The following is a 55410-nucleotide window of genomic DNA, read 5'->3' as shown; positions in this document are numbered from 1 at the left end:
AAGACCTGGACGCGGGCGACCGACTTCATCTCCTCAGGATAGACCAGATAGCTCTCGAGCTGCGGCATCTCGGTCTCGCGCATCAGCTGCACGAGCGGGGAGCCGGTCTCGATCAGGTAATCCGGGAGCACGGCGATGCCGGCGCCCGAATCGACCGCGCGCTTCATCGCGGTGATGTTGTTGACCGTCAGATGGATCGGGCGCGGGTTGCGTGGGTCGCGCCCGAGCGTGCCGAGCCAGTGCACGGCCGTGAGGTAGGATGGCGAGGTGCCGCCGAAGGAGAGCAGGCGGTGGTTGTCGAGATCCTCATGCGCCTTGGGTTCGCCGAAGCGCTTCACATAGGCCGGCGAACCATAGACGTGGAAATGCACGGTGAAGAGCTTGCGCTGGATCAGGTCCGGCTGCTGCGGCTGGCGCAGGCGGATCGCGATGTCGGCCTCGCGCATCGAGAGGTCGAGCTCCTCGTCCGTCAGGATGAGATCGACCTTGATGTCCGGGTAGAGGTCGAGGAACTCTGCCAGCCGCGGTGTCAGCCAATGTCCGCCGAGGCCGCGCGTGGCTGTGACCTTGAGTTCGCCCGACGGGTGCTCGCGGGTCTCGGAGAGCTGCGAGCGCGTGCGTTCAAGCCGCTGCGTCATCTCGCGTGCGGCGCGCCAGAGCAACTCGCCCTGCTCGGTCAAGATCAGCCCGCGCGTGTGCCTGTGGAACAGCGGCGCGCGCAATTCCCGCTCGAGCGCGCCGATCTGGCGGCTGACGGCCGATTGACTGAGGCCCAGAACATCGCCAGCCTTGGTGAAGCTGCCGGACTCCGCGACCGTATAAAAGATCCTGATGCGGTCCCAATCCACCGCGTTTCCCCCGTTATGCGTTTGATGCATGTTGGGGGGCAGAATCGTTCTACGTCAACGCCTCAGGAGCAAGTGCTTCGGTTTTTCGCACTGAATCTGGTTACAAAATCCATCACGTTCTGTGATGAATCCTCCACATACCTATTCAGCGGCCTTGAGGTGCTCCAGTTCGACGGCCTGGAGCCAGCGTTCGGCATCGAGCGCGGCCATGCAGCCCAGCCCTGCGGCCGTCACCGCCTGGCGGTAGTGCTCGTCGGTGACGTCGCCCGCCGCGAAGACGCCGGAAATGTTGGTGTTGGTGGTCCCGGCCTCGACTGTGAGATAGCCGCTCTCGTTCATGGCGAGCTGGCCGGCGAAGAGCTCGGTCGCCGGCTTGTGGCCGATGGCGATGAAGACGCCGTCGGTCTTCAGTTCGCTCTCGGCGCCGGTCTTGAGATTACGCAGCCGCAGATGCGTGACGTTGGGGGGCTCGGTGCCACCGCAGATCTCGGCGATCTCGCTGTCCCAGACAACCTCGATCTTCGGGTGCTTGAACAGGCGCTCCTGCATCACGCGCTCGGCACGCAGCGAATCGCGCCGATGGACCAGCGTGACCTTGGCGGCCAGGTTGGCGAGATAAAGCGCCTCCTCGACGGCGGTGTTGCCGCCGCCGACGACCACGACATCCTTATTGCGGAAGAAGAAGCCGTCGCAGGTGGCGCAGGCCGAGACGCCGAAGCCCTGGAAGGCCTGTTCGGAGGGCAATCCCAGCCATTTGGCCTGGGCTCCGGTCGCGATGATCAGCGCATCGCAGGAATAGGTTTCGCCGCCATCGCCCCACATCCGGAAGGGGCGCTGCGAGAGGTCGACGCGGGCGATGTGGTCGGAGACCATCTTCGTGCCCATGTGCTCGGCCTGGGCGCGCATCTGCTCCATCAGCCACGGACCCTGGATCACGTCGGCGAAGCCCGGATAGTTCTCGACATCCGTCGTGATCATCAGCTGGCCGCCGGCCTGCAACCCTGAGATCAGCACCGGCTCCAGCATGGCGCGGGCGGCGTAGATCGCTGCGGTGTAGCCGGCCGGGCCCGAACCGACGATCATCACGCGGGCATGTGTGTGGGCCATGGTCTGAGCTTCCTGTTCCTGCGGCCTCTGTCACATACGATGCCGACCGGCCGATGCAAGTCGGCGGGGCGTCGCTGTCAGGCGATGCCGAGCTCGCGCCTGTGCATAAGCCAGCCCCGGCGCACCGCAGCGGCGATTTCCTGCGTCGAGTCGACCGGCGCATAGCGGCTGCCGGCGAGCTGCCCCTCGAAATGATGTACGGCACCCTCGCGCTTCAGCGCCTCGAGGAAGGCCGCCAGCTTGCGATGGCCGCCATGCGGCTCGAAGACGAGGAGCGGCGCGCCTGTCGCCGTCGCCTCGCCGATCATGTTGGTGGAATCGGCCGTGACCACGACGGCGTCGGCATTGGCCAGCAGCGCGACGTAAGGGTTTTCGCCCGTGCCGTCCCACCACCAGCCGCCATGGTGGGCGAAAACCCTGGCGACGGCAGCGTCGAGCGCGGCGGGGGTGCGGCGCGAGCGCGAGCCCATCAGTGCGACGCCCGACGCGGCCAGCGCATCGAGCCCCTTGGCAAAACGCGCGACGTCCTCAGGGCGGAAGCGATGATGCCGGCTGTCGCCGCCGACCAGCACCGCGGCGCGCGGCGAGGGTAGGGCGGCGATCGCGGTGGGCGGGTTGGCACGGGCCCCAGTCAGGCGCTCGGGTGCGAGCCGGTGCGGCGAGGTCGTCGTGACGAGCACGTTGTCGCCGCGCAGGCGGTCATGGCGGGCGACCCAGATCAGGTCTGCGGCGCCGGCGCCGATGCGCGGATCCTTCAGGATCACCGTGAAGGTCGCGCCGTTCGAGGCTTTGCGCACCGCACGGACATAGGGAATCGCGCGCCGCCCCGAGGCGATCAGGATGTCGGGGAAGGGTGGGCGGATCGGGCTGTCCGGCCGCTCGGGCCCCTCGCGTGGGTCGATCGGGCCGCGCGGCATAAGCCAGGCGAAGGGCTTTCGCGGCGCGATCCGGCGGATTTCCGGCGTCACGCCGAGCCGTTCGGCGACGCCGAGGCACTGGACCTCGTCCCCGGCCTTGCCATCGGTCAGCACCCAGACGGTCGGGGTCGGTTCGGCGGGCAAGGCAGGCTCCTCCTCGATCGATCGCCCTCAGTCTTCGTCCTGAGGAGGTCCTTCGTCGCGGCTCGCGCCTTGTATCGCCCGGTCGCTGCGTCTACACCAGCGCGACTTTTTCCGGGGCCCGGCGTGCGATCCAAACTCGACGATATCGACCTGCGCATCCTGCGCGAACTGCAGGCGGACGGGCGCATGACCAATGTCGAGCTGGCGAGCCGCGTCGGCATCTCGCCGCCGCCCTGCCTGCGCCGGGTCAGGGCGCTGGAAGAGGCCGGGCTGATCACCGGCTATCGGGCCCAGCTCGACGAGCGCAAGCTTGGGCTGGACGTGGTCTGCTTCGCTTTCGTGCATCTGGCGAGCCAGGCCGAGGCCGATCTCCAGGCCTTCCAGTCACGCATCCGGGCCTGGCCCGCCGTGCGCGAATGCTGGACGCTCTCGGGCGACATCGACTTCGTGCTGAAATGCGTCGCGACCGATCTCAAGGCCTTCCAGGACTTCGTCGGCGAACTGACGGCCTTGCCCAATGTGCGCAATGTCCGCACCGCGCTCGCGCTCGACCGCGTCAAGGACGAGCCGATCGTGCCGTTCGGCTGACGGTCAGCTTTCGCCGTTGCGCCGGAAGAAGCCGTTGACGGATTTGCCGTCCAGGACGAAGTCGAAATCGGCAGCGCCATCGGCGCGCATCTTCATGGACATGCTGCCGCCGTCGCCGACACGGAATGAAAGGGTCTTCGCCGTGGCGCGGATGGCCGTCGCCGGATAGGTGTGGCCCCGATAGCTGTAGGTGATGCCAGCATCGCCGATGACGAGCATCATCCGCTCGGGGCGGCCCCAGCGTCCGGACCAGGATGCCGGAATGCGGGCGGCGGCCGAGCTTGCAACGGCTCTATGGGAGGTCGCACGCGACAGCACCCCGGTGCCGGCCCCGCGTTGGGGGTGGGTGAAGCTGTAATCGACCTTGTCGCCCGCTGCCGGTTTCAGCTCGACGATCGCGGCGGAGCCCGGCGAGAATGTGACGCGATCGGGCGAGACCGAACTATAGGCGATCGAGACCGAACGCCCCGAGAAGCGGTAGGTCGTGACCCGTCCTCCCTCGATGACGACGGCCACGGATGCGCCGGTGTCGAGACGGCCGACCCAGGTGCCGTTCCAGTCCATGGCCTGGGCTTGGGATGCAAAGGCGAGCATGACAGCAACCACCGGGCCGTGTCGCATCAAACCCTCCCGGTAGATGACGTTAGGTCATCGTAGATGGGAAGGCATGGATTGCAAGCCCGTGCGGAGGCCCGCCGCTGCGGGATCAGCCGCCGAGGTAGCGCTTGATCCAGAGCGCGTTGTTCTCGATCAGGGCGGCGACGCGGCGCTGGTCGACATCGGGGCGGTACCAGGCGCCGCCGGAGCTCGCATCGACCACCGACAGGACCGGGAAGCTCTGCAGCACCTGGCCGCGCGGGCCGAGCACCGCGACGTCGCTGTCGAAATTGTCGTTGCTGCCGCCGCCGCCGGACGGCTTGCCGCCGCCGCTGCCGCCGGCGTAGCTCGAGAGCCAGACGCCCTTGACGGTCACCAGCAGGGTGGCACCGGCGCCGCGCCGGTAGAGCGGCCCCAGCGTCGTCGCGAGCTGGCGCTCCATCGCCACCCGGATGAGCTGCGCGTTCTCGCCCCAGCCCTGGGCGGCGATGCGGGTGGTATCGACGCGAATCGCGCCGATTGCGCGGCCTTGCGCCTGTGCGTCGCGTGCGTGCAGCGGTACGAGCGCGAGCGCCGCACCCGACAATCCGAGCGAGAGGAGATTTCGGCGCGTGGTCATCGGCTTGCTCCTGCGGTCAGGCCCAAAATGTAATCCCGGCCGGGCGTTTATCCAAGATGTCCCCTGACGCCCTTGGGGCGCGGCCGCTGGCGTGCTTAATGCGTGCGCAAGGGGAAGGGGCACGGATGTTCACTGAATTCGTCAAGCTGTGGGTCGTGATCGACCCGATCGGCACTTTGCCGGTTTTTCTGGCGGTCACGGCCGGCATGGGCGCGGCGGCTGCACGCGCGGTGGCGCTGCGCGGGATCCTGGTCGCCTTCGGCGTGCTGGTGTTCTTCGTCGCGGGCGGCCAGATCCTGCTCACGGCGATGGACATCGCCCTGACCTCCTTCGAGATCGCCGGCAACATCGTACTTTTCCTGTTCGCTCTGACGATGATCTTCGGCGAATCGAAGCTGGAGGAAGACGAGAAGCTGATGCGCTCGTCCGATCTCGAGAGGGCCGTCTATCCGCTCGCCATCCCGAGCATTGCCAGCCCGGGCGCGATGCTGACGGTGATGACCGTGACCGACAATTCCAGCGTGGACCTCCGCGAGCAGGCCGAAACCGTCCTGCAGGTGGCGGTCATCCTGGCGATGACGCTCGGGCTGATGCTGATGGCCCACCGCATCATCGCGCTGATCGGCAATGCCGGCGCCAGCGTCATCAGCCGCGTGATGGGCCTGGTCCTCGCAAGCGTCGCGGTCGACGGTATCATCAAGGCGATGCGCGAGGTTCTGGCGGGGTAGGCGGAGACCACGCGGTTCGTCATGGCCGGGCTTGTCCCGGCGATCTTTGCCGGTCCAGACCCGTGTTCAAGACGTGGATGCTCGCCACAAGGGCGAGCATGGCGGTGTGTGCGAACTGGAGAAAGCCCGTCTTTCTCAGCGGAAGTCGACGCTGACGACCTCGTAGGACTTGCCGCCGCCGGGGGTGTTGACCTGCACGGAGTCGCCGACCTTCTTGCCGATCAACGCGCGTGCGATCGGCGAGCCGATCGAGACCTTGCCGGACCGCACATCCGATTCGGGCTCCCCGACGATCTGGTAGCTCTTCTCTTCCTCGGTATCGTCGTCGATCAGCTTGACGGTCGCGCCGAACTTGATCGTGTCGCTGCCGGCGAGCTTGGCAATGTCGATGATGTCGGCCCGGCCGACCAGCGATTCGAGCTCCTGGATGCGGCCTTCATTGAGAGCCTGCGCTTCCTTGGCGGCGTGGTATTCGGCATTCTCCGAGAGATCACCATGGGCGCGCGCCTCCGAGATCGCCTGGATGATGCGCTGGCGCTGCACCTGCTGGCGATCCTTGAGTTCGGCCTCCAGAGCGGCGAAGCCGCCGGGGGTCAGCGGAACCTTTTCCATCATCTCGTCCCATCATTCGAAAGCGGGAGCCCACCGGCAGCTGCTCTGCTGCCCGCGCCCCGCTTCCTGTCGTTCATAAAACTTCGTCGGCTTGCCGTTTTCAGGCTGCGCGCACGAAGTAGGATTGCAGTGACCGTACCTCGAGATCGCCACTGCAATAGGCCTTGATGCCTTCCGCCGCCGCGATCGCACCTGCCAAGGTGGTATAATAGGGCACCTTGTGCAAGAGGGCCGTTCGACGGAGCGAACGCGAATCCGCCAGTGCCTGCGGGCCTTCCGTGGTGTTGAAGATCAGCTGGATTTCGCCGTTCTTGATGGCGTCGACGACATGCGGGCGGCCTTCCAGCACCTTGTTGATCTTGGCGGCCGGGATGCCCTCCTCCTGGAGCAGGCGCAGCGTCCCGCCGGTCGCAAGCACGCGGAAGCCGAGATCGGCCAGCATGCGGACGCTCTCGACGATGCGCGGCTTGTCGTCGTCGCGCACGGAGACGAAGAGCGTGCCCTTCACCGGGACCTTCGAGCCCGCGCCGAGCTGGCTCTTGGCGAAGGCGATGTCGAAGGAGCGGTCGAGGCCGATGACCTCGCCGGTCGAGCGCATTTCCGGGCCCAGCAGCACGTCGACGCCGGGGAAACGCGCGAAGGGGAACACCGCTTCCTTGACGCCGACATGGCCGAGCGCCGCCGGCTTCAAACCAAAGCTCGCGAGGCTCTCGCCGGCCATGATCCGCGCTGCGATCTTGGCGACGGGAATGCCGATGACCTTGGCGACGAAGGGCACCGTGCGCGAGGCGCGCGGGTTGACCTCGAGCACATAGATCTCGCCGTCCTTGATCGCATACTGGACGTTCATCAGGCCGCCGACATCGAGCGCCAGCGCCATCGCCTTGGTCTGGCGCTCCAACTCGGCGATGGTTGCCAGCGAGAGCGAGCGCGGCGGCAGCGAGCAGGCCGAGTCGCCCGAATGGATGCCGGCCTCCTCGATATGCTCCATGATGCCGGCGATGAACGCGTCCTTGCCGTCGGCGAGGCAGTCGACATCGACCTCGATCGCATCCGAGAGATAGCGGTCGAACAGCAGCGGGTTCTTGCCGAGGACCGTGTTGATCTGGCCGGTCTTGTCGTTCGGGTACTTGGCCTTGACCTCGGAGGGGATCAGCGAGGGCAGGGTGCCGAGCAGATAATCCTCGAACATCGCCTCGTCGCGGATGATCGCCATGGCGCGACCGCCGAGCACATAGGACGGCCGGACGACGAAGGGCAGGCCGAGCTCGGCCGCGATCATGCGGGCCTGCTCGACCGAATAGGCGATGCCGTTCTTCGGCTGCTTGAGCTGCAGCTTGTCGAGCAGGCGCTTGAAGCGGTCGCGGTCCTCGGCGAGGTCGATCGCATCCGGCGAGGTGCCGAGGATCGGGATGCCGGCAGCCTCCAGCGCGTTCGCCAGCTTCAGCGGGGTCTGGCCGCCGAACTGGACGATGACGCCGTGGAGCGTGCCGTTCTGCTTCTCGGTCTCGAGGATCTCGAGCACGTCCTCGGCGGTCAGCGGCTCGAAATAGAGCCGGTCCGAGGTGTCGTAGTCGGTCGATACGGTCTCGGGGTTGCAGTTGACCATGATGGTCTCATAGCCCGCATCCTTCAGCGCGTAGCAGGCGTGGCAGCAGCAATAGTCGAACTCGATGCCCTGGCCGATGCGGTTCGGGCCGCCGCCGAGGATGACGACCTTTCCGCGGTCGGAGGGCTGGGCCTCGTCGGCGGCCTTGCCCATGAAGGGCATGGCATAGGTCGAGTACATGTAGGCGGTTGGCGAGGCGAACTCGGCGGCGCAGGTGTCGATGCGCTTGTAGACCGGGCGGACGGCGAGCGACTTGCGCAGCGCCGTGACCTCGGCCTCGGTCTTGCCGGCGACGGCGGCGAGGCGCTTGTCGGAGAAGCCCATCGCCTTGACCTGGCGGAAGGCGCCCGGCGTCTGCGGCAGGCCGTGCTTGCGGACCTTCTCCTCGGTGTCGACGATCTGGCGCATCTGCTCGAGGAACCAGGGGTCGATCTTGCAGCTCTCATGGATCTGCTCGTCGGTGAAGCCGAAGCGCATCGCCTGGGCGACCTGAAGGATGCGGTCGGGCGTCGGGGTCGAGAGCGCGGCCTTGATCGCGTTCTTGTCGTCGCCCTTGCCCATCCCCTCGATCTCGATCTCGTCGAGGCCGTCGAGGCCGGTCTCCAGCGAGCGCAGGGCCTTCTGGAGCGATTCCTGGAAGGTGCGGCCGATCGCCATGGCTTCGCCGACCGACTTCATCGCGGTGGTCAGCGTCGGCTCGGCGCCCGGGAACTTCTCGAAGGCGAAGCGCGGGATCTTGGTGACCACGTAGTCGATCGTCGGCTCGAAGGAGGCCGGCGTCGCGCCGCCGGTGATGTCGTTCTCGATCTCGTCGAGCGTGTAGCCGACGGCGAGCCTGGCCGCGACCTTGGCGATCGGGAAACCGGTCGCCTTCGAAGCCAGAGCCGAGGAGCGCGAGACGCGCGGGTTCATCTCGATGACGATCATGCGGCCGGTCTCGGGATCGACCGCGAACTGCACGTTCGAGCCGCCGGTCTCGACGCCGATTTCGCGCAGCACCGCCAGCGAGGCGTCGCGCATGATCTGGTATTCCTTGTCGGTCAGCGTCAGCGCCGGCGCGACCGTGATCGAATCGCCGGTGTGGACGCCCATCGGGTCGAGGTTCTCGATCGAGCAGACGATGATGCAGTTGTCCGCCTTGTCGCGGACGACCTCCATCTCGTACTCCTTCCAGCCGAGCACGCTCTCCTCGATCAGGATCTCGCTGGTGGGGGAGGCATCGAAGCCGCGCTCGCAGATCTCGATGAACTCGCCCTTGTTGTAGGCGATGCCGCCGCCGGTGCCGCCCATGGTGAAGGACGGGCGGATGATCGCGGGCAGGCCGATGTCGTCCAGCGCGTCCAGCGCCTGGCCCAGCGACTTCACATGGTGCGAGCGCGGGGTCGAGAGGCCGATCTTGGTCATCGCCTCGCGGAAGAGTTCGCGGTCCTCGGCCTTGTCGATAGCCTCGGCGGTGGCGCCGATCATCTCGACGTCGAACTTCTCGAGGACGCTGATCTTGCTGCCATCCGGTTGAACGATCGACTTCTGGTTCAGCGAGAGGGCGCAGTTCAGCGCGGTCTGGCCGCCCATGGTCGGCAGCAGCGCGAAGCCGCCGGGCAGGACGTTGCGCTCCTTCTCGATGATCTTGGCGACGATCTCGGGGGTGATCGGCTCGACATAGGTCGAGTCGGCCAGCTCCGGATCGGTCATGATCGTGGCCGGGTTCGAGTTGACCAGCACGATGCGGTAGCCCTCGGCCTTGAGCGTCTTGCAGGCCTGGGTGCCGGAATAATCGAACTCGCAGGCCTGGCCGATGATGATGGGGCCTGCGCCGATGATCAGGATGGTCTTGATGTCTGTGCGCTTGGGCATGGGGCTCGGCTCTGTCTCGGACAAGGGCGCGCACCACCTGCCGTCCGATCATGCGAGCGGGCCGGTGCGAGCGCCTGAAATGAATGCTAGGCGCTCGCTATAGAGGGGAGGAGCGGCGGGGGAAAGCTAAAACCGCTCCCTGCCCGTCTCAGCGCACAGGCTGGGCGGCCTGATCCAGCGGTTCGATCTCCAGGGCACGGGGAGTCGGACGCCGCCGGCGCATGGCGATGACCAGCACGGCGAGGGCTGCGATCTCGCAGGCGGCGCCGACGAATCCCAATGGCCAGGTGCCGCCGTTGCGCAATGTCTGCTGGCCCAGCGCCGCGCCGGCGGCATTGCCGAGATAGAGCGCGGAGGCGTTGAGCGAGAGCGCCACGACAGTGGCGTCGGGGGCCATCGCGGCGAGCCTCGACATCTGCGAGGGATGGCCGGCCCAGCCGGCCCCGCTCCAGACCAGCATGACGACCGGGATGACGAAGATCGCCGTCGTGGGCGGAAGCGTGACGGCCGCGAGCGAGGCACCGAACAATGCGAGCGCCAGCACGCCCAGCACGACGATGAGGGTCCGCTCCGGGCCGAAGCGGTCGCTGGCGATGCCGCCGATCTGGTTGCCGAGCGCCGAGCCTATCCCTGAGACGACCAGGGCCGCCCCGAGCCAGGGGCCGGCGATCCCGGCATGGGCGGCGAGGAAGGGGGCGATATAGGTGTAGAGCGTGAAGGCGCCGGTGGTCCACAGCATGGTCGTGGCGAGCGCCAGCAGGATGTCGCCCCGGCGCGCCACGGCGAGCCGCTCCCTCATGGAACTGGCGCCACGCGGCAGTCCCGATGGCAGTTTCACGAGCAGGCCGGCGAGCGCCAGCAGGCTGAACAGCGCAACCAGCAGGAAGGCGAGGTGCCAGCCGCCGAAGCCGACGACCGCGGTCCCGAACGGCACGCCGAGGATCAGCGAGACCGTCATCCCGCCGGTGACGAGCGCGATGGCGCGGCCGCGCCGCTCGGCCGGGACCAGCGCGACCGCGACGGCATTGGCGGCCGGCATGTAGACGCCCGCCGCCAGGGCCATGACCACGCGCGCCGCCATGACCAGCGTGAAGTCGCTCGCCAGCGCCGCGCCGAGATTGGCGAGGCCGAAGACCGCCATCGCACCCGCCAGCACGGTCTTGCGGTCGATCTTGCCGAACAGGGTGGAGAGCACGGGGGAGCCTACCGCATAGGCCAGCGCGAAGATCGTGATCAGCAGGCCAGCCGTGTCGACCGAGGCGCGTAGTCCCGCCGAGAGATCGGGCAGGATGCCGGTGATGATCAGCGTGCCGGTGCCGATGGCGAAGGCGCCGCCGGCAAGCCAGAGGAGGCGGGTATCCATGGCAGCGTCCTTGCTTACCGGGAAAGGCGCGAGCGGCGGCGCCTCGATCAATTTCAATGGTTTTTGAATTTAGGAGGCTGCGATCCGGCGTCAAGGATAATTTCAATGAATGTTGAATATTGTCAGGAGCGCGGCGACCTCTTATCTGTGAGGGGATGAAACCGGTCTTCCACCCCGATATGGACGCGGTCGAGCCGGCTGCGGTCTTCGCTGCGCTGGCCGATCCGATCCGCCTCGGCATCGTCGTCGCGCTGGCCGATGGCGTGGAGGTCGAGGCCCGCTGCGGCAGCTTCAACGATCTCGCCTCGCCCTCGCTGCTGACCTACCACTTCACCAAGCTGCGCGAGGCCGGCGTGACGCGCGCGCGGGTTGATGGAACGGCGCGGTTGATCAGCCTTCGCCGGGAGGAATTCGACCGCCGCTTTCCCGGCCTGCTCGACAGCGTGATCGAGGCGGCGCGGCGCGATCCGAACCTGCCGCGCCTCCCGGAGGGCCATCTCTGCCGGGTCTGAGAAGCCTCCTCAGGGGCACGCCAGGGGGCGGCCTTGTTGCGTTGACTCGCTTACCCTAGGGTATACCCTCCGGCTTTCCGCGATGGCGTCGAGCCGGTTCGCGCGAGCCCCGGCCACGCCCCCAACCCGAGGAGGATGGCCATGCGTGCTGCCGACTCTCAGAAAATCGATGCACTGGTCGGGCGTCTCGTCGGAGACGTCGGCGCTTCCGTCACGGGGGCGCTGATCGTGCTGGGCGACCAGCTCGGGCTCTATCGGGCGATGGCCGATGGCGAGCCGGTGACTTCGGCGCAGCTCGCAGCCAAGACCGGGCTCAAGGAACGCTATGTCCGCGAATGGCTCTCGGCCCAGGCCGCGGCGGACTATATCCAGTATGACGAGGACAGCGACGCCTTCAGCCTCTCCCCGGAGCAGGCGATGGCCTTCGCCGAGGAGGACAGCCCGGCCTTCTTCGCCGGCGCCTTCGAGATCGTCCAGTCGATGTGGGTCGACGAGCCAAAGGTCGAGGAGGCCTTCCGCAGCGGTTCGGGCCTCGGCTGGCATGAGCACAGCAAATGCCTGTTCCGCGGCACGGAGCGCTTCTTCCGCCCGGGCTACAACACCAACCTGACGACGAGCTGGATCCCGGCGCTGGACGGCGTCGAGGCGAAGCTCATGCAGGGCGCGAGCGTCGCCGATGTCGGCTGCGGGCATGGCGCCTCGACCATCCTGATGGCGCAAGCCTATCCGAAGTCGCGCTTCCACGGCTTCGACTATCACGGCCCCTCGATCGAGAAGGCGCGGGAGGAAGCAGACAGGGCGGGCGTGGGCGACCGCATCGTGTTCGAGCGGGCCTCGGCCAAGGACTTTCCGGCGAAGGGCTACGATCTCGTCGCGATGTTCGACTGCCTGCACGACATGGGCGATCCCGTGGGTGCCGGGAAGCACGTTCGCGAGACGCTCGCCAAGGACGGCACCTGGATGATCGTCGAGCCCTTCGCGCATGACCGGCTCAAGGACAATCTCAATCCGGTCGGCCGGATCTTCTACGGGGCGTCGACGATGATCTGCACGCCGGCATCGCAGTCGCAGGAGGTCGGGCTCTGCCTCGGAGCGCAGGCAGGCGAGATGCGGCTGCGCAAGGTCGCGCTCGATGCCGGCTTCTCGCGCTTCCGCCGTGCCACCGAGACGCCTTTCAACATGGTGTTCGAGGCGCGGCCCTGAGGTGGCGGGCCGGGTTTGAGCCGCTGGCGGAGGGCAGGAGGCGCCATGCGAGGCGCACCCGGCGCATTCTGCCGACCGTCCATCGTCCCGCCAATGGAGGGGTTGAGTTCCGCTGCGATTGAAGTGTAACGTTATATCATTCAGTTGCCTTCCGACCCGGAGCCTCCCCTTGCCACTTCCCTTGCCATCGTCCCGTCTCCAGGCAACCGGCCTCGGCCTTGCCGGCTGCCTGCTCGCTTCCGCCGTCATCGCCCATGATCATGCGCCGCTGCGCGGGCGGCTCGTCTTCGCCGACCATGAAAAGCCGGTGGTCCGCATCCTGGACCTCGACAGCGGCGAGATCACGCACAGCTTCGACGTGCCCAAGGCCAATCCCGGTTTTGCGGGTGTGTCCGGCGGGCGCTACGTCGTGGTGAAGACCGGCGACGAGGCCGGCACGCTGCGCATCCTCGACACCGGGCTGATCGCCGAATCGCATGGCGACCATGTCGATCTCGCCAAGGCCGAGCCGAGCCTCCTCGGCTTCATGACGAAGGGCGACCGGCCGGCCCATGTCGTTTCGGGGCAGGGGCAGCTCGCGCTGTTCTATGACGGCTTGCGCCCCTGGGAGGGCAAGAGCGAGCCCAAGGCGGTGATGGTCGCCATCGACAGCCTCGCCAAGCCGGAGCCCACGGTGATCGTCTGGCCGAGCCCGGCGCCGCAGCACGGCATTGCGGTGCCGCTGCGGGCCAGGCAATGGCTGCTCTCGGTGCCGAACCCGGCCTATGCCAAGGGGGACGACCGCACCGCGTCATCGCGGCCCAACGGTTTCGAAGTCCTCGAGGCGGACAATTGGAAGCGTCTCGCCAGCTTCAACGACCCGGCGCGGGCCGATGCCTCCTGCAAGCTCTATCACGGTTATGCGCCGGTTCGCGGCGACCGACATGTCTTCGCCTGCGCCGAGGGCGAGGGCGGGGGGCTGCTCGTTCTCTCTGCTACGGGGAAGGGCGCGAAGACGAGCTGGAGCGCGCGCAAGCTCGCCTATCCCGACGAGCGTCGCGTCAGCGCGCTCAGGTCACGCGAAAGCGGCCGCCATCTCGTCGGCAATTACGGCCTGAAGGCGCCTTATGACGCGCTGCTGCGGATCGACCCGGAGGCCAAGGCGCTTTTGCCGGAGGATGTGCTGGCGGTGCCGGGCGGGCAGGCGGCGTGCCAGTTCGAGCTCAGCGGCAACGGCAGCAGGCTCGCCAACCTCACACCGGACGGCAAGCTCAGGATCTACGAGGTCGCGCCGGCCTGGAAGGAACTGGCCTCGTTCGATGCCGTGCCGGCCTTCGACTGCGCCTATGGCGCGAAGACGCCGACGCCGGGCCTCGCCGTCTCCGCCAACAGCGCCTTCGTCAGCGACCCGACCAACGGGCGCATCCGCGAATACCATCTCGACACGCTGAAGCAGGGGCTCGACATGCCGGTCGGCGGCATGCCGGCCAATCTCGCCGGCAGCGACGCCGGCTGAGCCGGTCGCGGCGCGGGGCGAAAATAGTCGTTCGCCCCGCGCGTGCCATGATCTAGAGAGCGCGGATGCCTTTCCGCCGCTATCCGCGCCAGTTCCGCCAGCTTGCCGCCTATGGCCTCTCCGGCATCGCGGCGGCGGTGGCGCATTACGGGGTGCTGATCGGCCTCGTCGAACTCCGCGGCATGGCGCCCGTGCCGGCGACGCTGATGGGGTTCGTCGCGGGCGGCATCGTCTCCTATGCCTGCAATCGCTGGCTGACCTTCGCTGCCACGCGCACGCATGCCGAAGCGGGCTGGCGCTTCGCGCTGATCGCGGCCGGCGGCTTCGTGCTGACCGGCGTGCTGATGCATCTCTTCGTGACGAAGGCGGGCCTGCCCTATCTGCCGATGCAACTCGTCACCACGGGCATCGTGATGGCGTTCTCGTTCTTGGGGCACAAATTCTTCAGCTTTGCCGACAGGGCGAGGTGAAGGGGGCTGCTTTCGACCCGTTTGGGGCAGGGGGCGTGAGCCGACCTCAGGTCGACGGGGCGAGGGCCGGAGTGCCAGATCCGGCCCTGCTCAATCTTCCTTCTAAGGCTGCGTCGCGAGCAACTGCTCTTGTGGAACACCCGGGTGATCATGGATCCAGACCAGGCATTCATGTCAGCCGGATCTGGGCGGTCCTTGCCGGCGGTCAGTCGGACCGGCCTTTCGCGTTCTTGATCTGATCGATCACCTGGTCGAGGTTATAGCTCGCCGGGTCCTGCATCGGCGGGAAGTCCTTGTAAGACAACAGTTCCTTCATCCACAGAGCTTGGCCGATCGGCAGCATGTTCCAATCGTAGACATATGCGGTGGAGGGGGAGCCGATCGTACCCCCCATACCCATGAGCGTCTTGTATTGCGAGCCGATCGAAGTCTCGAAGGGGTCTCGCTTGATATTGACGATCTGGGCCCAGTGGAAGGGAAGCACGCCTGAGATGAATCCAGCAGGCGAATCGGACACCATCGCAAAGTAGATCTTCCAATTCTTATATCGGACGGCCGACGGTTCCTTGCCGGAATAGTAGAAAAATGTGTCGCGCGCCGATTTTTCAGAGCGCCCGAGCAGGTACTCGGTCTGGTCGACGCCATCGAGCTTTGTCTTGACGATGCCGGGATAGGCGCCGGTCATGATGCGCTGATTCAGTGCATCCCCCTTGTCTCCGCCCGCGAGGTTGACAATCGTAGGCAGCCAATCGAGCGCGGCGAAAATGTCGTTCTTGACAGCTCCCGCCCGAATGCCGCCGGCTGGCCAGCGGACCAGAAGCGGCGCGCGCATGCCGCCTTCCCACGTACTCAGCTTGCCGCCCTTAAAGGGCGTGGTGCCGCCATCCGGGAAGGTGATCGTTTCCGCCCCATTGTCGGTGGTGAAGACGACGATCGTATTGTCGAGCTGGCCCATATCCTCGAGCTTCTTGAGCACGACGCCGACATTGTCATCCAACTGCTTCATGCCGGCTTCGTTGAGACCCCAGTCCTTGCCCCCGGGCTCGCCGATCATGGCCTCGTATTTTGCCGACAGGACGGTCGTGATGTGCATGCGCGCCGGGTTATACCAAGCAAAGAACGGCTTGTTGGTTCGCCTCGGGTCGTTGCGCTCGAGGAAGTCGACAACCTTGGCGGAGATTTCCTCGTCCACCGTCTTCGAGCGCTCCAAGGTCAGCGGGCCTTCGTCCCGGCAAGTTTGATTGGCCGCCGTGCCATTGGACGACGTGCAGAACATCACCGGACGAGGCGGCGTCAGGCAAACCGACGTGCGCGGGTCCAACGCACCGGGAACCGGAGGGAGTCCGGGAATCGCCGTGTTCAAGCAAGGCGGAGCGACGGTCTGCTGGGTCGAGGTCCTGTTGATGTCGGGAAAGCTTACCCCCTGCATCGCATCGAGGTGGTACAGATAGCCCCAGAATTCTTGGAATCCGTGCGCGGTCGGCAATGCATCCGTGTGGTCGCCGAGGTGGTTCTTGCCGAACTCGCCGGTGTTGTAACCGAGGTCGAGCAGGAATTTGGCAAGCGTCGGCGTTCCGGGCCGAAGATAGGACGGGCTACCCGGCAATTGCGGCGGGATCATTCCCGTCCGCAGCGGATGCATGCCGGTGAAGAAGGCGTTGCGGCCAGCCGTGCAGCTCTGTTCGGCGTAATAGTGGGTGAAGAGTGCACCTTCATTGCCGATGCGATCAATGTTGGGCGTTTCCCCGACCATCAGGCCACGATGGTAAATGCTCGGCTGCATCAGGCCGATGTCGTCGCCCATGATGAAGAGAATGTTTGGTCGAGCGGGCGCCTGGGAAGGCGCCGGCGCTTGCGCAATGGCCGGCGTCGCTGCCGCGGCGCCGATGAGTGCGGTGGCGCCGAGGAGGCCCGCGCGGGTTCGCCCGCACCAGCCACAGAACGCGCGCCGCAAGTCGTCTTTGATGTCAGAAAGCCCACGCATCTCGGTTTCAGGTGCCATTTTCATCTCCAACATTTGCGGAATGTAAGATCTGATGAATGTAGGCCTCTGCGATAAGCGCGAAAAAACCTCCTAAAGCTCTCAAGCCAATCTACCGACGTAGGGTTTAGATTTTGATTTCGATCAATCGATGTCGAGAAATTGGCTGCAGTATTATGTAAGCAATTTCGTCGATTGATATTTGACGTAACGCAGCAGCCGGCTGCCAGAAAACTATATAGGGTACCCCGACTGCAATGGGAAATGATTTCGGACTCTGGAGGAGGTCGATTGCGTACTGGTGCTCCGATAGCGGTTTGTCGCGGGTCAATCAGTGGCGCTGTCGGTTATAAGATCCACGAACTGACGCTCAGCCGGCGGACCGTCGCTCAAGCCGGCTTGCGCCCCACAAAGGTCATCCGGTGCGGGTTGTGGCCGAAGTTCTTATCCCTTCCGATATCGGCGAATCCCGCCCCGGCGATGATCCCCCTGATCTCGTCCTCGCGATAGGTCGAGAGACCGTATTGCGCCCGGAGCTTGCGGTAGTCCGAGAAGGCCGTGCGCACGAGCCCCGCCAAGGCGGCGCCGAGAAAGCCGCCGCGCCAGGCGAAGGCCAGCAATTGCGACGCGTCGGTCAGCGGGCTGACATCGGGCGGAATCACGTCGGCGATCACGAGCCGGCCGCCGGGCTTGAGCTTCTCGCGCCAGGTCGCCAGCAGAGCGACCAGTTCGCTGCGCGTCAGGTACTGGATCAGCGAATTGGCGACGACGAGATCGAAGGTTGCGTCGGGCAGCGCCTCGACCTCCTCCGGCGAGACGACGCTGACATTGGCCTTGGCGCCCAGCATCGCGCGTAGCTTCTCGCGAACGCTCGGCGCCGCCTCGCAGAGATAAAGACGCCCGCAGGCCAAGGCGATGCGCGCGGCGTCCAGCGCCTCGCCGCAGCCATGGTCGAGCACGACGGCGTCGGGCGCCGGGATGTGGCCGATCAGGTCCGTCGCGATCTGGCGATAATGCAGGGCCTTGTGGCGCGGCGACACATAGATCGCGTGTTCGCTGTTCCAGAAATCGCGCCAGGACATGGTCTCGCCGCTCCGCAGGATCGCGCCGGACCGCCAGCGCCGCGCCGAGCACTACGCTGACGACAAGCGGCTTAGCAAGCCGGGCGGGCCTCAGAGGCGGGCGACGACCCTGTCGTCATGGCTGTGAATGAAGGTGAGGGCGGCGCCGCGGAACATCGTCCAGGCCGGCTGCGTACCGTCGGCGACCTCGAACTTTATGATGTCTGTCGAGGCTTCCCCATTGAGGAGGCGATCGTCGATGAGCGGACTGTCCGGATCGATCCTGGCCGACCGGCACAGGGCACGGGCGATCCGGGTAATTCTCTCGTCTTGCATCGCAGGCTCCGCAATCATCGAGCGCTGAAACGCGGGGCGACTCCCACGGTTCCCTCCGGTGACTAAAATTATTCGCAAGCCGCGAGCCGGTCTCATTCCCCGGCCTCCGGCTCCGGCGTGAAGCGAATGCCGATCTCGCCCTTGCGGATCCAGACGAGCGTCGCTGGCGTGGAGAAGTCCAGGTCCTCATCGTGGAGATGCAGGTCGAGCGGCAGGGGCCGGTCGCTCTGGGGCTTCAGCCGGGCACCTGTCGGGGACAGGTCGATGATCCGGCACTCGACGAGGATGCGCATCGAGCGATCCAGGAGCTTCGCCCGACGCAGGCGCGACCGCCACCGCTTCGAGGCCCGTTTCTCCATGCCGTCGCCCATCTCGCCGTGGTCTTCCTGGCAGCGACGATAGGCGGCGAGGATGGAGCGGGGCTGGTGATGGTTCCCTTCGCCGAGTTCGATGCTCTAAGGTCAGGGTAAATTCCCGGGGGGGCGACGATGTTTCTGCTGCCACGCTTGCTGAAGAACTTCGTCAGGCAGGGGCGCCTGACGGTGATCACACCGGACGGGAAGAGCCATGTCTTTGGCCCCGGGCCCGGCGAAATCCTGTTCGCCGGCGTGACCAAGACCGCTCCCGCGGTGACGGTGCGCTTCCATGACGACCGGATCGAGCGCGAGATCTTCCTCAATCCGGAGCTGGCTCTGGCCGAAGGCTATATGGACGGGCGGATCGACTTCGAGGAGGGCACGATCCACGACCTGCTGACGCTGTTCTGGCTGCAGCGCAAGGAGCTGCGCAAGCATCCGCTGCAGAAGGCGATCCGCAATGTCCGCTTCCGGATCAGGCGGTGGCGGATGCACAACCCGCTCGGCGTTGCCGGCAAGAAGGTGAAGCATCACTACGACATCCCGACCGATTTCTATCGGCTCTGGCTGGACGAGACGATGACTTATTCCTGCGCGTACTGGCATTCTCCGGACGTCGGATTGGAGAACGCGCAGCAGGCGAAGCTCCGGCACATCGCGGCCAAGCTGAAGATCGAGCCGGGCATGAGCGTGCTCGACATCGGCTCGGGCTGGGGCCAGCTCGCGATCTACCTCGCAAAAGCCTGCGGCGCGAAGGTGACCGGCCTCAACGTCTCGCCGGACCAGATGGCGGCGGCGCAGAAGCGGGCCGATGCGGCGGGCGTCGGCGACAGCGTCAGCTTCATCAACAAGGACTATCGCGAGCTGACCGGCCGCTTCGACCGAGTCGTCTCGGTCGGCATGATGGAGCATGTCGGCGTCGCGCATTACCTCGAATATTTCGAGAGAATCCGCGACCTGCTGACCCCGGACGGCATCGCGCTGGTGCACTGCATCGGCCGCGTCGGCCCGCCCGGCTTCACCGGCCCGTTCTTCGACAAGTACATTTTCCCCGGCGGCTATGCGCCTGCCATGTCGGAGGTCTTCGCCGCGGTCGAGCAGACCGGGCTCTGGTCCTCCGACTGCGAGTTCTGGCGCCGGCATTATCACTGGACGCTGGAAGCCTGGCGCGAGCGCTTCATGGCGCATCGGCCGGAGGTCGTCGCGATGCTGGGCGAGCGCTTCGCGCGGATGTGGGAGTTCTATCTCTGCGCCTGCTCGATCTCCTTCGACATCGGCGGCGACATGGTGTTCCAGCTCCTGCTCGGCCGGCACAAGAGCGCGGTTCCGGTGATCCGCGACTACATTGCCGATGACGAGAAGGCACTGGAGGCGCGCGTGTTCTGAGCGCCACGCCGCCGCTCAGCTACGCTCTGCGATCTCATCGGCCAGCGAGGCGAGCTTCGTCATGGTGTTCCAGTTGCGCGCCGTGCTCGCCACGCCGAGCTTTCGCTCGATCAGAGCACTGGTCAGCTTCGAGCGACCGATGCCCTCGGCGTAGTAGACGTAGAGGTCGGCGCCCTGCAGCGCGATCGTCTCCGGGCCATCATAGGTCGAAGTCAGCCTTTCCAGCGCTCCAGGCTCCGGGGTTGCTGTCAGCGGGATGTACTGGAGCCATTTCGGATCCTGGCCATCCATGAGGGGCAGGGGATTGGCCGCGATCACCGCCGCGAGTTCGCTGCGGCTACGGGCGATGACGGCGGGGGCGTAGGCGACCTCCGCCGCGATGGCGGCCTGTAGCCTCGATGCGGCCGCTGCCGTCTCGCCGTCATGCCCGGCGACCAGGTTGCCGCTCTGGATCAGCGTCGCGGCATGGCGACAGCCCTGTGCCTCGGCGATCCGGCGCAAGGTTTCCATTTTCAGGGACGAGGCGCCGCCGACATTGACGGCGCGCAGAAGGAAGATCGTCACGGGCATGGCGGCGACTATCGCAGCGTGACGCCTTGCTTGGAAGCGGCCTCACCGCTTCAGGTTGACGACGACCACGCCGCCCAGCGCCATGGCGCCACCGATGATGCCGAACAGGGTCGGGATTTCGCCGAGCCAGAGGAAGCCCATCAGCGTCGCCATCGGCGGCACGCAGTATTGGAAATTCGCGGCCCGGCCGGCCGGCAGGCGCGACAGCGTGATCGCCCACGTGCCGTAGGCGATCAGGCTCGGCACCACGGCGAGATAGACCACCGACCAGAAAGAAACGCTCGAAGCGGTCTGCGCCTGCGCGATCGCGGCTGGCAGGAAGGGCAGCAGCACGAAGCCGCCGATGGCCTGGTTCCAGGCCGCGACTGAGAGCGGCTTGTAGCGAGCGAAGAGGGGCTTCTGCACCACCGTCGTGATGGCGTTGCAGAAGGCCGCGCCAAGGATCAGCAGCACCGAAAGGCCGATCTCGACATCGAGGCCCTTGCCCAGGGCTATCAGGCCGATGCCGGCGAAGGAGAGCGCCGTGCCGAGCCAGGCGGTGAGGCTGAAGCGCTCGCCCAGCAGCATCATCGCGAGCACGGCGGTCATGATCGGATTGGTGTTGATGATGAAGCTCGCGGGTCCGGCAGGAACGATGCGCTGGCCGAAATTCAAGAGCACGGCATAGGCCGCGATGAAGATGACTCCGCCGACGAGGAAACGCCAGATGTCGGCGCGCTCCGGCAGTTTTGCGCGTGTCGCGACGAGAAAGAGCGCCGCCGCGCCGCCTGCCAGCGCAAAGCGCAGCGAGGCCATCTCGGCCGGGCCGAAGCCGGTGAGGCCGGCCCGGATCGCCGGGAAGGAGGAAGCCCAGGCGGTCACCGTGAAGGCGATCGTGAAGAGCAGCGTGCCGTCGAGGCGCGCAGCCGAGGCGGGCGCGGCGCAAGTGGAAGCGGTCGACATGGCTGGTTTCCCCGAAGGCTGCGGTATGCCCCGATAGACACCCGGCCGAGATGATTGACAAACGACCGATTCGAGCATGAGCTGTGAGCATGGATCACAGCTTGACCTTGCCGCCCCTCGAATCCCTGCGGGCCTTCGAGGCCGCCGCCCGCACCGGCAGCTTCTCGGCGGCGGCGGTATCGCTGAATCTGACCCATGGTGCGGTCAGCCGGCAGGTGGCGCGGCTGGAGCACTGGCTGGGGCTACGCGTCTTCCAGCGCCAGGCGCGCGGCGTCGCCCTGACCTCGGAGGGGCAGCAGTTGCTTCAGCGCACCCAGGAGGCGTTCGCGCTGATCGCGGACACTTCGGATCGCTGGCGCGAGCAACGCGGCGCGGCCGTGGTGCGGCTGACTGCGCCGCCCTCGGTCTGTTCGCTCTGGCTGATGCCGCGGCTGGCGACGCTGGAGGGGCCGGAGCCCGGCCTGCGCATCGTGCTGCAGGCGGAGCATCGCAAGGTCGATTTCGAGGAGGAGGGCGTCGATCTCGGCATTCGCTGCGGCCGCGGCGGCGCGCCGGGGCGGACTTCGCTGAAGCTCTTCGAGGAATGGTGTTTTCCGGTCGCCTCGCCGGCCCTGGCCGCGCAGGTTGGCGAGGGGGCGCCGGAGCGATTGCTCGGTCAGCCGCTGATCCATGATTCCGATGCGGCGGGCTGGAAGGCCTGGTTCGCCGCCCAGGGGCTGGATTATCGACCGCGCCCGCAGGACCGCCGCTTCGACGACTACAACATCGTCCTCGACGCGGCCGCCCATGGGCTGGGCATCGCGCTGGCGCGGCCGCCTCTTGCGCGCGAGCAGGTCGATGCCGGGAGACTGGTCGCGGTCGATCCCCGGACCGCGCTCAATCCGGTGGCTTACTGGCTCGACCGGCCGCTCGGCGCGCTGCGCCCCGCTGCGGCGGAACTCGCACGCCGGATCGCGGACGAGGCCGGCGTGGCAGGGAATGAGATCGAGGCTTTCGTCGCTCCCAGGGCTTCCCAATAGTCCGCTCCCGCCGGCCGATGGACGGCCGGCGGGAGCGTGCGGGGCTCAGGCGAAGCGGATCGGAGCTTCGCGCGGCAACCTGGCGAAGCGCTGCAGGAAGACGGTCTCGCCGATCCTGATGGCGCGCTGGCCTTCCTTGGGCAGGAGCGCGGCGGCTAGTTCCTCGGCAAGCATTGCCGCAAGCTGGCGGCCGAGGCAGGAATGCGAGCCCGTCCCGAAGGCGAGATGCCTTGCCTGCGGCCGTAGCGGCTCGAATGTGAAGGGGCGCTCGAACCGGCGGGGATCGACATTGCCGGAGGGCCACCACAGCATCACCGTGGTGCCGCGGCGGATGATGTCGTCCTGCCATGCGATGTCGGCCTGCGCCATGCGGGCCGTCAGCAGCACCGGCGAGGTCAGCCGGAACGCCTCCTGGACGGCCAGCGGCCAGCCATAGCGATCCGCCGCGACGGCTTCCGCGACGCCTGACTGGCGCAGCAGGCAGTCGAGCGCGCAAGCCAGGCCTGCCGTCATCGTCTCGATGCTGTCCAGCACCAGCGCAGCGACGAGATCGGCCGGCCGGGCCGGTGTATCCGGAGGCAGCCGCTCGGCGATGTCTCGCATCAGCGGGGAGGCGCCGGCGGCCTCGAGCGCCCTCAGCATCTCCAGCACGGCTTCAGCCTGCTGCCCCGCGGCTTCGGTGCCGTCCGGCGCTGAGTCGGGCGAGAGTTGGCGGCCGATCTCCTCGACTGCGGCGACGAGGGCGCCGGCCTGCAATGGCTCCAGGTCGACGAGCGCGCAGAAGGCGAGGCCTGCGAGAGGTGCCGCGACATCATGCACGAGATCGGCCTGGCCGCGCCGGGCGGCCTCGCGGCAATGCTCGACGGCGGCTCGTCTCAGGAGTGGCAGCAGCGTTTCGATGCGCCTGGCACCGAAACCGGCCGCCACGGCCCTGCGCAGGGGCTGATGCTCCGGTGCGGTGAGGGCGAACAGGCCCCAGCGCAGCAAGGCGTCCAGGCCGGGGCTGCCCATGCCCCCGGCGGGAAACGGGTGACCATCGAGCGCGGGGTTGCGGCCGAGCTGGTCCAGCGCATCGAAGCCGAGCACGCTGACCGCACCGTCACCCGAGGCGAAAACGCCCCCTTGCGCGGTTTCGGAAGAGGAAAAGAAGGAATGCGGATCCTGCCAAAAGGCGGGAGCCGACGGAACATCGAAGGTTCGCATCGATCTGAGCTTTCATCATCGGATATGAGGAACCACCCCGCTTCCGTCGGGGAAGCAGGGCGAGATCATTCAGGTCTCGATGAGGATCAGCGCAGGCGGATCGATGCGGTCATCTTGGGCTCCTGGGAAGCTGAATAGCCGAAATCGATGCCGTCTGTGAAGCCGGTGAGCGGAGGGCGCGATCGCTTCCCTGTCGGTGCGACCGAGAACGGCGCGCGGGTCCGGCGCAAAAGAAAGCCGCCGCCCGCTGTCGAGCGGGCGGCGGCTTTCGTTTCGGGACGGCCGGTGCCGACCAGGCAGGCGCCTAGTTGTCGAGGAAGCTCCGGAGCTTCCGCGAGCGGCTCGGGTGCTTCAGCTTGCGCAGCGCCTTCGCCTCGATCTGGCGGATGCGCTCGCGCGTCACCGAGAACTGCTGGCCGACCTCTTCGAGGGTGTGGTCGGTGTTCATGCCGATGCCGAAGCGCATGCGCAGCACGCGTTCCTCGCGCGGGGTGAGCGAGGCCAGCACGCGCGTCGTCGTCTCGCGCAGGTTGCTCTGGATCGCCGCGTCGATCGGCAGGATCGCGTTCTTGTCCTCGATGAAGTCGCCGAGATGCGAATCCTCCTCGTCGCCGATCGGCGTCTCCAGAGAGATCGGCTCCTTGGCGATCTTCAGGACCTTGCGGACCTTCTCCAGAGGCATGGCCAGCTTCTCGGCCAGCTCCTCCGGGGTCGGCTCGCGGCCGATCTCGTGCAGCATCTGGCGCGAGGTGCGGACGATCTTGTTGATCGTCTCGATCATGTGCACGGGGATGCGGATCGTACGGGCCTGGTCGGCGATCGAGCGGGTGATCGCCTGACGGATCCACCATGTCGCGTAAGTGGAGAACTTGTAGCCGCGGCGGTACTCGAACTTGTCGACAGCCTTCATCAGGCCGATATTGCCTTCCTGGATCAGGTCGAGGAACTGCAGGCCGCGGTTGGTGTACTTCTTGGCGATCGAGATCACGAGGCGCAGATTGGCCTCGATCATCTCCTTCTTCGCCTGCCGGGCCTCGCGCTCGCCCTTCTGGACCATCAGCACGATCTTGCGGAACTCCTGGATCTCCAGGCCGGTTTCCGAGGCCAGCGTATGGACCTCGTCGCGCAGCTGCTTGATCCGCTCCAGTTCCGCTGCGACGAACTCCTTCCAGCCGCGCGAGCCGAGCTTGGAGACGCGCAGGACCCATTTCGGGTCGAGCTCGCCGCCGACATGCTGCTTGAGGAAGTCCTCACGGCCGACGCCATAGCTCTCGGCCAGGCGCAGCAGGCGCGTCTCGTGCCCGATCAGGCGCTTGTTGATGTCGTAGAGCTGCTCGACCAGCGCCTCGATGCGGTTGTTGTTCAGCGAGAGCGACTTCACCGCGGTGATGATGTCGTCCTTGAGCTTCTTGTATTTGCGGTCCTGCGACGGCGAGAGCTTGGTGTTCTCCAGCCGGTTGGCGATGTCCTGGTCCTGCAGGCGGCGCAGCTTCTTGTAGTCGTCGGCGATCGCGTTGAAGGTCTCGAGAACGCGCGGCTTCAGCTCGGCTTCCATGGCCGAGAGCGACACGTTGTTCTCCATGTCGTCATCGTCCATCTCCGGCGGGGTCTCGCCCTCCGGAGTTTCGGCCTGCTCGGCCTCCTCGGCGCCTTCCTCACCTGGAATCGCGGTCGGATTCTTGCCGTCTGGGCCGGCATAGGTCGCTTCGAGATCGATGATGTCGCGCAGCAGCACCTTGCCTTCGACGAGTTCGTCGCGCCAGATGATGATCGCCTGGAAGGTCAGCGGGCTCTCGCAGAGGCCCGCGATCATCGCCTCGCGGCCGGCCTCAATGCGCTTGGCGATCGCGATCTCGCCCTCACGGGAGAGAAGCTCGACCGAGCCCATCTCGCGCAGATACATGCGGACGGGATCGTCGGTGCGCTCGGTCGGCTCGAGATTGCGCTTGGTCTCCACGGGCAGCGCCGAACGCGAGGCCTCGACCAGGTCGCCGCCCTCGGCCTCTTCCTCGTCGCCGCCATTGGCGCCGGTGCGCGCCGCGGCCCGCTCCTCGCCCGAGGCTTCCGGATCTTCGTTGTCGACGACGTTGATGCCCTGCTCGCTGAGCTGGCCGAGCACGTCCTCGATCTGCTCGGAGGTGAATTCCTCCGAGGGCAGGACCTCGTTCAGTTCGTCATAGGTGACATAGCCGCGCTTCTTCGCGAGCTTGATCATCCGCCTTACGGCCTGATCGGTGAGATCGAGCAACGGTCCATCGGAGGTCGGGGGGGCTTCCGGCGCGACCTGATCGGTCTTTTCCCGTTCGCTCGTTTTCGTCGCCATCAATCAGCGCTCCGCACTCTCGCGTCGCCACGGCTCGGAAAAAGCCATATGCGGACGCATGAAAGGGCGGCGCGACCGCAGACCCGGCGCGCTCACCCCACCCAAATCACTTCGGCGAGATGGCACCGCTCATCGTTGATGAACCGTAAACCACCAGACCGTGCACGCACGCAAGACGCGGAGCACCGTGCGCCGCTGCCTTCAATCACCGGACATCGCCTCGGTCCCCTCGATCGTCTCGAGGCGGGCCTTGACGTCCTTGATCCAGGCGAAATTGGCTTCGGTCGCTTCGTCAGCCAATGCGCGCTCGGCTGCCTTCAACTCGCTATGTAGCGTCCGCGCGCGATGATGCAAGACGATAGCCTGTCTAATCGAGTCGAAAACCGATTCAGGATCAGCCGCTTGCGCGAGTTTGCGCCGCTCGGCCGGGCCTGTGACGGCCATCAGCAGGCTTTGCGCCTCGCGCACCCGCGGCTGCTCCAGCCGGTTCGCCAGCGCCGCCTCGTCTAAAACGCCTTCCATCGCCGCGTCGAGCAGCGCCTGCCGGAAGCGTTCGGCGGCGGAGCCGTCGAGCGACAGTTCCGCGATCTCGTCGACGCAGCGCAGGATCAGTCCGGGATGGCTGGCCAGCGCCAGCAGGATGAAGGCCTCGCGCGTGTCCTCGCCCCGCCCCTGCGCCATGATCTTGCTGCGCGTGAGCTGGCTCGACGCTTTAAGCGGTCCCGTCGCCCAGGGCGTGGGGTTCTGCCGGAAGCCGCCGCGGCCGGCTCCGCCCGCCTGCCCGCGGCCGCGCTGATAGCCGCCATCCCGCCCGCGCTCGGGACGCGCCGGGGCCGTGCTGGCGAAAAGCTGCCCAAGCCGCTCGTCCATCTCGCGGCGGTAATGCCTGCGGGTGGTCTCGTCGCGGATCTGCCCGAGCGGTTCCTTCAGCCGGCGCTCGAAGGCGGCCCGGCGCTCGGGCGTATCGAGCGGGCCGGCCTCGACCTCGCGCGTCCACAGCATATCGACCAGCGGCCGCGCCGCCTGCAGCACCTCCGCGATCGCGGCCTTGCCGCCCGAGCGCGCCAGATCGTCCGGGTCCTGCCCGTCGGGCAACAGGGCGAATGACAGCGACTTGCCGGGCTCGAGCAGGGGCAGGGCGATGTCGATGGCGCGGCTCGCAGCCTTGCGCCCGGCCTTGTCGCCGTCGAGGCAGATCACCGGCTCGTCCGCCATCCGCCAGAGCAGCGTCAGCTGGTCCTCCGTCAGCGCGGTGCCGAGCGGGGCTACGGTCTGCGGGAAGCCCGAGAGCGACATCGCGATGACGTCGACATAACCCTCGACGACGATGGCCTGGCCGGTGTCGTGCGCGGCCTTGCGGGCATTGTGGTGGTTGAACAGCAGCGAGCCCTTGTGGAAGAGTGGTGTCTCCGGCGAGTTCAGATATTTGGCCGCGACCTCGGAGCTCATCGCCCGGCCGCCAAAGGCGATGGGGCGTCCGCGGGAATCGTGGATCGGGAACATGATGCGGTCGCGAAAGCGGTCGTAGGGCACGGCGATCTCCTCGCCATGGACGAGCAGTCCCGCCTCCATCATCAGCTCGGCACCGACGCCCTTGGCTGCGAGATGGTCGCGCAACGCAAAGCGGTCGGCCGGGCCATAACCCAGCCGGAAGCGCGTGCGCGCCTCGCCGTCGAGCCCGCGCGAGGCGAGATAGCGCCGGGCAGCCCCGCCGCGCTCGCCCGTCAACTCGGCCTCGAAGAAGCGGGCGGCGATCTCGACGACCTCGTGCAGGCCCTTGCGGCGCTCCTCCTGGACCTGCGCTTCCTGCGACATGCGCGGCAGCGTCACGCCGGCCTCGGAGGCGAGCTTCTCGACCGCTTCCGGGAAGGAGAGCCCCTCGGTCTCCATCACGAATTTGAAGATGTCGCCGTTCTTGCCGGAGGAGAAATCGAAGAAGGAACCCTTCTGGTCGTTGACGAAGAAGGACGGCGTCTTTTCCGCGTTGAAGGGCGAGAGCCCCTTCCATTCGCGACCGGCCTTGGCGAGGCGCACACGCTTGCCCACGACCGCCGAAACCGGCAGCCGCGCCTTGATCTCCTCGAGAATGGAGGGCGGGAACTTCATCGGCTTCTATGTGGGCGCAGACGCGCTCAAAGCCAATCGCGGATATCGTTCCAGCCAACCTTATCGGGACAATCCACAGCCGGCCGATCGAGCGATGTCGCGACATCGCTCGATCGGCCGGATCACCCCGCCAGCGCAGCCTTCACCATGCCGCTCGCCTTGCCGAAATCCATCTGGCCGGCATAGTTGGCGCGCAGGATCGCGATGACCTTGCCCATGTCCTTGACCGAGGCGGCGCCGCTTTCGGTGACGGCGGCAGCGATCGCAGCCTGCACCTCATCATCCGACATCTGCTTGGGCATGTAGCCCGAGATCACCTCGACCTCGGCCTTCTCGCCGGCGGCGAGCTCGGGGCGGCCATTGGCCTCGTAGATCGCGATCGATTCCTGGCGCTGCTTGATCATCTTCTGCAGCAGGGCCAGCAGCTCGTCCGGCGTCGTCTCGCCCTTGCCGAGGCCGCGGGCCTCGATGTCCTTGTCCTTCAGCGCCGAGGTGATCAGGCGGATGGTCGAGACCTTGCCCTTCTCGCCGGCCTTCATCGCCTCCTTGAGATCGGCCGTGAAGCGCTCGCGCAGGCTGGTCATGTGGGTATTCCCTTTTTGTGGCGCGGGTTTGCGCCCGCATCGATTGACGGCATGGGAGCGCGTCTTTAAGGCTCGCGCTCCAGACGACGCGCAGCGAAACCCGCTGCCGCCCATGCATTGCCGCGCTGCCGCGGCCTGGACCGAGACATAGACATGACCGCACCCGAAGGAAACCCCGCCGCCGACGGCTGGAGCGAACCGCGCGCGACCGCGCTCCTCGTGCTGGCGGACGGCACGGTGCTGGAAGGCTTCGGCCTCGGCGCCACCGGCGAGGCCCCAGGCGAAGTCTGCTTCAACACGGCGATGACCGGCTATCAGGAAATCCTGACCGACCCGTCCTATGCCGGGCAGATTATCACCTTCACCTTCCCGCATGTCGGCAATGTCGGCGTGAACGAGGAGGATACCGAGACCGTCAACGCCGCCGCCTCCTCGGGCGTGCGTGGCGTCGTGCTGCATGCCGCCGTCACCGAGCCTTCCAACTGGCGGGCTGGCCGGCATTTCGACGCCTGGCTCAAGGCGCGCAACATCGTCGGCATCTGCGGCGTCGATACTCGCGCGCTGACCGCGCTGATCCGCGACAACGGCATGCCGAACGCGATCCTGGCCCATGCGCCGGACGGAAATTTCGACATTCCGCGCCTGAAGAAGCTCGCAGCCGAGCTGCCCGACATGGCCGGGCTCGACCTCGTACCGCTGGTCACCTCGGCCCAGCGCTATGACTGGGACGAGACGCCCTGGCAGTGGCCGGCCGGCTACGGCAAGCGCGACGGCGCCGCCCACAAGGTCGTCGCCATCGACTACGGCGTGAAGCGCAACATCCTGCGCCTGCTGGCCAAGGCCGGCTGCGACGTCACCGTCGTGCCCTCGACCGCCAGCGCCGAGGACATCCTGTCGCTGAAGCCGGACGGCGTCTTCCTGTCGAACGGCCCGGGCGACCCGGCGGCGACTGGGGAATACGCCGTGCCTGTGATCAAGGAGCTGCTCGAGAAGAAGGTCCCGACCTTCGGCATCTGCCTTGGCCACCAGATGATGGCGCTCGCCATCGGCGGCAAGACGATGAAGATGAAGCAGGGCCATCACGGCGCAAACCATCCGGTGCAGGACAAGACCACCGGCAAGGTCGAGATCGTCTCGATGAACCACGGTTTCGCGGTCGATCCGGCCTCGCTGCCGGCCCATGCGGTCGAGACCCATGTCTCGCTCTTCGACGGCTCGAACAGCGGGATCGCGTTGACCGACCGCCCGGCCTTCAGCGTCCAGCACCACCCGGAAGCCTCGCCCGGCCCGCAGGACAGCCACTACCTGTTCAAGCGCTTCGTCGAGCTGATGGACAAGGAGAAGGCCGGGGCCTGATCCGGTCGTTCGCCGAAGCAGCCTGCCGAACGATCGAGAGACGCCATGCCGCGCCTGCCGCTGATCTGCCTCGCACTGTCCATCGTCGGTTCGCCGGCGCTGGGGCAGGCGCTCTGCGACGAGATGTGGGGCGAGCGCAATGCGATCTATTTCGACGCCGGCTACTGCTTCAAGACGGCACGCGCCAAGGCTGCCTTCGGCGACAATGCCGATTGCCGGTATGAGAACATCGCGGATGTTCCGCTGACGGCCCGCCAGCGGGCCGATATCGCCGCGATCCAGCAGCGTGAACGGAAGCTCGGCTGCCCACGCTGATGGGCGAGGGCGGTTCCAAGTCCGCTCCCGGTTGACAGTCCAATTCCACTGCGCTTCAAGCAGGCCATGAACCAGGCTACCAACCTCGCCCGGAACTATTACGCCCCGTCCTCATAAGGCGGGTCGCATTCTCATGCTTCAACCGCCGCGCTGGCGGTTGAATTTTGGCAGTCACCCGGCATCGCGGCCCTCTCAGGGACCAAGACGATGCCGATCTCGAAAAAATCCTTCCATTCCATCGGGCTGATGGGCTTCGGCGCCTTCGGGCGGCTGATGGCGCACCATCTCCAGCCGCATCTGCCGGTGATGGTTTTCGATCCGCAGCAGCCCGCGCTTCCCGATCCCACGGGTTGCGGCCTCGTGCCCGGCACCATCGCCGAGGTCGGAGCCTGCGACATCGTCATCCTCGCCGTGCCGGTCGATGCCATGAGCGACGCGATCGAGGCCTTGCGCCCGCATCTGCGCGCCGGGGCGATCGTGCTCGATGTCGGTTCGGTGAAGATCGAGCCGGCGCGCCGGCTGCTGGCGGGCTTGCCCGATCATGTCGAGATCATCGGCTCGCATCCGCTGTTTGGCCCCCAGAGCGCCCGCAACGGCATCGCCGGGCTGAAGATCGCGCTTTGTCCGGTGAGGAGCGAGAGCGCCGGGCGCATCGGCGCCTTCCTGCGCAGCAGGCTGAAGCTGGATGTCATCCTGACCACGCCGGATGCGCATGACCGCGAAATGGCGATGGTGCAGGGCCTGACCCATCTCGTCGCAAAAATCCTCGTCGGGATGGGGCCGCTGCCGCGCCGGATGACGACGCGCAGCTTCGAACTCTTGATGCAGGCAACAGAGATGGTGCGGCATGACGCGCCATCCGTCTTTCACGCCATCGAACGCGCCAACCCTCATGCCCGGGCGGTGCGCGAGCGCTTCTTCGCCCATGCGCATGAGATCACGGCGGCGCTGGATGCGGCGCATGAGCAGGTTCAGGCACCGGCCGCAGCCCGGACGGGCGCGCACCACCCTTCCGAAATCGACATCCATGCCCTATTGCAGCGCAACATCACGCAGGAAGCCCACGCGGAACCATGATTCGTCTCGAAAGCATCGGCAAGCAGAACGGCCAGCAGATCGTCTTCATCGAGGCCTCGGCCACGATCCAGCGCGGCGAAAAGGTCGGCCTCGTCGGCCCCAACGGCGCCGGCAAGACCACGCTGTTCCGCCTGATCACACGCGAGGAGCAGCCCGACGAAGGCCAGGTCCAGGTCGATCGGGGCGTCACCATCGGCTATTTCAGCCAGGATGTCGGCGATATGTCCGGCGTCAGCGCGGTTTCGGCCGTGATGGACGGCGCCGGCCCGGTCAGCAGCGTCGCTGCCGAGTTGCGCGAGCTGGAAGCCGCGATGGGCGACCCGGACCGTGCCGACGAGATGGACGAGATCATCACCCGCTATGGCGAGGTGCAGGGCCGCTTCGAGGAGCTCGACGGCTATGCGCTCGACGGCCGCGCCCGAGAGGTCCTGGACGGCCTCGGCTTCAGCCAGGAGATGATGGACGGCGATGTCGGCGCGCTTTCGGGCGGCTGGAAGATGCGCGTCGCGCTCGCCCGCATCCTGCTGATGCGGCCCAACGCCATGCTGCTCGACGAGCCCTCGAACCATCTCGACCTCGAGAGCCTGATCTGGCTGGAATCCTTCCTGAAGGGCTATGACGGCGCACTGCTGATGACCTCGCATGATCGCGAGTTCATGAACCGCATCGTCGGCAAGATCGTCGAGATCGATGCCGGTGCGCTGACCAGCTATTCCGGCGATTACGAGTTCTACCAGCAGCAGCGGGCGCTCTCCGAGAAGCAGCAGCAGGCCCAGTTCGAGCGGCAGCAGGCGATGCTCGCCAAGGAGATCGCCTTCATCGAGCGCTTCAAGGCGCGTGCGTCGCATGCGGCGCAGGTCCAGAGCCGGGTCAAGAAGCTCGACAAGATCGAGAAGGTCGAGCCGCCCAAGCGCCGCCAGACGGTGTCCTTCGACTTTCCACCGGCGCCGCGCTCAGGCGAGGACGTCGTCACGCTCAAGGGCGTGCACAAGCGCTATGGCAGCCGCACGATCTATGACGGGCTGGACTTCCAGATCCGCCGCAAGGAACGCTGGTGCGTGATGGGCATCAACGGTGCCGGCAAGTCGACCCTGCTGAAGCTGGTCACCGGTTCGACCGAGCCGGACGACGGCACGGTCGCGGTCGGCGGCTCGATCAAGCTCGGCTATTTCGCCCAGCATGCGATGGAGGTGCTGGACGGCGACCGCACCGTCTTCCAGGCGTTGGAGGACCGCTTTCCCCAGGCGGGACAGGGCTCGCTGCGCGCGCTCGCCGGCTGCTTCGGCTTCTCCGGAGACGATGTGGAGAAGCGCTGCCGCGTGCTCTCGGGCGGCGAAAAGGCGCGTCTCGTCATGGCGACGATGCTCTACGACCCGCCGAACTTCCTCGTGCTCGACGAGCCGACCAACCATCTCGACATCGCCACCAAGGAGATGCTGATCAACGCGCTGGCGCAGTACGAAGGCACGATGCTTTTCGTCAGCCACGACCGCCACTTCCTGGCGGCGCTCTCCAACCGCGTGCTGGAGCTGACACCGGAGGGCGTCCATGCCTATGGCGGCGGGTATACCGAATATGTCGCGCGCACCGGCCAGGAGGCGCCGGGGCTGCGGAGCTGAGCTGATCTAGCGCAAGGCGAACTGCCGCATGCCCGGATAGGGTGGCGCACCGACGAGCGAGCCACGACCGACAGATCATGACCGACAACCCGCTGACACAGCCCGGCGCTGCCCATCTCGCGATCACCGATGCAATGATCGCGGCGCTGGTGCGTCGCTTCTACGAGCGGGCGCGCGAGGATGCGTTGATCGGGCCGATCTTCATGGGTGCGGTGCATGACTGGGACGAGCACATCGCCAACATCACCGATTTCTGGAGCTCGGTGATGCTGCGCACCGGCCGCTATCAGGGCCGGCCGATGCGCCCGCATCTGATCCTGCCGCTGGAGCCGCAGCATTTCGACCGCTGGCTCGCGCTGTTCGAGGAGACCACAGCCGAAATCTGCGGCGCGCCGGACATCGCAGCCGCCTTCACCGTGCGGGCGCGGCGCATCGCCGACAGCTTCGAGATGGCGCGCGCGAGCCAGCGCGGCGAGATCGCAGGGCCGCGGCATAGCCTTCGTTGAAGCGATAGCCGGGCGGCTCAGAGCGTTCTGGCCAGTGCGACCAACTGGTCGAGGGCGGTGCCCCAGCCCTGGTGGAAGCCCATATCCTCGTGCTTCTTCTTGTCTCCGGCATCCTTGTGGAGGGCGCGGGCGATGTAGAGCGTGCCCTTCGGACTGGGGGCGATCGAGACCGACGCGCTCATGAAGCCGCTCCCGAGCGGGCGATAGCCGGGGCCGAGCGCATCGGTGAAAGCGAGATAGCTCTCGGGGATCACGGCGAGTACGCAGCCGGTGCTGTCGTGCTTTTCGCCGTCCGGGCCCTCCATCACCGTGCGGAACTTGCCGCCGGGACGCAGGTCGAGCTCGCAGGCGGTCGTCCGCAAGGGCGCGGGGGTGAACCACTGCATCAGCAGCTTCGGCTCCGTCCAGGCCCGCCAGATCAGACGTGGCGGCACCTCGACTTCGCGCTTGAGCTCGAGGTCGAGCGATGCATCGAACACGGTCGCATGCGTATCGGTCATCCGTTTTCCTCCTGTTCTTGCAGTTGAAGGACCAGCCGGTCGAGCTGGTCGAGACGCTTTGTCCAGAGCGAGCGTTGCTTTTCGAGCCACTGTTCGGCGGCTGCCAGTGGCTCCGGCCGCAGGGTACAGGTGCGGACCCGGCCGCTCTTGCTTGTCGCGACGAGGCCGCAATCCTCCAGCACCTTGAGATGCTGGAGAAAACTCGGCAGCGCCATTTCGAACGGCCTGGCGAGCTCGCTCACCGAGGCCGGCCCGTGGCCCAGTGCCTGGACCACCGCGCGCCGCGTCGGGTCGGCTAGCGCTTTGAAGGCTTCATCGAGGGCAGGCTGGGGGCTGGTCATGACGCCAATCCTGCGTCGGGAATTTAGTTAGGTCAATGCCTAAGTGTTAGGGCGGCGGATCGTGGGCTTGATCTCGCAGCCTGGCTGCGGCCTGTTTCCTGACGCAACATGCCGGAAGGAGGTGGGCTACGATGCAGACGATCCTCGCCATCGAAACGAAAGGGCCGGGCCTCTACGAATTCACCGATCGCGCCGCGGCCTTCGTCGGCGAGGCGGGCGGCGAGACCGGGCTCCTGACCCTGTTCCTGCGCCATACCTCTTGCTCGCTGCTGATCCAGGAGAATGCCGACCCGGATGTGCGGCGCGACCTCGATGCCTTCTTCCGCCGGCTGGTGCCCTCGGCCGACGATCCGGCCATGGCCTATCTTGTCCATCGCGCCGAGGGGCCGGACGACATGCCGGCCCATATCAAGGCGGCGATGCTGCCGGTTTCGCTGACGGTGCCAGTGCGCGAGGGGCGGCTCCTGCTCGGCACCTGGCAGGGCATCTATCTGTTCGAGCATCGCCGCAGTCCGCAGCGCCGCGAAGTCGTGCTGCATCTTTCGAGATAACCCGCGGCTTGGCAGGGCAGGCAGCTGCGGCTACTTCTCCCGCCAACGCGTCCGAGCTGAGGAGAACCCGATGTCCTTCCTGAAATCCCTGTTCGGGGGCCGCAAGGCGGCGGACGAAAAGCCGGCCGGCCCGGCCAAGACCATCGAGCACAACGGCTTCACCATCCATGCGACGCCCTATCAGGAGGGCGGCCAGTACCAGCTCTGCGGGATCGTCGAGAAGCTGGTCGACGGCGAGCTGAAGAGCCATCGCTTCGTCCGGGCGGACCGCTTTCCCGGCCTGGCGGAGGCGACCGACTTCACCCTGACCAAGGGCCAGCAGCTGGTCGACATGGAAGGCGAACGCATCTTCCGCTGAGGCAAGAAGTCAGAGACAAGACGGCGCGGTGGCGCTTTTCCCGGGAACGCTTCCCGGCCCAGGCTGTTTCCTGAACAGACCCCAACAGTTCAGGAGAAAAGCCATGAGCGATCTGGCCGGCAAGAAGATTCTCATCCTCGCGACCCACGGCTTCGAGCAGTCCGAGCTCGACGTCCCCCATGCCGCCCTGCAGAAGGCCGGCGCAACGGTCGATATCGCATCGCCGGAAACCGGCGAGATCAAGGGCTGGGAAGGCAAGGACTGGGGCCGGCCGGTCAAGGTCGATCGGGCGCTCGACCAGGTCCAGGCCCGGGACTACGACGCGATCGTGTTGCCCGGCGGGCAGATGAATCCCGACACGCTGCGTGGCAACGACGAGGCGCTGGCGCTGATCAAGGATTTCTTCGACCAGGGCAAGGTGGTCGCGGCCGTCTGCCACGGCCCCTGGCTGCTGATCGACAGCGGCATCGCCAAGGGGCGAAAGGTGACCTCCTACAAGACGATCCGGCAGGACATGGTCAATGCCGGAGCGCAGTGGGAGGACAGCGAGGTCGTGACCGACAAGGGCGTGATCACCTCGCGCCAGCCCGGCGACCTGCCGGCCTTCGTCGCCAAGATCATCGAGGAGGTGCGCGAGGGCCGGCACGAGCGCCGCGCCGCCTGAGGGCGCCTTCAGAACCGATTTCGAGCCGCGGCCCGCAAGGGCCGCGGTTTTTATTTGGGGCGAGGCCGCTCATCCGCGCGACGCGCGACAGGGCTGTGTCGGGCGCGCTTGCCCAGCGGGCGCTTACTGCTAATCCTGCCGGAAATATCACGAGCCGGATAGCGGCCGCCGAGGAAACATGACCCAGAACGCCGAGCGTTATCAGCCCGATTCTCCCTATGCCTGGCTGCGCCTGGCCGTCGCGCTGGTGATCGGGACGGTCGCCTGCGTCGGCTCCTGGTCGGTCGTGGTGGTCCTGCCGGCGATGCAGGGCGAGTTCGACACGCTGCGGGCCGGCGCCTCTCTGCCCTATACCAGCGCCATGATCGGCTTCGGCGCGGGGCAGATCATCATGGGCCGGGTCGCGGATCGCTACGGCATCGTCGTCCCGATCGTCGCCGGCGCGCTCCTGCTTGCTGCCGGCTATGTCGCGGCCTCCATGTCGCAGTCGCTCTGGCAGTTTGCGCTGGCGCACGGGCTCCTGATCGGGCTCGGCAGCTCCGCCGGCTTCTCGCCGCTGATCTCGGACCTCTCGCACTGGTTCCGCCGGCATCGCGGGCTGGCCGTGGTCTGCGGTGCCTCGGGCAGCTATCTCGCCGGCGTGTTCTGGCCGCAGATCATCACCTGGGGCCTGGCGAACCATGGCTGGCGCGCGACCCATTTCGGCATCGCCATCGCGACGCTGGTGATCATGCTGCCGCTGGCGCCGTTCTTCCGGCGTCAGCCCGCCGCCGCGACGTTGGCTGCTGCCGAAGCGACCAGCGCCGGCGCGCGCGGCGATCTCGGCCTCAGCGCCGGCCAGCTCCAGCTCCTGCTCTGCGTTGCGGGCTTCGCCTGCTGCGTGGCCATGGCGATGCCGCAGGTCCATATCGTCGCTTATTGCGGGGACCTCGGCTACGGCGTCGCGCGCGGCGCGGAGATGCTCTCGCTGATGATGCTGCTCGGCATCGTCAGCCGCATCGGCTCGGGCTTCGTTGCGGACCGGATCGGCGGGGTCGCGACGCTGGCGATCGGCTCGCTGATGCAGGGCGTGGCGCTGTTCCTCTATCTCTGGTTCGACGGGCTGCAGTCGCTCTACGTCGTCAGCGCAATCTTCGGCCTGTTCCAGGGCGGCATCGTGCCGATGTACGCGGTCATCATCCGCGAATACCTGCCGGCGAAGCAGGCGGGCGTCCGCATCGGCCTGGTGATGTCGGCGACGGTGCTCGGCATGGCGGCGGGCGGCTATTTGTCGGGCCTGATCTTCGACTATTTCAGCTCCTACCGCATGGCCTTCCTCAACGGGCTCGCCTGGAACTTCGTCAACCTCAGCATCGTATGCTGGCTGATGCTGCGGGCGCGGCGTCCCTCGGCGCCGGTTCAGTTCGCGGGCGAGGCGGGCCGGTAGGTCCCGAAGCACCAGACATGCCCTTCGGGGTCCCTGGCGATGAAATCGCGGCTGCCATAGGGCTGGTCGGTGGGCTCCACGCAGATCTCGGCGCCGGCTGCGCGAGCGCGCTCGCAGCGCGCGTCGATGTCGTCGGTCGCGATATAGGGCGAGGCCGTGGTGCCGCCGAGTTCGGCCGGCCTGGAGACGAGCTTGCCGAATTCATTGCCCTCCGCCGAGCCGAGCATGATGAAGCTCGATCCCATGCGGAGCTCGCCGTGAAGCAGCGTCCTGCCGTCCTCGGAATAATGCGCGGCGTGCTTCTCGAAGCCGAAGGCCTCGATCAGCCAGTCATACATCTTGACCGCGTCGGCGTAGCGAAGCGAGATGCAGATCATGGCGGGTGTGGGATTCATCGAGGCGTCCTCCTGTCCTGTCGGCTGCGCTTGACGCCAGCCTGCGTCGGGTCTGAACGTGGAGCAAGTCCAGAGGCCTGAGAATGAGTCATGCTGCCGAGGAGCGACGTGGCCGACCTGAGCAGAGCGCGCGATGAAGGAACTCCTCGCCTTCGAGCATCGCCGGCAGGCCGTGATCCCGCGGCGGCGCTTCCTTGTGCGGCTGGGGCGCGCCATCCTGCTCTGGCTGGGCCTGGCCTGCATCGGGCTCGCGATCGGCATGACCGGATATGCCGCGACCGAGGGAATGAGCGCCATCGACGCCTTCATCAACGCCTCGATGATCCTCTCCGGCATGGGGCCGGTCGACCAGCTCAAGACCTCGGGTGGCAAGCTCTTCGCCGGCTTCTACGCCTTGTTCTCTGGCCTGTTCGTGGTCATCGCCTCGGGGTTCGTGCTGGCGCCGGTGCTGCATCGCGTGCTTCATTCCTTCCATGTCGAACAGGGAAAGAGCGACGATGACTGAACCCGGCCTTGCGCCAGAGGAAGAGCCGCGCGGCGACCTGACGGTGCGCATCAATGCGATGCCGGGCGACACCAACGCCAATGGCGACATCTTCGGCGGCTGGGTGATGTCGCGGATGGACGCCGCGGGCGGCATCGCCGCCGTCGACCGCGCCCAAGGGAGGGTGGTGACGGTGGCGGTCGATGCCATGACCTTCATCCGCCCCGTCAAGGTCGGCGACGTGCTCAGCGTCTATACCGAGGTGGAGTCGGTGGGCCGTACCTCGATGAAGATCCATGTCGAGGCCTGGGCCAAGCGCTTCCGCACCGCAACCCATGAGAAGGTGACGGATGCGACCTTCACCTTCGTCGCCATCGACGAAGAGGGACGGCCGAGGCCGGTTCCGAGACCGCTGGAGGACTGAGCGGTAGCCCGCCCCGGAGAGGCGAAAACCTAACGAGGGCTTAAAGGGCTCCGAGGCGATGTGATTCAGAAGAATCCGTCCGCTTAAGCGTTCTTTAAGCGCATCCGACCGATCCTGCTGCCTGACAAGGATCACGCTGGCCGGCAGGTCGGGGCAGTGCCGGGTCGGGGTTGCCTGTCAGACGCCGCATCGAAGCGGCGCGAATGGGCCTGTTTGTGCGCCGCTGCTTCTGCGGATCCGGCGCGCATGCCTCGCACCAGCATGCTGCCCCATATGCCGGGAGGCATTCGGGGAGCGATCGATGACGAAGGCCAGTAAACCCGTCCGCCAGCGCAAGGCGGTACGTATCGGGATCGCCGCGCGCATCTATGCGGCGCTCGGCCTGATGACGGGCCTCACCATGGTGGCCTGCTCCGTGGCCTGGCTCTCCTATGGGCGAATCGACCGGACGGTCGGCGAGCTGGTCTCCGAGAAGATGCCGGTGGTCGAGCTCGCGCTCGAACTCTCCCAGGCCGCCACGCAGTCGACGGCACTCGCCGCCCGCTTCAGCGAGGTCGAGTCCGCCCGGCAGCGCTCGATGCTGACGAGCGAACTCGATACGGTCGAGGGGCGTCAGATGGCGCTGCTGCATCGCATCGCCGAGCAGGGCAAGGTCGACAAGACGAAGACGCAGTCCGCGATCGACACGCTTGCCCGCCAGATCAACGACATCAACGCTCTGACAGGCGACCGCCTGCGCAATGCGGCGGATCAGGCGGAAGCGCTGACGAAGCTCTCCAGGGCGCGCGACGGCTTCACCGCCCTGGCCGATTTCGAGACCACCGACGCGCAGTTCAACGTCAAGATGAACATCACCAGCGCGGCCCAGATGACCGGCCAGGATTTCGAGAACGCGCTCGCGAGCATCATCGACAAGGATCTTGGCTCCCTGCAGACGGCGCAGGCCCTGCAGCTGCAGGTCAGCGAAATGGTCGGGTTGCTGCGCGAGATCTCGCAGATCGTCAACCGCGAGGCTCTCGACAACGCCAAGTCGCGGTTCAACGCGCTGCTCGGCCAGGTCCGCGGCTTCGCGGAGCAGGCCCAGGCCATCCTGCCAAACTCGGTGCGCACCGAGGCGGTCAACGCCGTGATCGCGCTTGGTGAGGGCGAGGGCGGCATGATCGCCATTCGCGAGCGCGATCTTGCGACCCGCGCGGGGATCGCGGCCGGCCTCCAGCAGACCCAGGCGGCCGCGCAGGCCGTGCGCAACCAGGTCGCCGAGCTCGTCACGGCGGCTCGCGGCGAGGCGCAGGTCGCCAGCAGCTCGACCAGCGCGCTGATCCAGCAGAGCAAGATGTGGCTCGGCGCCATCTGGATCAGCTCGCTGCTGATCGCGCTTTCGCTGTCGCTCTTCTACATCCGCCCGGCGATCATCGGGCGCCTGAACCGGCTCTGGGCCGCGACCCGCGCCATCGCCGACGGCGCACTCGAGACCGTCGTCGACACCAAGGGCAATGACGAGATCACCGACATCTCGAAGAGCGTGCTGGTCTTCCGCGACAACGCGGTCGCGCTGCGCGCCGCGGAGGCTGCCAAGATCGAGGACGAGGCGCTGGCCCAGGCTCGCCGCCGCGAGATGATGCAGGAGCTCGGCAACGCTTTCGGCGAAGTCGTGACTGCCGCCGCGGCCGGCGACTTCAGCCGCCGCGTTCAGTCGAACTTCGCCGATGCCGAGCTGAATGCGCTGGCCGGATCGATCAACGAGCTGCTGGAGACGGTGCAGGGCGGGCTGAAGGAAACCTGCCATGTGCTGGCCGAGCTTTCGGCCGGGCATCTTTCGACCCGCGTCGAGGGCATCTACCAGGGGGCGTTCGCCGAGCTGAAGCACGGCACCAACGGCCTGGCCGACGAGTTCGAGAGCACGCTCGCCAAGCTCTCCGAGACTGTTGCCGCCGTGCGCAGCGCGACGACAGAGATCCTCGACGGCGTCACCGATCTTGCCGAGCGCACGAGCGAGGAGAGCAACGCCGTCTCGATGGCCACCAACCAGCTCGGCGCCTTCGCCGGCACGGTGAAGAAGACCGCTTCCGAGGCAGCCCAGGCGACCGGCATGGCCGAGGGCGCCGAGAGCCAGGCCCAGCAGGGTGAAAAGGTGGTCGCCTCCGCGCTCGAGGCCATGCAGCGCATCCGCACCTCCTCGAACAAGATCTCCGAGGTCATCGCGATGATCGACGAGATCGCCTTCCAGACCAACCTGCTGGCGCTGAACGCGGCTGTCGAGGCGGCGCGGGCCGGCGACAGTGGCCGTGGCTTCGCAGTCGTTGCGACGGAAGTCCGCAGCCTCGCCAAGCGCTCGGCGGATGCCTCCAACGACGTCAAGAAGCTGGTCGAGGCGGCGCATGGCGACGTCAAGGTCGGCGTGGGGCTCGTCGAGGAGACGGCGCAGATGTTCGAAGCCATCGTCGCCTCGGTCAACGACCTGACCGGGCTGATGAACGGCATCTCGCAGACCGCAAAGAACCAGGCCAGCGACGTCTCGGCGATCAATCACGAGATCGACGGCATCGGCACCATGGCCCATCAGAACGCGGCGCTGGTCGAGGAGACCAATGCCGCGCTCGCCCTGACCGACGAGCAGACCCGCGCGCTGAGCGAGCACATCGCCCGTTTCCGCTTCCGCGAGGGGCACCAGGCCGAGCAGCACATGGCGGAGGCCGCCTGATAGGCGCCGCCGGCACCGCCGGCCGGGTTGACCCGAACGCAATGCAAAGGCCCCGCCGTCGCGAGACGGCGGGGCCTTTGCATTGCGTTCGGCCAGATCGATGCGTGTCCCAACGGACGCGACATCTCGATCTATCCGCTTGTTCAGGCATCGAACTGATCCGCAAAGTGGATGCCACTTTTCGGTCCGGTGCGCAGCGGCCTTGCCTGCCCGGCAGCCGCGATGCTAGGCGAGGGGCGGGCCGGTAGCTCAATGGTTAGAGCTCGCTGCTCATAACAGCGCCGGTGCCGGTTCGAGTCCGGCCCGGCCCACCAATTCTGATCAACGAGACTTGGTGCAGCCACTCAACTGTCTCGCCGCGTCAAATGACTCCCGCCAGCGTAGCTTCGAGGGCGCCAGCCAGCCTCGGGATGCGTTCGGCAAGCCCGAAGTATTCCTCCGAAGGATCAGGTTCGACGCCCCCGATCATACCGATGATACCGATCAGAGCGGCGGCGGTGCGGGCTGCTTGGCCGCCGGATGAATTCTTGGAAACAGCGGCTGCGATTGCGACCTGCCTCGCCGCCAGGCTCGGGTCGGGCTCCACCTTGCTCCCGGCAAGCGAGCGCGCCTCCAAGCCGAAGTTCCACAACCGCTGCATCTGGATGATATGGCTATACCACGCCACCGTCTTGGTAATGAGCCCGCGCTCGACCTGGTTCGCCATGAGCGCGCGATAAATCTCGATCACGCCTTCAGCTATGCCGACAGAAGCGGAAAAGCCCAGGGCCTCCCGTGCCCTGTCGAATTTGACGCTGTAGTCGCGCTTGTCCGCGCCGCCGGGAGTGAACTGAACCTGGACCGGAGCAGGGATGGCCTTGCTCACCACTTCGCTCAGTTCGTTCATGCGGAAGTTCGCCAGGCCGATGTTGAAGACTTGCCCACCGATGCCTCGGTCGCATGCCTCGAGCGCGCATATGAATGCTCTTGCGGCATCCTGGACATGGACCAGTGGCCGCCGTTGCTGCCCGCCGCCGGTCACGACGATCTGTCCGGTTTCGAATGCGCTCAGGGTCATGACATTGACGACGAGATCGAAGCGCATGCGTGGCGACAGGCCGAACATCGTTGCATTGCGTAAGGCGACAGTGGCGAATCCGGGGCGGTTCATGCCTCGGATCGCTTCTTCGGCCGTTGCTGCCGCCCGAGCATAGGCTGTCAGAGGTCGCAATGCGCTGTCCTCGGACAGATCCGCTCGCCCACCGGCGCCATAGACCGAGCAGGAGCCGGAAAAGACGTAACGCTCGACGCCCGCGCTCCTGGCGCTGCGAGCCAGATCGATCCGCCCCTTCTCATTGATTTCCCAGGTCAGGGCGGGATCGAGTTCAGCCGATGGGTCATTCGACAGCGCCGCCAGGTCGATGACGGCCCAGCAATCTTCCAGGTCGCGCGGCGTCACGTCACGAATATCGATCGTCTTCAGCTCGAGCCCCGGATGATCGAGATAGCGGCCAAGCGTATTCAATCCAAAGAAGAAGCGATCCACCGCTTTCACCCGATACCCCGCATCCAGCAACCGCCCGACCAGGATGGAGCCGACGTAGCCGGCAGCGCCAGTAACTGCGATCGTCTTGTTCATAGCGCAGCCACTCCTCTTTCTTCTGTTTCGCTGGAATCAAGGAACGGCAGGATCTCGTAGCGAAGGACGTTCAGAATGTAGTCCTGCTCTGCCTCCTGCAGGGTCGGAAACAGCGGCAAGGACAGCGTGCCCTCGCCCCAAGCGCGCGCAACCGGGAAGCTGCCCCGGCGCACCGATGCATCGTTTCGATACAGGCTGAGCTCGGTCACGCTGCGATAATTGACCGTCGCGCCGATGCCCTGGTCGTTGAGCATGCGCATGAGCCAGTCCCGACGGCCATCAGGGACATGGATGGCAAAGAGATGGCGCGCCGAAACCGCCCCGGCCTCGATCGTTGGAAAGCTGATCGGCGTATCTGCGAAGCTCTCCTCATAGCGCCGGGCCAGTGCCTCGCGCTGCTCCAGCCGGTCGTCGACGGTTTCGAGCTGCCCTTCGAGAAGGACGGCCAGGAGATCGGGAAGATTTGCCTTCGTTCCGAGCCGCTCCACATCCCAGTGCTGATAGCGTCCGGCTGAGAAACGCTGGGCCGCTGTGGCGGACATGCCGTGCAGGACGGTTTCATTCAGGTTGGCGGCCAGCTCGGCATCGTTGGTTATGACCGCGCCGCCCTCGCCGCAGGTGACGTTCTTCGTCGCGTAGAACGAGAAGATCGCGGCGTCGCTGTCCGATCCGGGGCGACGGCCGGCTCGTCTGCCTTCGAAGCAGTGAGCGGCATCCTCGATGATCTTGATGCCCGCGGGCAGCGCGGCGCGCAGGGCAGGGACATCCACCATCTGACCGTAGAGGTGGACGGGGATGACGGCTTTGGTTTGCGGCGTGACGGCGGCCTTGACCAAGGCGATGTCGATCAGGAGCGTCGAGGGTTCGACATCGACAAAGACAGGCCTCGCCCCAACCTGCTTGACGACGTTCGCTGTCGCCACGAACGTCATCGCCGGCACGATGACTTCATCGCCAGGCCCTATGCCAAGGGCGAGCAGGGTCGCCACTGCGCCTTGAGTCCAGCTGCTGGTCAGCTTTGCATGCGAAACATTGAAGATGGCGCGCAGCCGTTCCTCCACCCGGGAGCAACGTTGCCCACTCGTCAGAAAGCCGCTCTGTATCACTTCAGCGACAAGTGCAGCGCTGCTCGCATCTAACGAATGACGGTAGAACGGAACTTTCATGCCCTCCTCCTGTTGTGTAATTTTAATTCTGTTTTGATATTCTACTAAAACTACTTATATTATTTCTTTAATATGGTGATGTGTTGGATCTAATACTTATCAAATAATAGATTTAACTCTTATTACTCGATGATATGCCATTAATTGCCGTGTACAATTCGATCCATAAGAGGTAATCCCTTTGAGCTTTTTCAGATTGCTGCACATTGCTGGACATGGGCCGTCGCACGGGCTTCGCCGACGATCGGGCGCCCGCAATAGAGATCACGCAGCGACGCGGCGATCGCCGTCCAATCGCCGATCGAAAGCGCGACGCGATAGGCGCTCTCCGACAGCATGCGCCATTGGGCCGGCCCGATCTTCTCGGCTGCGTGCATTGCCTCCGCGACGGATTCGGCGTTGAGATCGGCAATTGCGAGCCCGGCGCCGGCGGCCTCAACCTGGTGAAGGAGCCCGGTTCCTTCCGAAAGGATGAGCGGCAGGCCCATGAGGCCGGCTTCCATGAGCGCCAGCGGCATATGGTCGAAGCGTGACGGGGCGACATAGAAGTCCCACTCGCTTGCGGTCCGGAGCTTTTCTTGTCCGAAACGGGGACCCTCGATCGAGCTGACGTCGGCTACGTTGGCTGCAGCGCACATTTCCGCAAGTTGTTGATGGGATTGCCCGCTGCCGAACAGTGCGAGCCTGCCCTTGCCTCCGGCATGGCGATAGCGCGCGAAGCCCTCGATCAGCAGATCCAGGCCTTTATGCTCGATCGCCAGGCGCCCGAAGAACCCGAAGATCGGAAACTCGGCGGAAGGAGCGAGGCGAGTCGGAGCCTGCGGGACCCCGTCCAGGCGGCTCGAATAGACAGCGTTGGGCAGGAGTACGACCCTGGCGCCGGGAACAAGCCGACGCACCACCTCGGCTTCGTGCGGGGTCAGGGCATGGACGAAGCGGGCCGCCTTCAGCGCAAAGCTCTCGACAAGCCTGACGTAAAAGGCGGTCTTCGGTCGCTCCAGCTTGTGGTCCAGGCTGTAGATATGTGCAAACCGGCTATGCGCGGTGATACCGTAGGGTATCTGCCGCGGGCGCAGGGCACGTACGATCGGGAGGAGGAGCGGCTGCCTGACGCCGTGGATATGATAAACGGTCGATGGCCCCGCATCCGCCAGGACAGCGTCCAGGACATCCTGATCGAGCCCGATGTTGCGGCCCAATATCCGGCGTCCCCGAAGCGGCAGAATCTGTGCTGGGATGCCGGAAGGAACCTCGGGATCGCGGCCCGGCGCGGCTAGGAAGACGAGGCGCGAATGGTCGCCTGCATGAAGTTGCTCCAGTGCGAGCTGCCGTGCCACCTGATGCAAGCCGTTGGCCGCTGACGGATGATCATCGGCTTCGTCGAAGATCAGGTGCCGGATATCGAGTGGCCGTACCGGCGAGCCACGTTCAGCAATCCCACCACTCAAGCTCATTGCACAAACCTGTCGCATTGCGTGCGCCGTGATCGACCCTGCGGGATCCGTATCCGCTCCGCAGCCTGGGTGCCGGTCCTTGGGTACCGGTCGAGGTGAGCGCTATTGTTCGGCGTTCGCGACGGGCGAGGATAGTGCGCGGAAGGGGTACCACCATCAGGCGTTCGCTCGCCGCCATCCCCCTGGAGGCGGAGTGAGCAGGCGAGCGGCTCGAATGGCGCAAGCCAGGACGGTGCGGAGCAGCCGGCTTTCCTCGTCGGCAGCGGTTCTCGCGACGGCATGGATCGGGAACGGGCCGCTCGGATAGGCGGCATGGACCGCCGGATACGGCGGGAGTGGGCCCGTCCCGGTTAGGCGAAAGCCGACGGTATCAGATGCCTCTCAAGGCGGGATCACGCTTCGGAGGTCTACTTCCACGCAGCCTCTGCCCGCAGCGGACGCTTCCGCGCTCCGTCTCTAACGATCGAAGGCTGCGGCAAACGTCTCCGGTTGCGCCATCGTCGTGCGCCAGTCGAGCTCTTCGCCAAACAATTCGGCCGCGAGGCTGCAATCAAGGGCGCTATATCGAGGGCGCGGAGCGGCGGAGGCAAAGTAGGCCATGGGAACCCGCTCGATCCGAGGCGTTCGCCGTCCTGCTTTCTGCAGCGCCTGGAATGCCGCAGCGACCCAGTCCGCGCGTGATACGGCGGGCGAACCCGCCAGGTGAAGGATTCGAGGGATGCCGTCGCCCGCCTTCATGTGCTCTGCCAGGCGCAGCAACCTCCTGGCGAGCGCAAAAATGGGAGTTGGCGAGCCGATCTGGTCGCAGGCGACCTTGGCGACATCGCCCGGGGCCCGCAGAAGATGGGTGATAAAGTCTCTGCCGTCGCCGAACAGCCACGCAACCCTGGCTATGCAGACGCCTTCGCCGACGGCGAGGACGTTTCGCTCGGCCTCGGCTTTCAAACGACCATAGTTGTTGATCGGCGAGACGGGATCGTTCTCGCGCCACGGTCGATTGATCGCTTCACCGAACACGTAGTCGGTTGAAACATGGATGAAGGACGCGCCCATCTCCGCACACGCTTGCGCCATTTGGCCGGGCGCGCGCGCATTGACGGCCTGCGCGTGATCCATCGCGCTTTCGGAAGCATCGACATTGCTGACAGCCGCCGCGTTGATGACAGCGTCCGGGCGCAACCGTGCCAGTACAGTTTTCAAGGCAAGACTGTCCGTAATGTCCAGTTCTGCTCGCGATAGTGCTTGCACCCGAGGCCCGCCAACCGCCGACAGGGCGCGCGCAAGCCGGCCATTTCCGCCGCTGACGAGAACCTGGATACTCACCTGTCTCCCCTTTTGAAGACAATCTGATCTCTTAGAGTCCGTTTGGACACGCCAGCCCTCATCCTGAGGAGCCGCGAAACGGCGTCTCGAAGGATGAGGGCTGAGAGCGTTTCCAAACAATCTCTAGGAGACCAACCCGAAGGAAGTTGCGCGGTTTCAGCAGAGTATGATTCCGCCAGGTTGCCAGACACGATGGAGGCGACGATACCCTGGTCCGAAACCCTCGGCGTGATCATGCACGCCGAGGGGTGCACTCTTCAAGTGATTGAGCGGCCGGCGACCGCCACCAATTCTTGGCACCAAGAGCCGAAAGGCTCAGTCCACGGCGGGGACGATCAGCGCGGTGTCGAATTTTACCCGATCCAGGGCGATCAGCGTGCGGTAACCGCGAACCGCCTCATTGTCTCCAAAGAGGCGACGGGTCAGTTGCTCATAAGATCGCATGTCGGCGGTGACGATGATCAGCACGAAGCTGACGCCGCCCGTCGCGAAATAGCATTGCTGGACCTCTGGCGTATCCCGAAACAAGGCCTTGGCCGCATCGACGCTTTTCGAGCGCTCATCGCCGAGCTGGACTTCGACGATCGCCGTGATTCCGAGGCCAAGAGCGTCGGGTTCGACGATTGCGACATTCTTCGTGACGACACCGGCGCTTTCCATCGCGGCGATCCTGCGCTGCACGGCAGCGGCGGACAGATTGACCGCTTCTGCGATCTTGCGCTGCGGGGTCTTCGCATCCCGCTGAATGATGCGGAGGATCGCCCGGTCGAACGCGTCCAACATGCGGGATCGCAAAGCTCTATTGGTCATGCCCGAGTTTTTGTTGCGTTTGCCTGCCAGATCAAGAGCGCATGCCTCACCGGCACAATGATATCGCTCACTCCGGTCTTGGATGGAGCCCGGTGTGGAACTCACCTCGCGATACGGTTCGGCTCAAAGCGGCATGGCCGCCGGCATTGCTTGCGGCGCCGGCGCCGGCGCACTCTGGGGGCTTGTCTTCCTGGCGCCGGAACTGGTGGCGGGGTTCAGCCCCTTGCAGCTTACGATCGGCCGCTATCTTGCCTATGGCGCGATTTCTGCAGCGCTGATCGCTCCACGATGGAGCGCGCTCAGGCACGTTCTGGGGCGAGACGAATGGATCATGCTTGCCTGGCTCGCCCTGGCCGGCAACACATTCTACTACATCCTGCTGGCAGCGGCGGTGCAGATCGGCGGGATGTCGATGACATCGCTCGTCATCGGCTTCCTGCCCGTCGTCGTCACGATCGCCGGCAGTCGCGATCGGGGTGCAGTGCCACTGCGGCAGCTCCTGCCCTCGCTTCTCATGTGCGCGGCCGGGGTCATCTGCATTGGCTGGGGAGCGATCGTCTCTCCGTCGGCCGGCTCCGTCGCGCAGCAGGTCATCGGCCTGGTTTGCGCTGCCGGCGCCCTCGCGTCATGGGCCTGGTTCGCTGTCGGCAACAGCCGCGCGCTGACGCGAGTCCGAACTGTTTCCGCTCACGAGTGGAGTTTGCTGATCGGTCTCGTCACGGGGGCTCAGGCTCTGATCCTGATCCCCTTCTCGATTGCTTTCGAGTCGATGCAGCACGCCGCGGTCGACTGGGCGAAGCTCGCCGGCGTATCGATCGGCGTCGCTGTCCTCGCCTCCATTCTCGGCAACGCCTTGTGGAACCGGATGAGCCGCCTGCTGCCTCTGACGATGGCTGGCCAGATGATCCTGTTCGAGACGCTGTTTGCTCTGCTCTACGGATTCCTGTGGGAGCAGCGCTGGCCCCGCGCCTTGGAGGTCGCTGCTTTCGGCCTGGTCGCCATCAGCGTCCTCTCCTGCATCGCCGCGCATCGCGGGCACCAACGCGATGTCGCGCATTGAGGGAGGCCAGCCGCGGCGGCCGCGCAGCGGATACCGGCATGGCGTTCTACCGGAAGGATCGGCCGATGGCGTTTCCCAAAGCTTCGCCGGAAAGATAGTCCAATCAAGCTGGGCAGCATTGCCTTAGCGCCTTGCCTTCCGAAACGCGCGCTCCGGACCCTACGCCCATGACGTCTTCTGCCATCCTGTTGCTCAACCGCGCCTCCGGCGCGCCGGTGCCGCCGTTCCTGCGCGGGGCGCTCGGGCCTGCCGACCCCTTCGCTGCGGGGCGTGAGCTGGCCTGGTCGATTCCCGTGGCGGCGGGCGGTTGCGTGGACTTCGCCGGCAGCGTCGAGATCGCGGCATTTCCGCATACCGAGGCGCTCGTCGTGCTGGCCGGCGCGTTGACGCTGGTGGCCGATGGCGCGGCGGCGCTGACGGTCCCGGCCGGAAGCGGGGCCGTCATCGCGCGCGGGACGCGGCTGCGGATCGAGGCGGCGGCCGGCACGCGTTGGGCCTTCTATGCCGGCACGGCCGGGACGGCCCTGGCGCCCGGCGTGACGCGGCTCACGGCGGATGCGGCGCTCTCGTCTTCGGCCGCGCCGCCTGCCGATGTCCTGACAGGACCGGCGCCGCAATGCCGCAGCTTCAACGCCTTCACCGAGGAGGCCGCCAATCTGCGCGCCGGCCTGTGGGATTCGACGCCCTATGCCCGCATTTCGCGGCCGCACAAGGTGAGCGAGTTGATGCATGTCCTCGACGGCGCAGTCGACCTGACCGGGGCGGACGGCAAGGTCGTCACCGTCGCGAAGGGCGATACGGTGCTGGTGCCGCAGGGCACCCCTTGCGCCTGGGACAGCCGCGTTCATGTCGCCAAGTTCTATGTCGTCCACGAGGTGGCCGGCTGATGTCGGATGTCGGGCATCCGGAGGCTGCGATCCTTCGCGCGGTCGCATCGAGCGATGCAGCGGCCTGCGAGGCGCTGTCGCGCGCGGTCGGCTGGCCGCATCGCGCCGCGGATTGCGCGATGGCGATAGGGCTCGGCCACGGCGTCGTGGCGGAGCTCTCCGGCGAGGTCGTGGCGGTGGGGATGTGGTGGCCCTATGGCGACAGCCACGCGACGGTCGGGATGATCATCGTCTCGCCCGATCATCAGGGCGCCGGTCTCGGCCGCCGGGTGATGCAGGCGCTGCTGGCGCAGGCAGAAGGCCGGTCGCTGATGCTCAATGCGACGGTCGCCGGCCAGCCGCTCTATGAGCGGCTGGGCTTCACGGCCCATGGCGAGGTCTGCCAGTATCATGGCGAGGTGCTGGAGGTTGCAGCGCCCGTGCTCGCGAACGGAACGTTGCTGCGGGCGGCGCTGCCTGCCGACATGCCGGTTATCTCGCGGCTCGACCGGGCTGCCAGTGGCCTGGAGCGCGGCGCCCTGCTGGCATCGCTCCTCGAACGCGGCGAATGCGTGCTGATCGAGCGCGATGGCAGGCCTGTTGGCTTCAGCATCCTGCGCCGGTTCGGGCGGGGGCTCGTTGTCGGGCCCGTCATCGCCGACAATGACGGCGATGCGCGGGCGCTGGTGGCATATTGGCTGCATGGCCGGACGGGACAATTCATTCGCGTGGATATCCGTGCCGACGCATCCTTCGCGGATTGGCTGATCCAGCGCGGGCTCGAGCCCGCAGGCAGCGTCATCGCCATGGTGCGCGGCAGACTGCCGGTGGCGCCGGGGCCGGCGCGGCTCTATGGGCTGGCCAACCAGGCCCTCGGTTGACCGACAGAGGTATTCAATGGCGCTTCTCTACAAATCCGATCCGGCGCGCGGCGCCGAATGGGCCAGGATCCTGGCCGAGAAGGCACCGGAGCTTTCCTTCCGCATCTGGCCCGAGATCGGCGACCCGAGCGAAATCCGCTACTTCTTCGCGTGGATGCCGCCTGACGATTTGGCGACCCGGTTCCCCAATCTCGAGCTGATGATGTCGGCCGGCGCCGGCGTCGACCATCTCGATCTCTCGAAGCTGCCGCCCGATCTGCCGGTGGTGCGGATGGTCGAGCCCGGCATCGTCGACAGCATGGTCGAGTTCGTCTCGATGTCGGTGCTCGCGCTGCATCGCGACCTCATCGATTACGTCGCGCAGCAGCGGGAGGAGGTCTGGAAGCAGATCCGCGTGCGCCCGGCGGCGACGCGGCGCGTCGGCGTGCTCGGCCTCGGCATGCTGGGCGAGGCGTGCTGCCGCAAGCTGACCGGTTTCGGCTTCCAGGTCGCGGGCTGGAGCCGCTCGGGCCGCGAGATCGAGGGCGTGGCATCCTATGCCGGCGCTGACGAACTGCCGGAGTTCCTGGCGCGTACCGACATCCTGGTCTGCCTGCTGCCGCTGACCGACGAGACGCGGGGCATGCTCGATGCGGAGCTGTTCGCGCAACTGCCCAAGGGCGCGAAGCTGGTGAACACGGGGCGCGGGGCGCATCTCGACCAGGACGCGCTCCTCGCCGCGCTCGACAGTGGCCAGATCTCGGCGGCGGTGCTCGACGTGGTGACGCCGGAGCCGCTGACGCCGGGCCACCCGCTCTGGAGCCATGCCCGCGTGCTGATGACCCCGCACATCGCCAGCATGACCCAGCCGGAGACGGCGGTGGAGGTCGTGCTCGAGAACCTACGCCGTCACCAAACGGGCGAGCCGCTGATCGGCCTCATCGACCGCAAGCGAGGCTACTGATCCTGCTCGGCACCTCGGCTGCTGCGCGAAGCATGATCTGCTGCCGAGGCGGCTCAATAGGGCAGGGGATGTCATGGCGCCCCGCCAAGGCCGTGCCGACGGCGGGGCGGGGCATACTAACCTCCGGGCAAGGCGGAGCGCCGTCAACGGAGGTCTTGGTCGGTCCATGCAGGAGCCAGTTGCGGAGAGCGGGGTCGCGCTGCCGGAGCACGCCAGCATCGGCATCCGACGCGCGCTCGACCATATCGAGCGCAATTTCACCGACGCGATCTATCTCGAGCGCCTGGCTGCGCTCGCGGGGTTGAGCGTCTGCCGTTTCGTCACCGTGTTCCGGCGGCAGGTGGGGCTGACGCCGCATCGCTTCATCTGCCACCGCCGCATCGGCTATGCGAAGCGGCTTCTGCGCGACGGCGTGCCGATGGCGCTGGCCGCATCCGAGGCCGGCTTCTTCGACCAGAGCCATTTCTCGCGGCACTTCAAGAACATCTGCGGCATCACGCCGGGACGCTATCTGCGGGAGTTCGACAAGGCGCCGCAAAGGCGGCGCGGCACCGAGCCCTGCCTGCAGAGCGCCGCCTGACCGTCCTTCCAATTCGCCTATCTCCCATAGGAGCCCGCCATGACCGTCAACTCGCTCGAAGCCCTCGACCGCCGCCACTGGGTCCATCCGGTCGCCAACTGGGCCGGCCATGAGAAGCGCGGCGTCACCATCATGAAGTCCGCCAAGGGCGCCTTCATCACCGATGCCGACGGCCATGAGCTGATCGACGGCTTCGCTGGGCTCTGGTGCGTCAATGTCGGCTACGGTCATGAGAGCATCGTCGAGGCCGCGGCCGCGCAGATGCGCGAGCTGCCCTATGCCACGGGCTATTTCAGCTTCGGCAGCGAGCCGACGATCCTGCTCGCGAGCAAGCTCGCGGAGCTCACGCCCGGCGATCTCAACCACATCTACTTTTCGCTCGGCGGGTCGGACGCCGTCGACAGCGCGCTGCGGCTGATCCAGTTCTATTACAACGTCACCGGCAGGCCGGCGAAGAAGGCGATCCTCTCGCTCGAGCGCGGCTATCACGGCTCGAGCTCGACCGGCGCCGGCGTCACCGCGCTGCCGGCCTTCCACGGCAATTTCAACTTCCCGGCGCATGTCCAGCACTATGTTGCCCCGCCTTATGCCTATCGCAATGCGACGGGCTCGGACGACGCGGCGGTGATCGCGGCCAGCGTCGCCTCGCTGCGCGCCAAGGTCGAGGCACTCGGGGCCGACAATGTCGCTGCCTTCTTCTGCGAGCCGGTCGTCGGCTCAGGCGGCGTGATCGTGCCGCCGAAGGGCTGGCTCAAGGCGATGCGCGATACGGCCGCCGAACTCGACATCCTCTTCGTCGCCGATGAGGTCATAACCGGCTTCGGCCGCACCGGGCCGATGTTCGCCTGCGAGGCGGAGGGCGTCGTGCCGGACATGATGACGATGGCGAAGGGGCTGACCTCCGGCTATGCGCCGCTGGGCGCGCTCGCGATCGGCGAGAAGGTCTATCGCGGCATCAAGGACAATGCGCCGGAGGGCGGGCCGGTCGGGCACGGCTACACCTATTCCGGCCATCCGGTTTCGGCCGCTGTCGCGCTCGAGGTGCTCAGGCTTTATGACGAGGGCGGTATTCTCGCCAATGGCCAGCGCGTCGGTGCCTATTTCGAGAAGAAGCTGGCGACCTTGGGCGACCATCCGCTGGTCGGCGAGGTGAGGGCGCGCGGCCTGCTCGCTGGCGTCGAGCTGGTCGCGGACAAGGCGACGAAGGAGAAGCTGCCGCGCAGCGTCAAGCTCGCCGACCATCTCTTCGCCCGCGGCTACGCCAATGGCGTGATCTTCCGCGCCTTCGCCGACGACATCATCGGGCTGGCGCCGCCGCTGTGCTGCAGCGAGAGCGAGATCGACCTGATCGTCGCCCGCCTGCGCAAGACGCTTGACGACATGCTGGCGCTGCCGGAGGTGGCGGCCGAGCTGCGCGGCGCGAAGGCGGCGTGATCCTTGCTTTGCCTGGGACGGCGAACGGGCTAGGTTTGCCGTCTCGTTGCGGTGCACCTTTGCGCTGCGCGGAAGGCGTTGGGTGAGGCTTTCGTCGTGATACCGGGCGCGCGGCTCGACCGCATCGACATGAAGATCCTGATCGAGCTGCAGAACAACGGCAGGATGACCAACGTCACCCTGGCGGATGCGGTCGGTCTTTCGCCCAGCCCCTGCCTGCTGCGGGTCAAGCGACTGGAGCAGGCCGGCTACATCTCCGGCTATGGCGCGACGATCAATCTACAGAAGCTCGGCGAGACCATCACGGTCTTCACCGAGGTCACGCTGCAGGACCACACCAAGGAATACTTCATCCGCTTCGAGACGGCGCTGCGCCGCGTCGACGAGGTGGTGGAGTGTCATCTGGTCAGCGGCGGCTACGACTACCTGATCAAGTTCGTGACGCGCGGGCTGACGCATTACCAGTCGTTGATCGAGACGCTGCTCGACCGCAACATCGGCATCTCGAAATACTTCAGCTACATCGTCATCAAGTCGCCGATCCAGAAGTCGGGCTACCCGCTGCCGGTGCTGTTCAACAGCTGAGGTCTTTGCCAAACCGATGCCGTTGCCGTCATTGCGGTAGCATGCCTGTATCGTTTTGGGCACTCGGTCCGGACGAGGTAGTGACGAGAGAGGCATCTTGGCAGGTGAAAGCAAACCGACGGTGCTGCTCTCCGGCGGCAACCCCCAGATCGCGAAAGGCGATGGCGATGCGCCGGTACAGGCCTATATCGCGGCCATGCCAGGCTGGAAAAGCGATCTCGGCCGGCGGCTCGATGCGCTGGTGACGCGAACCGTGCCCGATCTCAAGAAGGCGGTGCGCTGGAACTCGCCCTTCTATGCGGCCGAGGGGAAGGGCTGGTTCGTCTCGTTCCATGTCTTCACCCGCTATGTGAAGGTGACGTTCCTGCAGGGGACCTCGCTCGACCCGCTCCCGCCCGGCGGCACGGCCCGCAGCGGCGAGGCGCGCTGGATCGACATCCACGAGAACGACACGCTCGACGAGGAGCAGATGGCCGCCTGGATCAGGCAGGCTGCGGCCCTGCCGGGCTGGGTTCCGTAGAGCACTGCCGCCTGGAAACGCTCAGCTGCCGAGCCTGACTGTGTCGCCCGGCCGGACCTCGCCCGGCGAGAGCACGTCGCAATAGATCCCGAAATTGCGGCGATAGCGCCTCACCACGTTCCGCAGCAACTCGACGTCGAGCGGCAGGCCCTCCTGCTCCAGCGTGATGAAGCCGCAACGCCCGCAGGGCTCGCGGCCACGCAGCACCACCGTGCCGATCCGGATCTCGCGGCCGATCCAGCCCTGCTCCGGCATCGCCTCCGGTCCGTCGGGCCAGTCGACGACGATGTTGGGGCGGAAGCGGCGCTCGTCGATCACGCTGTCGGGCATGTCGCGGCTGAGGCTGCGCATGCCCGCCGTGGTGACGAGATGGATCGGCGCATGCTCGTAGCGCGGCCGGAACCCCTCCGCGCCGAACGGCACGAAGGGTTCGAGCCGCGGCGTGAAGCCGAAGACCTGCGCAAGCCGCTCCAGCGTCGCCGGATCGTCCGGCGCAGCCCATACGGAACCATCCGCAGAGATCGCGACGCCCTCGCCGGTGAAGCGCGCATGGCCGAGCGGCACCTGGACGAAGTGTTTCTCCCGGCCTGGCGAGGCGATCCGCCCGGTCTGCGCATCGAGCAGGCCCCAGACCCGATCGCCCTCGACGCCGCCCGGCTCGATGGGGGAATGGTCTAGCCTTTCGCCCCCCATCGAGCTGACGGGATAACGCCAGAGCGTGGTGACGGATCCCTTCGCGGCAGTCTCTGTCACGGCTGGTCCATTCTTGGGTCGAGCGCGTCCCTGAGTCCGTCGCCGACGAAGTTGAAGCTTGTGACGGCGAGGGTGATGGCGAGGCCGGGGATGATGGCGAGCCAGGGCGCGCTGGTCAGGTAGCTCTGGGCGCTTTCGAGCATGTTGCCCCAGCTCGGCCAGCTCGG

55 protein-coding genes, 1 tRNA gene and 1 pseudogene (1 of these 57 only partly in view) are annotated in these 55410 nt (G+C 66.3%); 29 read left to right on the top strand and 28 right to left on the bottom strand.

Features of this window, described 5'->3' with window-relative positions; genetic code table 11:
• The 3 genes from ASE63_RS20095 to ASE63_RS20085 all read right to left on the bottom strand — a co-directional run.
• Positions 1–848, bottom strand: the 5' portion of a protein-coding gene (locus ASE63_RS20095) for a LysR family transcriptional regulator (RefSeq protein WP_056805517.1). 43 nt of this gene lie to the left of the window's left edge; the window shows 848 of its 891 coding nt (coding positions 1–848); the start codon lies at positions 846–848; the stop codon falls past the left edge of the window.
• A gap of 141 nt (positions 849–989) precedes the next feature.
• Positions 990–1955 (bottom strand): thioredoxin-disulfide reductase, encoded by a 966-nt coding sequence (gene trxB, locus ASE63_RS20090; RefSeq protein ID WP_056805514.1) that lies wholly within the window; start codon positions 1953–1955, stop codon positions 990–992.
• Positions 1956–2032: 77 nt separating this feature from the next.
• Positions 2033–3016, bottom strand: coding sequence for a mitochondrial fission ELM1 family protein (locus tag ASE63_RS20085; RefSeq protein WP_200962598.1), 984 nt, complete (start codon positions 3014–3016; stop codon positions 2033–2035).
• 123 nt (positions 3017–3139) lie between these two features.
• On the opposite strand from ASE63_RS20085, the gene ASE63_RS20080 reads away from it, so the two are divergent.
• Entirely contained in the window at positions 3140–3604 is a 465-nt protein-coding gene (locus ASE63_RS20080) for an Lrp/AsnC family transcriptional regulator (RefSeq protein ID WP_056805509.1), read from the top strand.
• Positions 3605–3607: 3 nt separating this feature from the next.
• Here ASE63_RS20080 and ASE63_RS20075 read toward each other — a convergent pair whose 3' ends face one another.
• Positions 3608–4225, bottom strand: coding sequence for a hypothetical protein (locus ASE63_RS20075; RefSeq protein ID WP_156410502.1), 618 nt, complete (start codon positions 4223–4225; stop codon positions 3608–3610).
• 85 nt (positions 4226–4310) lie between these two features.
• Positions 4311–4820, bottom strand: coding sequence for a hypothetical protein (locus ASE63_RS20070; protein WP_056805501.1), 510 nt, complete (start codon positions 4818–4820; stop codon positions 4311–4313).
• Positions 4821–4945: 125 nt separating this feature from the next.
• Between ASE63_RS20070 and ASE63_RS20065 the strand changes: the two genes are divergently transcribed.
• On the top strand, positions 4946–5548 hold the full coding sequence (locus ASE63_RS20065; RefSeq protein WP_056805498.1) for a MarC family protein: 603 nt from the start codon (positions 4946–4948) through the stop codon (positions 5546–5548).
• A gap of 135 nt (positions 5549–5683) precedes the next feature.
• Here the strand turns inward: ASE63_RS20065 and greA are convergent, their stop codons facing one another.
• The 3 genes from greA to ASE63_RS20050 form a co-directional block, all read right to left on the bottom strand.
• On the bottom strand, positions 5684–6160 hold the full coding sequence (gene greA / locus ASE63_RS20060; protein ID WP_056806139.1) for a transcription elongation factor GreA: 477 nt from the start codon (positions 6158–6160) through the stop codon (positions 5684–5686).
• Positions 6161–6260: 100 nt separating this feature from the next.
• A complete protein-coding gene (gene carB / locus ASE63_RS20055; protein ID WP_056805495.1) occupies positions 6261–9623 on the bottom strand; it encodes a carbamoyl-phosphate synthase large subunit in 3363 nt (1120 codons plus the stop codon).
• A 148-nt stretch (positions 9624–9771) separates the two neighbouring features.
• A complete protein-coding gene (locus ASE63_RS20050) occupies positions 9772–10986 on the bottom strand; it encodes an MFS transporter (RefSeq protein WP_156410501.1) in 1215 nt (404 codons plus the stop codon).
• 155 nt (positions 10987–11141) lie between these two features.
• Between ASE63_RS20050 and ASE63_RS20045 the strand changes: the two genes are divergently transcribed.
• The 4 genes from ASE63_RS20045 (at position 11142) to ASE63_RS20030 (ending at position 14666) form a co-directional block, all read left to right on the top strand.
• Positions 11142–11498, top strand: a complete 357-nt coding sequence (locus ASE63_RS20045; RefSeq protein ID WP_056805489.1) for a helix-turn-helix transcriptional regulator — start codon at positions 11142–11144, stop codon at positions 11496–11498.
• Positions 11499–11639: 141 nt separating this feature from the next.
• Positions 11640–12701 carry a methyltransferase domain-containing protein gene (locus ASE63_RS20040; protein ID WP_056806135.1) on the top strand — a complete coding sequence of 354 codons (1062 nt, stop codon included), beginning with the start codon at positions 11640–11642 and terminating at the stop codon, positions 12699–12701.
• A gap of 169 nt (positions 12702–12870) precedes the next feature.
• On the top strand, positions 12871–14196 hold the full coding sequence (locus ASE63_RS20035; RefSeq protein WP_244491491.1) for a hypothetical protein: 1326 nt from the start codon (positions 12871–12873) through the stop codon (positions 14194–14196).
• Positions 14197–14261: 65 nt separating this feature from the next.
• The gene (locus ASE63_RS20030) at positions 14262–14666 is read left to right on the top strand and encodes a GtrA family protein (RefSeq protein WP_056805483.1); all 405 of its coding nucleotides are present in this window, start codon (positions 14262–14264) and stop codon (positions 14664–14666) included.
• Positions 14667–14871: 205 nt separating this feature from the next.
• Here the strand turns inward: ASE63_RS20030 and ASE63_RS20025 are convergent, their stop codons facing one another.
• From ASE63_RS20025 to ASE63_RS20010, 4 genes are all read right to left on the bottom strand, one after another.
• Positions 14872–16668: an arylsulfatase gene (locus tag ASE63_RS20025; protein WP_280137456.1), complete on the bottom strand. Its 1797-nt coding sequence runs from the start codon at positions 16666–16668 to the stop codon at positions 14872–14874.
• Positions 16669–17036: 368 nt separating this feature from the next.
• Positions 17037–17729, bottom strand: a complete 693-nt coding sequence (locus tag ASE63_RS20020) for a class I SAM-dependent methyltransferase (RefSeq protein ID WP_056805481.1) — start codon at positions 17727–17729, stop codon at positions 17037–17039.
• A gap of 90 nt (positions 17730–17819) precedes the next feature.
• The gene (locus tag ASE63_RS20015; RefSeq protein WP_056805478.1) at positions 17820–18044 is read right to left on the bottom strand and encodes a hypothetical protein; all 225 of its coding nucleotides are present in this window, start codon (positions 18042–18044) and stop codon (positions 17820–17822) included.
• A gap of 92 nt (positions 18045–18136) precedes the next feature.
• On the bottom strand, positions 18137–18415 hold the full coding sequence (locus ASE63_RS20010; protein WP_056805475.1) for a PilZ domain-containing protein: 279 nt from the start codon (positions 18413–18415) through the stop codon (positions 18137–18139).
• Between the two features lie 117 nt (positions 18416–18532).
• On the opposite strand from ASE63_RS20010, the gene ASE63_RS20005 reads away from it, so the two are divergent.
• On the top strand, positions 18533–19786 hold the full coding sequence (locus tag ASE63_RS20005) for a cyclopropane-fatty-acyl-phospholipid synthase family protein (protein WP_056805472.1): 1254 nt from the start codon (positions 18533–18535) through the stop codon (positions 19784–19786).
• A gap of 15 nt (positions 19787–19801) precedes the next feature.
• Here ASE63_RS20005 and ASE63_RS20000 read toward each other — a convergent pair whose 3' ends face one another.
• On the bottom strand, positions 19802–20356 hold the full coding sequence (locus ASE63_RS20000; protein WP_056805469.1) for a DUF1697 domain-containing protein: 555 nt from the start codon (positions 20354–20356) through the stop codon (positions 19802–19804).
• A gap of 42 nt (positions 20357–20398) precedes the next feature.
• Entirely contained in the window at positions 20399–21298 is a 900-nt protein-coding gene (locus tag ASE63_RS19995; RefSeq protein WP_056805467.1) for an EamA family transporter, read from the bottom strand.
• An 89-nt stretch (positions 21299–21387) separates the two neighbouring features.
• Here ASE63_RS19995 and ASE63_RS19990 point away from each other — a divergent pair, with 89 nt between their 5' ends.
• Positions 21388–22317 (top strand): LysR substrate-binding domain-containing protein, encoded by a 930-nt coding sequence (locus ASE63_RS19990; protein WP_056805463.1) that lies wholly within the window; start codon positions 21388–21390, stop codon positions 22315–22317.
• A gap of 45 nt (positions 22318–22362) precedes the next feature.
• On the opposite strand, the gene ASE63_RS19985 is transcribed toward ASE63_RS19990, so the two are convergent.
• The 4 genes from ASE63_RS19985 to ASE63_RS19970 all read right to left on the bottom strand — a co-directional run bounded on the left by ASE63_RS19985 (position 22363) and on the right by ASE63_RS19970 (position 28533).
• Positions 22363–23520, bottom strand: coding sequence for a cytochrome P450 (locus tag ASE63_RS19985; RefSeq protein WP_056805459.1), 1158 nt, complete (start codon positions 23518–23520; stop codon positions 22363–22365).
• Positions 23521–23824: 304 nt separating this feature from the next.
• The gene (gene rpoD, locus ASE63_RS19980; RefSeq protein WP_056805454.1) at positions 23825–25843 is read right to left on the bottom strand and encodes an RNA polymerase sigma factor RpoD; all 2019 of its coding nucleotides are present in this window, start codon (positions 25841–25843) and stop codon (positions 23825–23827) included.
• A gap of 201 nt (positions 25844–26044) precedes the next feature.
• Complete coding sequence (dnaG, locus tag ASE63_RS19975) at positions 26045–27949, bottom strand: DNA primase (RefSeq protein ID WP_056805449.1); 1905 nt, start codon at positions 27947–27949, stop codon at positions 26045–26047.
• Positions 27950–28071: 122 nt separating this feature from the next.
• The gene (locus ASE63_RS19970) at positions 28072–28533 is read right to left on the bottom strand and encodes a GatB/YqeY domain-containing protein (RefSeq protein WP_056805446.1); all 462 of its coding nucleotides are present in this window, start codon (positions 28531–28533) and stop codon (positions 28072–28074) included.
• Positions 28534–28686: 153 nt separating this feature from the next.
• On the opposite strand from ASE63_RS19970, the gene carA reads away from it, so the two are divergent.
• From carA to ASE63_RS19945, 5 genes are all read left to right on the top strand, one after another.
• A complete protein-coding gene (carA, locus tag ASE63_RS19965) occupies positions 28687–29889 on the top strand; it encodes a glutamine-hydrolyzing carbamoyl-phosphate synthase small subunit (RefSeq protein WP_056805441.1) in 1203 nt (400 codons plus the stop codon).
• 45 nt (positions 29890–29934) lie between these two features.
• On the top strand, positions 29935–30204 hold the full coding sequence (locus ASE63_RS19960) for a YARHG domain-containing protein (protein WP_056805440.1): 270 nt from the start codon (positions 29935–29937) through the stop codon (positions 30202–30204).
• A gap of 207 nt (positions 30205–30411) precedes the next feature.
• The gene (locus ASE63_RS19955; protein ID WP_082610147.1) at positions 30412–31281 is read left to right on the top strand and encodes a prephenate dehydrogenase; all 870 of its coding nucleotides are present in this window, start codon (positions 30412–30414) and stop codon (positions 31279–31281) included.
• Positions 31278–32900 (top strand): ABC-F family ATP-binding cassette domain-containing protein, encoded by a 1623-nt coding sequence (locus ASE63_RS19950; protein ID WP_056805437.1) that lies wholly within the window; start codon positions 31278–31280, stop codon positions 32898–32900. The genes ASE63_RS19955 and ASE63_RS19950 overlap by 4 nt, the downstream gene beginning before the upstream one ends.
• A 77-nt stretch (positions 32901–32977) precedes the next feature.
• Positions 32978–33406, top strand: coding sequence for a group III truncated hemoglobin (locus tag ASE63_RS19945; RefSeq protein WP_056805431.1), 429 nt, complete (start codon positions 32978–32980; stop codon positions 33404–33406).
• A 17-nt stretch (positions 33407–33423) separates the two neighbouring features.
• On the opposite strand, the gene ASE63_RS19940 is transcribed toward ASE63_RS19945, so the two are convergent.
• Together ASE63_RS19940 and ASE63_RS19935 are read right to left on the bottom strand one after the other, a co-directional pair.
• Entirely contained in the window at positions 33424–33906 is a 483-nt protein-coding gene (locus tag ASE63_RS19940) for an SRPBCC family protein (protein WP_056805429.1), read from the bottom strand.
• Positions 33903–34247 (bottom strand): metalloregulator ArsR/SmtB family transcription factor, encoded by a 345-nt coding sequence (locus ASE63_RS19935; RefSeq protein ID WP_056805426.1) that lies wholly within the window; start codon positions 34245–34247, stop codon positions 33903–33905. Before ASE63_RS19935 ends, ASE63_RS19940 begins: the two co-directional genes overlap by 4 nt.
• Before the next feature lie 131 nt (positions 34248–34378).
• Here ASE63_RS19935 and ASE63_RS19930 point away from each other — a divergent pair, with 131 nt between their 5' ends.
• From ASE63_RS19930 to ASE63_RS19915, 4 genes are all read left to right on the top strand, one after another.
• Positions 34379–34798: a secondary thiamine-phosphate synthase enzyme YjbQ gene (locus ASE63_RS19930; RefSeq protein WP_056805422.1), complete on the top strand. Its 420-nt coding sequence runs from the start codon at positions 34379–34381 to the stop codon at positions 34796–34798.
• A gap of 70 nt (positions 34799–34868) precedes the next feature.
• Positions 34869–35156 (top strand): HlyU family transcriptional regulator, encoded by a 288-nt coding sequence (locus ASE63_RS19925; RefSeq protein ID WP_056805419.1) that lies wholly within the window; start codon positions 34869–34871, stop codon positions 35154–35156.
• Positions 35157–35259: 103 nt separating this feature from the next.
• Positions 35260–35820, top strand: coding sequence for a type 1 glutamine amidotransferase domain-containing protein (locus tag ASE63_RS19920; RefSeq protein ID WP_056805416.1), 561 nt, complete (start codon positions 35260–35262; stop codon positions 35818–35820).
• Between the two features lie 178 nt (positions 35821–35998).
• Complete coding sequence (locus ASE63_RS19915; RefSeq protein WP_056805412.1) at positions 35999–37246, top strand: MFS transporter; 1248 nt, start codon at positions 35999–36001, stop codon at positions 37244–37246.
• Here ASE63_RS19915 and ASE63_RS19910 read toward each other — a convergent pair.
• A complete protein-coding gene (locus tag ASE63_RS19910; RefSeq protein WP_056805408.1) occupies positions 37219–37641 on the bottom strand; it encodes a VOC family protein in 423 nt (140 codons plus the stop codon). The genes ASE63_RS19915 and ASE63_RS19910 overlap by 28 nt on opposite strands.
• 133 nt (positions 37642–37774) lie before the next feature.
• Between ASE63_RS19910 and ASE63_RS19905 the strand changes: the two genes are divergently transcribed.
• From ASE63_RS19905 to ASE63_RS19890, 4 genes are all read left to right on the top strand, one after another.
• Positions 37775–38146, top strand: coding sequence for a hypothetical protein (locus ASE63_RS19905; protein ID WP_056805405.1), 372 nt, complete (start codon positions 37775–37777; stop codon positions 38144–38146).
• Positions 38139–38549, top strand: coding sequence for an acyl-CoA thioesterase (locus ASE63_RS19900; protein WP_056805402.1), 411 nt, complete (start codon positions 38139–38141; stop codon positions 38547–38549). The genes ASE63_RS19905 and ASE63_RS19900 overlap by 8 nt, the downstream gene beginning before the upstream one ends.
• A 301-nt stretch (positions 38550–38850) precedes the next feature.
• Positions 38851–41250, top strand: a complete 2400-nt coding sequence (locus ASE63_RS19895) for a methyl-accepting chemotaxis protein (protein WP_056805398.1) — start codon at positions 38851–38853, stop codon at positions 41248–41250.
• A 238-nt stretch (positions 41251–41488) separates the two neighbouring features.
• Positions 41489–41564, top strand: a tRNA-Ile gene (locus ASE63_RS19890).
• 47 nt (positions 41565–41611) lie between these two features.
• Here the strand turns inward: ASE63_RS19890 and ASE63_RS19885 are convergent.
• From ASE63_RS19885 to ASE63_RS19865, 5 genes are all read right to left on the bottom strand, one after another.
• Positions 41612–42868: an SDR family oxidoreductase gene (locus ASE63_RS19885; protein ID WP_056805396.1), complete on the bottom strand. Its 1257-nt coding sequence runs from the start codon at positions 42866–42868 to the stop codon at positions 41612–41614.
• The gene (locus ASE63_RS19880; RefSeq protein WP_056805393.1) at positions 42865–44034 is read right to left on the bottom strand and encodes a DegT/DnrJ/EryC1/StrS aminotransferase family protein; all 1170 of its coding nucleotides are present in this window, start codon (positions 44032–44034) and stop codon (positions 42865–42867) included. The genes ASE63_RS19885 and ASE63_RS19880 overlap by 4 nt, the downstream gene beginning before the upstream one ends.
• Positions 44035–44225: 191 nt before the next feature.
• Positions 44226–45488, bottom strand: coding sequence for a glycosyltransferase (locus ASE63_RS19875; protein ID WP_056805389.1), 1263 nt, complete (start codon positions 45486–45488; stop codon positions 44226–44228).
• Between the two features lie 456 nt (positions 45489–45944).
• A complete protein-coding gene (locus tag ASE63_RS19870; protein WP_162261812.1) occupies positions 45945–46811 on the bottom strand; it encodes a sugar nucleotide-binding protein in 867 nt (288 codons plus the stop codon).
• 315 nt (positions 46812–47126) lie between these two features.
• Positions 47127–47594, bottom strand: coding sequence for an Lrp/AsnC family transcriptional regulator (locus ASE63_RS19865; protein ID WP_244491489.1), 468 nt, complete (start codon positions 47592–47594; stop codon positions 47127–47129).
• Positions 47595–47715: 121 nt separating this feature from the next.
• Here ASE63_RS19865 and ASE63_RS19860 point away from each other — a divergent pair, with 121 nt between their 5' ends.
• The 8 genes from ASE63_RS19860 to ASE63_RS19825 all read left to right on the top strand — a co-directional run bounded on the left by ASE63_RS19860 (position 47716) and on the right by ASE63_RS19825 (position 54490).
• Positions 47716–48681 carry a DMT family transporter gene (locus ASE63_RS19860; RefSeq protein WP_244491487.1) on the top strand — a complete coding sequence of 322 codons (966 nt, stop codon included), beginning with the start codon at positions 47716–47718 and terminating at the stop codon, positions 48679–48681.
• A 167-nt stretch (positions 48682–48848) separates the two neighbouring features.
• Positions 48849–49568, top strand: coding sequence for a cupin domain-containing protein (locus tag ASE63_RS19855; protein WP_082610144.1), 720 nt, complete (start codon positions 48849–48851; stop codon positions 49566–49568).
• Positions 49568–50428 (top strand): GNAT family N-acetyltransferase, encoded by an 861-nt coding sequence (locus ASE63_RS19850; RefSeq protein ID WP_056805377.1) that lies wholly within the window; start codon positions 49568–49570, stop codon positions 50426–50428. Before ASE63_RS19855 ends, ASE63_RS19850 begins: the two co-directional genes overlap by 1 nt.
• A gap of 16 nt (positions 50429–50444) precedes the next feature.
• Positions 50445–51371, top strand: a complete 927-nt coding sequence (locus ASE63_RS19845) for a glyoxylate/hydroxypyruvate reductase A (RefSeq protein WP_056805376.1) — start codon at positions 50445–50447, stop codon at positions 51369–51371.
• Between the two features lie 166 nt (positions 51372–51537).
• Positions 51538–51951: an AraC family transcriptional regulator gene (locus ASE63_RS19840; protein WP_056805374.1), complete on the top strand. Its 414-nt coding sequence runs from the start codon at positions 51538–51540 to the stop codon at positions 51949–51951.
• 39 nt (positions 51952–51990) lie between these two features.
• The gene (locus ASE63_RS19835) at positions 51991–53385 is read left to right on the top strand and encodes an aminotransferase class III-fold pyridoxal phosphate-dependent enzyme (RefSeq protein WP_056805372.1); all 1395 of its coding nucleotides are present in this window, start codon (positions 51991–51993) and stop codon (positions 53383–53385) included.
• 99 nt (positions 53386–53484) lie between these two features.
• Positions 53485–53970 (top strand): Lrp/AsnC family transcriptional regulator, encoded by a 486-nt coding sequence (locus ASE63_RS19830; protein WP_348271371.1) that lies wholly within the window; start codon positions 53485–53487, stop codon positions 53968–53970.
• A gap of 97 nt (positions 53971–54067) precedes the next feature.
• Positions 54068–54490 carry a DUF1801 domain-containing protein gene (locus ASE63_RS19825; RefSeq protein WP_244491485.1) on the top strand — a complete coding sequence of 141 codons (423 nt, stop codon included), beginning with the start codon at positions 54068–54070 and terminating at the stop codon, positions 54488–54490.
• Positions 54491–54511: 21 nt separating this feature from the next.
• On the opposite strand, the gene ASE63_RS19820 is transcribed toward ASE63_RS19825, so the two are convergent.
• Together ASE63_RS19820 and ASE63_RS28605 are read right to left on the bottom strand one after the other, a co-directional pair.
• The gene (locus tag ASE63_RS19820; protein ID WP_156410500.1) at positions 54512–55243 is read right to left on the bottom strand and encodes an MOSC domain-containing protein; all 732 of its coding nucleotides are present in this window, start codon (positions 55241–55243) and stop codon (positions 54512–54514) included.
• Positions 55240–55410, bottom strand: a pseudogene (locus ASE63_RS28605) (peptide ABC transporter permease); the annotation flags it as partial. The pseudogene ASE63_RS28605 and the gene ASE63_RS19820, both read right to left, overlap by 4 nt.

Origin of the sequence: Allobosea sp. Root381 (assembly GCF_001429395.1) — a bacterium.
Taxonomy (GTDB): Bacteria; Pseudomonadota; Alphaproteobacteria; order Rhizobiales; family Beijerinckiaceae; genus Allobosea.
Note: the sequence above shows the minus strand (reverse complement) of the source record. Positions and strands in the feature narration are given on the sequence as shown.

Coding starts and splice junctions, on each gene's coding strand:
- trxB (WP_056805514.1), bottom strand. CDS start 1,955: ATGGCCCACACACATGCCCGCGTGATGATCGTCGGTTCGGGCCCGGCC.
- ASE63_RS20075 (WP_156410502.1), bottom strand. CDS start 4,225: ATGCGACACGGCCCGGTGGTTGCTGTCATGCTCGCCTTTGCATCCCAA.
- ASE63_RS20070 (WP_056805501.1), bottom strand. CDS start 4,820: ATGACCACGCGCCGAAATCTCCTCTCGCTCGGATTGTCGGGTGCGGCG.
- ASE63_RS20065 (WP_056805498.1), top strand. CDS start 4,946: ATGTTCACTGAATTCGTCAAGCTGTGGGTCGTGATCGACCCGATCGGC.
- greA (WP_056806139.1), bottom strand. CDS start 6,160: ATGGAAAAGGTTCCGCTGACCCCCGGCGGCTTCGCCGCTCTGGAGGCC.
- carB (WP_056805495.1), bottom strand. CDS start 9,623: ATGCCCAAGCGCACAGACATCAAGACCATCCTGATCATCGGCGCAGGC.
- ASE63_RS20050 (WP_156410501.1), bottom strand. CDS start 10,986: ATGGATACCCGCCTCCTCTGGCTTGCCGGCGGCGCCTTCGCCATCGGC.
- ASE63_RS20045 (WP_056805489.1), top strand. CDS start 11,142: ATGAAACCGGTCTTCCACCCCGATATGGACGCGGTCGAGCCGGCTGCG.
- ASE63_RS20040 (WP_056806135.1), top strand. CDS start 11,640: ATGCGTGCTGCCGACTCTCAGAAAATCGATGCACTGGTCGGGCGTCTC.
- ASE63_RS20030 (WP_056805483.1), top strand. CDS start 14,262: ATGCCTTTCCGCCGCTATCCGCGCCAGTTCCGCCAGCTTGCCGCCTAT.
- ASE63_RS20025 (WP_280137456.1), bottom strand. CDS start 16,668: ATGGCACCTGAAACCGAGATGCGTGGGCTTTCTGACATCAAAGACGAC.
- ASE63_RS20020 (WP_056805481.1), bottom strand. CDS start 17,729: ATGTCCTGGCGCGATTTCTGGAACAGCGAACACGCGATCTATGTGTCG.
- ASE63_RS20015 (WP_056805478.1), bottom strand. CDS start 18,044: ATGCAAGACGAGAGAATTACCCGGATCGCCCGTGCCCTGTGCCGGTCG.
- ASE63_RS20010 (WP_056805475.1), bottom strand. CDS start 18,415: ATGGGCGACGGCATGGAGAAACGGGCCTCGAAGCGGTGGCGGTCGCGC.
- ASE63_RS20005 (WP_056805472.1), top strand. CDS start 18,533: ATGTTTCTGCTGCCACGCTTGCTGAAGAACTTCGTCAGGCAGGGGCGC.
- ASE63_RS20000 (WP_056805469.1), bottom strand. CDS start 20,356: ATGCCCGTGACGATCTTCCTTCTGCGCGCCGTCAATGTCGGCGGCGCC.
- ASE63_RS19995 (WP_056805467.1), bottom strand. CDS start 21,298: ATGTCGACCGCTTCCACTTGCGCCGCGCCCGCCTCGGCTGCGCGCCTC.
- ASE63_RS19990 (WP_056805463.1), top strand. CDS start 21,388: ATGGATCACAGCTTGACCTTGCCGCCCCTCGAATCCCTGCGGGCCTTC.
- ASE63_RS19985 (WP_056805459.1), bottom strand. CDS start 23,520: ATGCGAACCTTCGATGTTCCGTCGGCTCCCGCCTTTTGGCAGGATCCG.
- rpoD (WP_056805454.1), bottom strand. CDS start 25,843: ATGGCGACGAAAACGAGCGAACGGGAAAAGACCGATCAGGTCGCGCCG.
- dnaG (WP_056805449.1), bottom strand. CDS start 27,949: ATGAAGTTCCCGCCCTCCATTCTCGAGGAGATCAAGGCGCGGCTGCCG.
- ASE63_RS19970 (WP_056805446.1), bottom strand. CDS start 28,533: ATGACCAGCCTGCGCGAGCGCTTCACGGCCGATCTCAAGGAGGCGATG.
- carA (WP_056805441.1), top strand. CDS start 28,687: ATGACCGCACCCGAAGGAAACCCCGCCGCCGACGGCTGGAGCGAACCG.
- ASE63_RS19960 (WP_056805440.1), top strand. CDS start 29,935: ATGCCGCGCCTGCCGCTGATCTGCCTCGCACTGTCCATCGTCGGTTCG.
- ASE63_RS19955 (WP_082610147.1), top strand. CDS start 30,412: ATGCCGATCTCGAAAAAATCCTTCCATTCCATCGGGCTGATGGGCTTC.
- ASE63_RS19950 (WP_056805437.1), top strand. CDS start 31,278: ATGATTCGTCTCGAAAGCATCGGCAAGCAGAACGGCCAGCAGATCGTC.
- ASE63_RS19945 (WP_056805431.1), top strand. CDS start 32,978: ATGACCGACAACCCGCTGACACAGCCCGGCGCTGCCCATCTCGCGATC.
- ASE63_RS19940 (WP_056805429.1), bottom strand. CDS start 33,906: ATGACCGATACGCATGCGACCGTGTTCGATGCATCGCTCGACCTCGAG.
- ASE63_RS19935 (WP_056805426.1), bottom strand. CDS start 34,247: ATGACCAGCCCCCAGCCTGCCCTCGATGAAGCCTTCAAAGCGCTAGCC.
- ASE63_RS19930 (WP_056805422.1), top strand. CDS start 34,379: ATGCAGACGATCCTCGCCATCGAAACGAAAGGGCCGGGCCTCTACGAA.
- ASE63_RS19925 (WP_056805419.1), top strand. CDS start 34,869: ATGTCCTTCCTGAAATCCCTGTTCGGGGGCCGCAAGGCGGCGGACGAA.
- ASE63_RS19920 (WP_056805416.1), top strand. CDS start 35,260: ATGAGCGATCTGGCCGGCAAGAAGATTCTCATCCTCGCGACCCACGGC.
- ASE63_RS19915 (WP_056805412.1), top strand. CDS start 35,999: ATGACCCAGAACGCCGAGCGTTATCAGCCCGATTCTCCCTATGCCTGG.
- ASE63_RS19910 (WP_056805408.1), bottom strand. CDS start 37,641: ATGAATCCCACACCCGCCATGATCTGCATCTCGCTTCGCTACGCCGAC.
- ASE63_RS19905 (WP_056805405.1), top strand. CDS start 37,775: ATGAAGGAACTCCTCGCCTTCGAGCATCGCCGGCAGGCCGTGATCCCG.
- ASE63_RS19900 (WP_056805402.1), top strand. CDS start 38,139: ATGACTGAACCCGGCCTTGCGCCAGAGGAAGAGCCGCGCGGCGACCTG.
- ASE63_RS19895 (WP_056805398.1), top strand. CDS start 38,851: ATGACGAAGGCCAGTAAACCCGTCCGCCAGCGCAAGGCGGTACGTATC.
- ASE63_RS19885 (WP_056805396.1), bottom strand. CDS start 42,868: ATGAACAAGACGATCGCAGTTACTGGCGCTGCCGGCTACGTCGGCTCC.
- ASE63_RS19880 (WP_056805393.1), bottom strand. CDS start 44,034: ATGAAAGTTCCGTTCTACCGTCATTCGTTAGATGCGAGCAGCGCTGCA.
- ASE63_RS19875 (WP_056805389.1), bottom strand. CDS start 45,488: ATGAGCTTGAGTGGTGGGATTGCTGAACGTGGCTCGCCGGTACGGCCA.
- ASE63_RS19865 (WP_244491489.1), bottom strand. CDS start 47,594: ATGTTGGACGCGTTCGACCGGGCGATCCTCCGCATCATTCAGCGGGAT.
- ASE63_RS19855 (WP_082610144.1), top strand. CDS start 48,849: ATGACGTCTTCTGCCATCCTGTTGCTCAACCGCGCCTCCGGCGCGCCG.
- ASE63_RS19850 (WP_056805377.1), top strand. CDS start 49,568: ATGTCGGATGTCGGGCATCCGGAGGCTGCGATCCTTCGCGCGGTCGCA.
- ASE63_RS19845 (WP_056805376.1), top strand. CDS start 50,445: ATGGCGCTTCTCTACAAATCCGATCCGGCGCGCGGCGCCGAATGGGCC.
- ASE63_RS19840 (WP_056805374.1), top strand. CDS start 51,538: ATGCAGGAGCCAGTTGCGGAGAGCGGGGTCGCGCTGCCGGAGCACGCC.
- ASE63_RS19835 (WP_056805372.1), top strand. CDS start 51,991: ATGACCGTCAACTCGCTCGAAGCCCTCGACCGCCGCCACTGGGTCCAT.